Raw genomic sequence first — 45,056 nt, 5'->3', positions numbered from 1 at the left:
CGTGGGCTCGGAGATGTGTATAAGAGACAGGCGCGGGGCAGCGTCACAGGCGCAACCGGACGCTAGACCTTCTTCACGAACTCCGACTTCAGGCTCATCTGGCCAAAGCCGTCGATCTTGCAATCGATGTCGTGGTCGCTGTCGACCAGGCGGATGCCCTTGACCTTCGTGCCCATCTTGACCACGCCGCCCGAGCCCTTGAGCTTCAAGTCCTTGATGACGGTGATGGTGTCGCCGTCCTGCAGCACGTTACCGGCCGAATCACGGTAGACGCGGGCGTCCTCGGTGGCTGCGGTGTCATCGCCGGCCGCGATGGGCCATTCATGCGCGCACTCCGGGCAGATGTAGTTGCCGCCGTCTTCGTAGGTGTATTCGGATTGGCATTTCGGACAGGCGGGCAGGACACTCACGGGGAAAACCTCGGATAAAACGCGCGCGGGGCGCAATCGGCGATTGTACTTCCCCCGATACGCAAAATTCGCCTAACGCGCGCGCATCATCGTTGAATATCGTGCAGCAGGTCCACAAAATGCTGGCCCGCCGCGCTTAACGGGCGGTCGCGCGGGACGATGCTGCCGAACTCGGTCAGCGACTGGCGTATCTGGTAGGGCAGGATGGCCAGCAAGCCGTGCGCCGCATACCGGCTGGCCACCGACTCGGGAATCACCCCCAGCATGTGCGACTTCATCGCCAGGTTGGTGGTGGTCAAAATGGACGCGGACTCGATCAGCCCCGGCGGCGTGGCCACGTTGTGCGACCGGAATTCCTGTTCGATCACATCGCGCATCGGGCTGCCGTGCGGCTGCAAGATCCAGGGATACGCCAACATGGCGTCGAACGCCAAGCGCTTTTGCCCGGCCAGCGGATGGTCCACCGCTGCGATCACCGACAGCGCCTCGTCGCCGATGGGCCGGAACACGTAGTTGCGGTCCGACAGGGTCAGCATGCGGCCGATCACCACATCCAGCTTGCCTTCGTTCAGCTGCGCGATCAGCAGGTCGCTGGTGCCCGTGGCAATTTCCACGGCCAGAAGCGGATAGGTCTGCTTCAGGCGCAGCAGGGCGTCAGTCAGGTGGCCGGGCGAAGCCGCCATGATGCTGCCGATGAAGAGTTTGCCCGCGCTGCCCAGCCGCAATTCGTCCAGCTCGCGCGCCAGCGACGACATGGTGCCGCGCATGCCGCGAAAGTAACCCATCACGCATACGCCGGCGGGCGTCAGCGCCAGCCCGCGACCCACCCGTTCAAACAGGGGCTGCCCCAACGCCAATTCCAGTTCGTGCAGCATTTTGCTGGCGGCCGACTGCGTCATGTTCAGCTGCGCCGCCGCCGCGCGCAGCGTGCCGCGTTCGTCGATAGCCAGCAGCAGCACGATCTGCCGCATGCGCAGCCGCGACAGCAGGGCGGGCACATTCAAGTTGCGTTCCATGATTGATCGCCTGTGGTGAACGGTTGGTGCAAAAGTTTCATTTTACGGAAACAGGCCTTGTTTCTAAGATGACTGCACAACAACTAGCCCATTCGGCCAAGAAACATCAAGGAGACAACCATGAACATCCGCATATTGGCGGCAACGGCCGCATTGGCCGCGGGCACGCTGTGCCTGTCGGCATCCGCGTTCGCCCAGACGCCGCGCGCCGACTGGCCGACCAAGCCGCTGCGCCTGCTGGTGGGGTCCGCACCCGGTGGTGGCACCGACGCCATGGCGCGCGCCGTGGCCGACCGGCTGGGGCCGATGCTGGGCCAGACCGTGGTCGTGGAAAACAAGCCAGGCGCATCCAACACGCTGGCCGCCGATCTGGCCTCCAAGTCCGCCGACAACCACACGATGGTGATGGGCGTGTCCACCGCCCACGCCATCGCCCCGCATCTGCTGAAGCTGGCCTACGACAACGACCGCGACCTGACGCCCGTGGTGTTCGTGGGCGCGGTGCCGAACATCCTGGTGGTCAACAATCAGGTGCCGGCGGACTCGGTGCAGGCGTTGATCGCGCTGCTGAAGCGTCGTCCGGGTGAATTGAACTTTGCCAGCAGTGGTTCGGGCAGCACGCAACACATCGCGGCCGAACTCTTCAAGGACGCCACCGGCGTGCAGATGACGCACATTCCGTATCGCGGCAGCGGTCCGGCCATGGTGGACCTGATGGGCGGACAGGTGCAGATCGCTTTCGAAACCGCGTCGTCGGTCATCCCGCACATCAAGAGCGGCAAGGTGCGCGCGCTGGCGGTGCTGAGCGCGCGGCGCAACCCGCAGCTGCCCGACGTGCCGACGATGGCCGAGGCCGGCGTGCCCGGCGTCGAAATGAGCGCCTGGTACGGCATCTACATGCCCACCGCCACGCCGGCAGCCATCCAGACACGCATTCACGACGACGTGAACCGCATTCTGGCCATGCCCGAGACGCAGGCGCGGCTGTTGGCCATTGGCGCGGACATCACCCCGATGAGCCAGGCGCAGTTCGCGCAGTTCCATAACGCCGAAAACCAGCGCTACGCCGGCATCATCAAAAAGAACCACATTTCCGTGGAGTGAGGCTTGTATGCACGCGCAGCAAAAGATAGCTATGCAGCAAAAACCGGATATGCCGCAAAAACCCGTGGTGGCCTTGACGCTGGGCGACCCGGCCGGCATCGGCGCCGAACTGATCGCGCGCTTGCTGGCGCAAGCCGAGGCCTGCGAACGCGCCAATATCGTGCTGGTGGGCGATGCCTGGCTGTGGCGCGAAGGCCAGCGCGTGGCCGGCGTGGACGTGCCCACCGAAGCGGTGACCAGCATGGCGGCAGTGCGGGCCCGCGCCGACACAAGCCGGCCCGCGTGGCTGGCCATGGACACCGTGCGCCCCGACCAGGTGACCGTGGGGCAGGCCGGTGCGGCGGGCGGCGCGTCGGTATTGCGCGTGCTGAACGCCTGCATGGACGCGGCGCGCGACGGGCATATCGACGCCATCTGCTTTGCGCCCTTGAACAAGTTCGCCATGAAGCAGGGCGGCTTGAAGCACGACGATGAACTGCACCACTTTGCGCAGTACCTGGGCGTGACGGGCACCTTCTGTGAATTCAATACGTTGGGCGACTTGTGGACGTCGCGCGTGTCGTCGCACATTCCCTTGAAGGACGCCGCCGCCGCGTTAAGCGTGGACCGCATCAAGGCCGCAACGCGCCTGATCTACCGGTCGTTGCAGGCCAACGGCATCGCCCAGCCGCGTGTGGCGGTCGCGGCGTTCAACCCCCACGGCGGCGACGGCGGCACGTGCGGGCGCGAAGAAGTCGACATCATCGAACCCGCCGTGCGGCAGCTGAACCAGGAAGGCTTGCCCATCGCTGGACCGTTTCCTGCCGACACGATTTTCCTGAAGGCGCAGGCGGGCCAGTTCCAGGCAATTGTCACGATGTACCACGACCAGGGGCAGATCGCGATCAAGCTGCTGGGCTTTTCGCGCGGGGTCACCGTGCAGGGTGGCCTGCCCATCCCCATCACCACGCCGGCGCACGGCACGGCGTATGACATCGCCGGCCAGGGCCGCGCCAACGTGGACGCTACCTGGCAGGCGTTTCTGATTGCGTGCCGTATGGGTGCGTCCACGGGTGTGTCGCACCGAGCTTCCCTTGTTTGAACAGGATCACACCATGAAAATCAAATCCGTCCGCGCCCGCGTTTTCGAATGGACCGGCAAGACCGTGCCGCCGCAAGGCAACTTCTGCTCCAACGCCATGGACCTGGTGCCCTCGCGCGAGGAAACCATGAGCACCTTCCGCTTTCATGGCTGGACGGTGGTGGAAGTGGAAACGGACGACGGCATCGTCGGGCTGGGCAACGTGGCGCTGGCGCCGCGCGTGGCCAAAGCCATCATCGACCAGTACCTGGCGCCGCTGGTGGTGGGGCAGGACCCCTGGGACTATGAATTCCTGTGGCAGCGCATGTACCGCGCCACGCACGCGTGGGGCCGCAAGGGCGTAACCATGGCGGCGATTTCGGGCGTGGACCTGGCCATCTGGGACATCCTGGGCAAGTCGGTGGGCAAGCCCGTGTTCAAGCTGCTGGGCGGGCGTACCAAGGAGAAGATTCCGGTCTATTACTCCAAGCTGTACCGCACCGATCTGAAAGCCATGCAAGACGAAGCGCAGACCTATCTGGACCAGGGCTTTACCGCGTTCAAGATGCGCTTTGGCTACGGCCCGGCGCACTTGCAAAAGGGCGTGGTTGAAAACCTGAAGTCGGTCCAAGCCATTCGTGAAGTCATCGGCTACGACACCGACCTGATGCTGGAATGCTATATGGGCTGGACGCTGGAATACGCCAAGCGCATCCTGCCCAAGCTTGAAAAATTTGAGCCGCGCTGGCTGGAAGAGCCCGTCATTGCCGACGATATCGACGGCTACGCCGAATTGAACCAGCTGACCTCGATTCCGATCTCGGGCGGCGAACACGAATTTTCGCTGTACGGATTCAAGCAATTGCTGGACCGGAAGGCGGTGTCGGTGGTGCAGTACGACACCAACCGCGTGGGCGGTATCACGGCGGCGCACAAGATCAACGCGCTGTGCGAAGCGTATAGCGTGCCGGTCATTCCGCACGCCGGCCAGATGCACAACTATCACCTGACGATGAGCACGCTGGCCTCGCCCATGAGCGAGTACTTTCCGATGTTCGACGTGGAAGTGGGCAACGAACTGTTCTACTACATCTTCGACGGCGAGCCCGTCGCCAAGGAAGGCTTCATCGACCTGGACGACAACAAGCCGGGCCTGGGGCTGACCTTGAAAACCGAATACCTCAACGATTTCAACATCATCGAGTAGGCCGCCATGACTGCCATATCCCAGGCGCCGCGCTATCGCGGCATCTTCCCGGTAGTGCCCACCACGTTCACGGAATCAGGCGAGCTGGACCTGCCCAGCCAGAAGCGCGCAGTGGATTTCATGATCGATTCCGGCGTGGACGGCCTGTGCATCCTGGCCAATTTCTCGGAGCAGTTCGTGTTGTCGGACGATGAACGCGAAGTGCTGACGCGAACCATCCTGGAACACGTGGCCGGCCGCGTGCCGGTGATTGTGACGACCACGCACTTCGGCACGCGCGTGTGCGCGGCGCGCAGCCGCCGCGCGCAAGAGCAGGGCGCGGCCATGCTGATGATCATGCCGCCGTATCACGGCGCCACGATCCGGGTGCCCGAGGCGCAAATCGAAGGGTTCTTCCAGCAGGTGTCGGACGCGGTGGACATTCCCATCATGATCCAGGATGCCCCGGTGGCCGGCACGCCGCTGTCCGCCGCGCTGCTGGCCAGGATGGCGCGCGAAATCGAACAGGTGTCGTACTTCAAGATCGAAACGGCGGGCGCGGCCTCGAAGCTGCGCGACCTGATTGCGCTGGGCGGCGCAGCGGTGGAAGGGCCCTGGGATGGCGAAGAAGCCATCACGTTGCTGCCGGACCTGGACGCGGGCGCCACCGGGTCGATGACGGGCGGCGGCTTTGCCGACGGCATCCGCCCCATCATCGAGGCGCACCGGGACGGCCGGCGCGACGAGGCCTACCGGCTGTACGAACGCTGGCTGCCGCTGATCAACTACGAAAACCGCCAGGGCGGCATCCTGACGGCCAAGGCGCTGATGAAGGCGGGCGGCGTGATCGATTGCGACGCGCCCCGGCATCCGTTTCCGCCGATGCGCGACGACGTGCGCCAGGGCCTGCTGGAAACGGCGCGGCGGCTGGAGCCGCTGGTGTTGCGCTGGGGGCGGTAACGGGCTTGTCTTCGAAGGGCGGCTGCGTCGCCCGTGCGCGCATCGCGCGGCCCCGGCCCGGCCTCGCCGCCGGGGCCAAACACAGCGTTCCACCACGTCGACCAAGCGGCGCCAGGGTAACGAGTAAAATTCCCGGCTATCGATCACGTTGGGGGCTCGTGTGCAGCCGGTTATATCAGTTCAAGGTTTATCCAAGCGATACGCCTCGGGATTCCAGGCGCTCAAGGGCGTCAACCTGGAAATCCAGCGCGGCGAGATCTTCGCCTTGCTCGGGCCGAACGGCGCGGGCAAGACGACGCTGATCAGCATCATCTGTGGCATCGTCAACCCGTCCGACGGACGGGTGCTGGCCGATGGCCATGACATCGTGTCGGACTTTCGCGCCGCGCGTTCCAAAATCGGGCTGGTGCCCCAGGAAATTTCCACCGACGCGTTTGAAAGCGTCTGGAACACCGTTACCTTCAGCCGTGGCCTGTTCGGCAAGCCGGCCAACCCGGCCTATATCGAAAAGGTGTTGCGCGACCTGTCGCTGTGGGACAAGAAGGACAGCCGCATCATGGCCTTGTCCGGCGGCATGAAGCGCCGCGTGATGATCGCCAAGGCCTTGTCGCACGAGCCGGCCATCCTGTTCCTGGACGAGCCCACGGCGGGCGTGGACGTCGAGCTGCGCCGGGGCATGTGGGAAATGGTGCGGCGCCTGCGCGAAAGCGGCGTCACCATCATCCTGACCACGCACTACATCGAAGAAGCCCAGGAAATGGCCGACCGCATCGGCGTGATCCGCAAGGGCGAGATCATCCTGGTGGAAGAAAAGAACGCGCTGATGGCCAAGCTGGGCAAGCGCCAACTGACGCTGACGTTGACGGCGCCGCTGCCCGGCATCCCGACGGCGCTGGACGCCTATCAGCTGGACTTGTCCGCCGATGGCTATCAACTGGTCTACACCTACGACAACCAGGGCGGCGGGCAGATTTCGCAATTGCTGCAGGACCTGAGCCGGCTTCAGATTGAATTCACTGACCTGAATTCGTCGGAAAGCTCGCTTGAGGATATCTTTGTCAGCCTGGTACACGGTCAATCATGAACTTCTACGCCATTCGCGCTATCTACCTGTTTGAAATGGCCCGTGCCTGGCGCACGCTGATGCAAAGCGTGCTGTCGCCCGTGATCTCCACGTCGCTGTATTTCGTGGTGTTCGGGTCCGCCATCGGTTCGCACATGGTCGAGATCGACGGGGTCAGCTACGGCGCCTTCATCGTGCCGGGCATGATCATGCTGTCGCTGTTGACGCAAAGCATCGCCAACGCGTCCTTTGGCATCTATATGCCGCGCTTTTCCGGCACCATCTACGAAATCCATTCGGCGCCCATCTCCTACGTGGAAATCGTCATGGGGTATGTGGGGGCGGCCGCCAGCAAGTCCATCATCCTGGGGCTGATCATGCTGGCCACGGCGCGCCTGTTCGTGTCGTTCGACATCGCGCACCCCATCTGGATGCTGGGCTTTCTGGTGTTGACGGCGGTGACGTTCAGCCTGTTCGGCTTCATCATCGGCGTCTGGGCCGATGGGTTCGAGAAGCTGCAAATCATTCCGCTGATGATCGTCACGCCGTTGACGTTCCTGGGCGGCACCTTCTATTCCATCAAGATGCTGCCGCCGTTCTGGCAGACCGCCACGCTGTTCAACCCCGTGGTCTACCTGGTCAGCGGCTTTCGCTGGGCGTTCTACGGCGTGTCGGACGTCAGCGTCGGCGTCAGCGTGGGCATGACGCTGGTGTTCCTGCTGGCCTGTCTGATCGGCGTGCGCTGGATCTTCAAGACGGGTTATCGCCTGAAGACGTAATCAAACGGTCGGGACGGTCCCAACCGTCCCGACCGATCAGCTCGATCAGCTCGATCAGCCAGCAACGGCCGGCGCACGGCGCGCCAGGCCGTCGAAGGCATCCAGCAACTGCTCGCGCCAGGCATACACCGGGTCGTCGGCCTCCAGCAGTTCCAGCGTGCTGGTGCAGCGCGCCCACATGAACATGCCAAAGACTGCGTAGTCGGCATACCCGTGCTGCTCGCCCGACAGAAAAGCTTGCCGGGCCAAGGTGTGACGCAAGGGCAGCAGCGCAGCGCGCAGCGCACCGATCTGCTCGTCGTAACCCGCCGGCAGGTCTTCCAGACGGCCAAAGCGCTTTTCGCGCGAGGCGCGGAAATAGTCCTTGTCTTTCTCGTGGATCAGCCCGTGGATGGCCGGCAGCAGCAAGCGCGCCAGCACGGGCACCAAGGTGGTGTCGGCCCAGGCGTTCGCAAACAGGCTGACCGCGCGCCCGCCCGCGCCGTTAAATAGCGAGGGCCGCTCGGGGAACGTGTCTTCCAGATAGCAGGCAATGCGCCACGAATCGCTGACCACGTGTTCGCCGTGCACCAGCACGGGCACCAGCTTCTGGCCGGAAAAATCGATGGCTTCCTTTTCCGTGAAACGCCAGGGCACGGTCTTGGCCGACAGGCCTTTGTGCGCCAGCGCCATGTGCGTTTTCCAGCAGTGCGGGCTGAAGCGCAGCGACTCGTCCGCGCCAGCCAGGTCATACAGGGTGATGTCCGGGGTCAAGATGCCGTGCTCCTTGCCGAGTGGGTCGAATGCAAACCGGCTGCCAGGATACTGCTTTGCGCCCGTGCGGGAAACGTCAAGGAAAAGCGCCAATGAAGAGCGCCAATGAAGAGTGCCAAAGAAAAGCGCCAAAGAAAAGCGCCAAAGAAAAGCGCCAATGAAAAGCGCCAATGAAAAGCGCCAATGAAAAGCGCCACGCGCCCAAGGGACGCGTGGCGCAGGCCGGACAATCCCCGGTCCAGCCTTGCCCTACTTTGGTTGCCCTACTTGGGCGCGCCTTTGCTCATGCTCATCACCCGCTGCTTGAGCTGCGGATTCTGTTGCACGGCTTGGCCGATCCCGTTGAATTCTTCCACCGTCAGACCGTCGGCGCGCACCAGTTGCACCATCTTGGCGTCGGCTTCTTGCACGACCTTCTGCTTGGCGTCATCGGTCTTGGCGGCGTCGACCTTCGGGCGGTATTCGTCAACCACGCCCGAGACCTTTTGCGATGCCGATGCGAAGCGCTGCAATTGCTGGTCGGTGGGTTGCGTGATGGCGGGGGCCATCTGCGGTTGCGCCGGCGGCTGGCTGGCGTTTTGCGCCATGGCCGCTGCACCGGACAGCGCCGTCGACAAGATGGCGGCGGATAGGAATGCGTATTTGGAACGCTGCATGAAACCTCCGTGTTCCGGTTAATGTCCGACCATGATGACGACCACAACCGCCATGGGACAAGTTTCGCGATGTGTTTTCCTGTGTCGGCAGGACACGATGGCGGGCAGCCTGTCAGGAGGGGGGCCGGGGGGGCGGTTCGGAAACGTTTTGCGTGGTTTCGTAGTCGCTGCTGGCCGCGATGTTTCCGCAGGTGTGCCGGTTTTCCGCCGAAGGCGGTGCTGGCGTCGCGGCGCGCGGTGCCGTCACATCAGCAGCATGGCCAGCATCACCAACACCAGCAACGCGATGTAGACGCGCGCATGCAGGCGGTCGGGCAGGCGCGGAATCAGCGGCGCCGCCAGGCGGATGCCCAGTAGCGCGCCCAGCGCCAGCACGGCGAAGGCCAGCAGGTCGACATAGCCGACGATCCAGGGCGCAAGCGGCGCGGGCAGATCGCGCGCCGCCGCCATGTAGGCCACGGTGCCGACAATGGCGACGGGTATCGTCAACGGGTTGGCCATGGCCGCCGCCTTGGCCATCGGCAGGCCGCGCCGACGCAGCAAGGGCACCGTCATCACGCTGCCGCCCACGCCCAGGAACGTGGCCACGATGCCGATCACCACGCCGCCGCCCATCACCACGCCTGGGCTCAACGGCACCGCGTCCGCCCCGTCGGCTTGCGCCAGGAACCCCTGGCGCAGCAGGCAGTCCAGAATCGTCACCGCCAGGTAGGCCACGAAGGCCCAGCGCACCAGCGTGCCGCTGGCGTGCGTGGCGGCCAACGCGCCCACCAATGCGCCCACCGCGATGTACCCCGCCAGAGGCCAGATATAGGCCCGCACAAGGTTGCCCGCGCGTTGCTGGCGGCGCGTGGCGGCGATGGCGTTGACGACCATGACGCAGGTTGAGGTGGCCACGGCAATGTGCATGGCCGACGCCCCGACGGCGTCGTCCGCGCCATGCGCGGCGGTCAACACGCCATACAACACCGGCACCACGACAAAGCCGCCGCCAAAGCCGAACAGCACGGTGGTGACGCCGCTGGCGCAGCCAAAGAAAGCCAGTATCAGGTAGAGCATCGGACGGGTCCAGGTTGGGAAGTCGTCACGATACGAAAGGCTGTGGTGGCCGGCTTTCGTGCTTTGGACAATAATGTTTGCGTTTCGGCCAAGCCGGTGCCGGGCAGCACATTTCCCGACCCGCACTTCAGCCCCGCACTTCAGCCCCCTCTCTTCCACCGCACGCTCCCACCCCACGCTCCCGCCATGCGCAATACGCACATCGACCGCTACGATCAGCTGGACCGCGCCGTGGTTGCCATCGGCAATGACTATCCGACCGGCCATATGCTGCCCGCGCATTCGCACCGGCGCGCGCAACTGCTGTACGGCGCGACCGGCGTGATGCAGGTGTCCACACGCGATGGCAACTGGGTGGTGCCGCCCCAGCGCGCGGTGTGGATTCCGGCAGGGGTGACGCATCAGGTGCGCATGCTGGAGGTCAGCACGCGTAGCGCGTATATCGAGCCAGATGCCGCGCGGGCAGGGCGCCAGGCCTGCGAGGTGATCGAGGTGTCTGCGCTGCTGCGGCAGCTGTTGCTGGAAGCGGTGGACATGCCCGCTGCGTATGCGTCAGACGGGCGTGATGGCGCGCTAGCAGCCTTGCTGCTGCATGAAATCGACCGTGCGCCGGTGTTGCCGCTGCACATTCCGCTGCCTCGCGACAAGAAGCTGGCGCCGCTGTGCCGCGCCTTTATCGCCGCGCCGGATGCGCGCACGCCGCCCGACGCATGGGCCGCGCGCCTGCACATGAGCCCGCGCACCTTCAGCCGCTATTTCCGCCGCCAAACGGGCATGACGTTTTCCGAATGGCGCCAACGCGCCTGCGTGGTGCTGGCGCTGGCAAGGCTGGCTGCGGGCGGGGCCGTCACCACCATTGCACTGGACTTCGGCTACCAAAGCCCTGCGGCGTTTTCAACGATGTTCCGGCGCGTGCTGGGCCAATCGCCCACGGACTACTTGCGCGGCCGGTAGCAGCCTGCGGCCTGCCCGTCACGCCGCGTACCAGAGCACCGCGAAGAAGTGGCACACGGTGCCCGCCAGCACGAATAGATGCCAGATGAAGTGACCGTAGCGCCAACGGTTGTCGAACACGAAGAACACGACGCCGCCGGTATACGCCAGACCGCCCGCCACCAACCAGCCCAGCCCGCCCGTGGGCACGCTTTCGATCAGCGGCTTGATGGCAATGACCACCAGCCAGCCCATCGCCAGGTACAGCCCGGTGGACAGCGCCGGCCGGTTCAAGCGTTTGCTGGCTTTCAGGCCCACGCCCAGCAAGGCCATGGACCAGACCAGGCCGAACAGCGTCCACCCCCACGGTCCGCGCAGCGCGCCCAGCGCAAACGGCGTGTACGTACCGGCGATCAGCAGGTAGATGGCCGAATGGTCCAGGACGTTGAAAATCTGCTTGGCGCGGCACAGCGGCAGCGCGTGATAGATGGTGGACGCCAGGTACAACAGGCACATCGACGCCGCGAACACCGCGGCCGCCGCGATGAAGGCCGCGTCGCCCTGGCGCACGGCGGCCACGATCAAAATGGGCGCCGCGGCCAGGGCGCCTAGCGCGCCGATCCCGTGGCTGATGGTGTTGGCGATTTCTTCGCCCAGGGTCTGGGGTCTGTCATTGGGAAACATGGTGCGTCTGGTGAATGCGTGATACGTGATGGGGGTTGCAAGGTCATCACCTTAAGCGCTTTGCGCGCCAGGCTCAACGCCACGGCGGCGTTCAGTCGGTCGCAAACCCGCACCGCTTTGATTTTCAACAATAGGCGCTGCCCCGCTCAGGACAAAAGGGTGGGAGCGCTGGTTACCCTGTGATACATTTCCTGCGGCTGTTTTACCGACACCTTTTGATTGAGTTCTACCGCCCGCAGAGGCGGCCACGTTCTTTTTTCTGGGCTCGCACCCGCGCTCGCGCAGTCGCGCAAGACGCAACGGATATCCTTACCGATCTGACCATCGCCGTCGCGCTGGTGGCCTGTGCGCCATGGCGACAGGTGGCCCCGGCTACGCCGGGAAGGTTCAAGCAGGTTTACTGGCCGAGGCCTACCAATGGCGCGCAGTTTTTCCAATCTGTTTTTCAAAGCCGCAAAGAAGATCAGCAAGCTACAGCGCACGGCGCTGCGCATGGCATCGCCCAAGCCCGCCAGAAAGCGCGCCACCACCCCACGCAAGACCGCTACCAAGACCGCTACCAAGACCGCGTCTTCCGCTGCCGCGACCCGTCAGCCCGCGACCCCATCGCTGGGCAACGGGCGCTGGGAAGGCACGCGTCAATTTTCCGACGGCAAGGGGCGGCAGCTGACGTTTGCGCGTTACACCCCGGCCGGGGCCGCGCCGGCAGGCATGCCGGTTGTGGTGATGCTGCACGGTTGCCGGCAGACCGCGCTGGCTTTCGCGCGCGGTACGCGCATGAACCAATGGGCGGACGCCGGCGGCTTCATGGTGCTGTACCCGCAGCAATCCATGACGCGTCAGGTGCAGCGTTGCTGGCGCTGGTTCCAACCCGATGACGCCCATGGCGGCGCCGAGGCAGACCTGATTGCGGCGTTGATCGAATCAGAAGTGGCGCGGCATGGGCTGGATGCCGAACGCGTGTATGTGGCCGGCCTGTCCGCGGGCGCCGGCATGGCGGCGCTGGTGGCGCTGCGGCACCCGTCGTTGATCGCTGCCGTGGCCATGCATTCCGGTCCGGTGGTGGGCGACGCCCATAGTGCTGCCGCCGGCATCAGCACCATGCGGCGCGGCTCGCTCAAGCCGTTGCCGTCGCTGGTGCGTGACGTGGCGGACCCCGCTGCGTTCGAACTGGGCATGCCCGCGCTGATCCTGCACGGCCAGCTGGACCCGGCGGTGGCCCCGCGCAACGCCAAGCAATTGTTCGAGCAGTTTCGCACCTTGAACCACCCGCGCCCCGAGGACATGCCCATCGAGCGTGTGCTGGGTTTAGGGTCCGAGAAGGCCTATCGCCGCGTGGACCTTACGCGGGGACGCAAGACGGTGCTGCGCCTGTGCGAGATCACGCGGCTGGAACACGCCTGGAGCGGCGGCGATCCGTCGGTGAAGTACCACGCCCGCAACGGCCCGGATGCGTCGGCGTTGGTGTGGCGGTTTTTTCAGGGACTGCGGCGCGTGGGTGCGGGCGAACCGGGGGCCGGGGCCTGAGCTGGCAGTGAGCGCGGACGCGGACTGGGACCCAGGCCAGCTCCCGACCCAGATCCGGACCCGACCCGGGACTTGGACCCGACCCAGAACGTGGACCCGACCCAGGACGTGGACCCGACCCAGGAAGTGGACCCGGCTACCGATTGTTCGCCGATTGGGAACGGATATGTCGACCCGGCGCGTCATGGCGATGGCTCGTCGCGGCGGTAACATCGCCGCATCCCCGGTTGGCGCTGCATTGACGCAGCCGCCGGCCAGGACCCAACTGGAACTTCTGCCATGACTCTTTCTGTTTACCAGGCCTCCGTGCCTGTCTTCATCCGCGGCATGACCGTGCTGGCCACGCTGCTTGAAAAAGCGGCCGCGCATGCCCAGGCCGCCGGCATCGACCCCGCTGAACTCGTCAACGCCCGCCTGGCGCCCGACATGTACCCGCTGTCCGGCCAGATCCAACGCGCCAGCGACGCCGCCAAATTCGCGGTGCAGCGCCTGTCGCAAGGTCAGGCGCCCAAGTTCGCCGACGAAGAAAAGACCCTGGAAGAGTTGCAGCAGCGCATCGCCAACACCATCGCCTACCTGCAAAGCGTGACGGCCGAACAGGTGGAAGGCGCCGAAGACCGGCAGATCGTCGTCAACTTTGGCGACTTCAAACCGGAATTTCGCGGCGATACCTACCTGCTGACCTTCGCGCTGCCCAACTTCTACTTCCACGTGACGACCGCTTACGACATCCTGCGCCACGCCGGCGTGAAGATCGGCAAGCTGGACTTCCTGGGTCCGTATTCGCAGTAAGCGGATGTTGACGTTGCCAGGAAGGGCGGGGCCGTCAGGCGGGTCAGTCGGCGTTGCCGCAGCCTGACATCTCGCCCATCTTGGCCATGTTCTGCTGGATTTCCTCGGGCGTGTAGTCGAACTGGTGCGTGGCGATCGACCAGCGGTGGCCGAACGGATCGATCACCTGGCCGTAGCGGTCGCCCCAGAACATGTCGGCCACCGGCATCGCCACGGTGGCGCCGGCATCCACCGCCTGTTTGAACGAGGCGTCCACGTCCTTGACGTACAGATGCAACGTTACCGGTGAGCCCTTCAGCGCCTTCGGGCCCAGGCTGCCCCACTGAGGAAAATCGTCCATCAGCATCAGCACCGAATCGCCGATACGGATGGCGGCGTGCATGACCTTGCCTTCCGGCCCGGGCATGCGCGCCAGTTCTTCCGCGCCGAAGGCTTTTTTGTAGAAGGCGATGGCGTCGGACGCGCCCTCGCAAACGATGTGCGCGGTCAGCGTGTGCATGCCGGCGGGAATGGGCGTGGTTGCGGGCGTAGCCATGATGCGTCTCCAAAATCGGTGTTGGGTTGGGGGGACAGGCCGTAGGCCCTGTCCCTGCCCATACGACGAACGGGCGGCGCCGATATCGACACGCCCCACGGTTTTTATTTTGCTACCAGCGTGCTGAATCCGCCCCAGCACATGCGTTTGAAATCGAACACGCCTTCGCAGCACGTGTTGGCCAGACGGGGGTCGGCCATCACCAGCGCGTTGATCCGGTCGCGTTCGGCCTTGCTGGCGTACACGATCCAGGCAAACACCACGGTTTCGTCGTCCTTGGCGCTGGCCGCTTCCCTGAACGACCGAAAGGTTTCGCTGGCCAGGTCATCGGCCACGCCTTCTCGGTAATCCAGCGCGCCGTGCTCCAGCCAGACCGCCTTGGCCTGGTCCGCCATCTGCTGGTAGGCCGGCACGTTCGCCTTGGGCACCGGCAGCAAAAAACCATCTATGTATTCCTGCATCGCACACTCCTCGGGTTGCTGTTGTTGTGTGGGATTCGGCATGCCCGCTGGTCACGCCGCGTCCACCCGGCACGAGCGGCCGGTAGACGCCACTTTATCGGGATCGCCGGCGCTTTCAGATAGGGGATTGCGACATTCTTGCGGGTGGATTGCGACAGCGCTCGGGCGTATGCTTACCGACATGAAAAACGTCGCTTTCCTGCTGCCGACGGGCACCAATATTGCGTCCCTGGAAACGGCGCGCCACGGCTTCCAGGTGGCCAACGCCTACCTGGTCGCGCAAGGCCGCGAACCGCAATTCCACGTGTGCACGCTGGCGTTGACGCGCGAGGTCAGCCTGGACGACGGGCGTATCAAGGTGCTGGCGGACCAGGTGCTGGCCGATGCGCCGCGTATCGATATCTGCATCGCGCCGCCCCTGCTGGGCGCGGTGCCCGATGTGGTGCTGTCCAACCGCGAGCTGATCGATTGGCTGGCAAGCCACCATCGCGCCGGTGGCGAAGTGGCCAGCCTGTGCATGGGAGCCGCCTTGCTGGCGGCGGGCGGCGTGCTGGACGGGCAGCAGGCGGTGGTGCATTGGGTGGCGCAAAATCTGTACGCCAGCCTGTTTCCCAACGTCCACTGGATCAGCGATCGCGTGGTGATGGCCGAAAACGGTGTCTATACCAGCGGCGGCGCGTTTTCCGCCGCGCATCTGGTGCTGCACCTGATCGAAAAATACACCGACCGCGATACCGCCATCTGGTGCGCCAAATACTTCCAGCTGGACTGGAGCCGCCAGAGCCAGCTGCCGTTCGCCGTGTTCATGGGCCAGAAGGCGCATGCCGACGAGGTCGTGCGCGCGGTGCAGAGCTACATCGAACGTTGCTACACCGAAAAGATCACCGTTGAATCCCTGGCCGAGCGCCACGCGATGGGACGGCGCACGCTGGAACGGCGCTTTCGCCAGGCGACGGGCAACAGCATCGTGCAGTACCTGCAACGCGTGCGGGTGGAAGCTGCCAAGAAGCGGCTGGAAACGTCGCGCAAAAGCGTGGCCGAAGTCATGTATGAAGTGGGCTACAACGACACGAAAGCGTTTCGCGACATCTTCAGCAAGCACTGCGGGATGTCGCCCGTCGGGTATCGGGACCGCTATCAATAGGACGTCGAAGAATTCGCTATGGCACTGGCAAAAGTGCTGGCCGAACTCCCCCCGAAAATAAGATTTCTACTACAGCTATTGGCGCGCCACCGGCCTATCCTTGACACGTCGCGGCCTGATCCCAGGCCAGGAGGGCGAGTCAAGATGAGCATCAGCGTGACGCCAGGCGATCCCCGCTACAAGACCTTGAAAAAGGGCTTCAACCTACGCTGGCCCGCGCGGCCCAGCCATGCGGCCACGCGCATCGAACTATGCGAAACCCCGGCCCAGGCGGCGACAGCGCTGGGCCGTATCGTTGCCGAGGGCAAGCGCCCCACGATACGCAGCGGCGGCCATTGCTACGAAGACTTTGTCTCCAACAATCCCGGCGGCGTCATCCTGGACCTCAGCCTGCTGGACCGCGTGCCGTCCTCGGATGGCCTGCTGCGTGTGGCGGCCGGTTCGCAAAACTGGAATGGCGATCAAGACCTCTACAAGCGTCACGGCGTGTCGCTACCCGGCGGGTCGTGCTACTCGGTTGGCGCGGGCGGCCATATCAGCGGCGGCGGGTATGGGCTGCTGTCGCGCCTGCAAGGGCTGGCCTGCGACTGGTTAAGCGCGGTCGATATCCTGACCGTGGACGCCCACGGCAATGTCGTGCCACGCACCGCCAGCGCCACCCAAGATGCCGACCTGTTCCGCGCATGCCGGGGCGGTGGTGGCGGCAATTTCGGCGTGATCACCAGCTATGGTTTTGCCGCCTTGCCCCGCGCCCCGCGCGAAGTGGCCATCGCCACCGTCGCATTCGACTGGGCGGGCATGACGCCCGGGCGCTTTGCGCAGTTGCTGGATATCTACGGCAGCTACTGGAACACGCGCGGCCGCGACGCCGATACCTGGGGCATGTTCTCGCTGCTGAAACTGACGCATCGCTCCGCCGGGCAGATTGTCATGATCGTGCAGTTCTGCAACCCCGACGGCACCTGCCAGGACCTGACCGTGCTGCAAGATTTCCTGGATCGCTTTCGCCCTTGCGCACCGGTGGCCGCGCGCGCCACCACGCCCGGCTTGCCACGTCCGCGCGCGGGCGGCGACCTGCTTTGCAGCGAACCGCATACGGTCATTCGCCATGACTGGCTGGTGGCCACGCAAACGCTTAACGGCTCGGGGCCGAATCAGCGCGGCAAATACAAATCCGCCTACATGAAGCGCAATTTCACGGCGCACGAAGCCGCGCGTATCCATGCCCACCTGACGCGCGACGTCCCCGGCGCCGACCTGCGCCAATCGCTGTTGCAGGTGGATTCGTACGGGGGCGCCGTCAACCAGCCGGATCGCCTGCGCGACACCGCCGTGCACCAGCGGGCGTCGATCATGAAGCTGCAATACCAAACGTACTGGACGCACGCCGACCACGACGCCCTGCACGTACGCTGGATGGCGGATTTCTATCGCGACGTATATGCCGACCCGGCAGCCCGGCCCGACCACGCCGGCACCCCGTTTCCCGGCGACCGCTACGAAGGGTGCTACATCAACTACCCCGACAGCGACATGCTGGCGTACCCCTTCTGGCCACGGTTGTACTACGGCGACGGCGGGCTTTATCCTTTCCTGCAAGAGGTCAAGCGCCGCTACGATCCCAACAACGTTTTTCACCACGCGATGTCGGTGCGCCCGTCATGACGCGCCGCCCGCCTTGCCGGACTTCGCCATGAATTCCCTATCCAGCGCACCCCGCCGATCCTTCATCCAGTTCGCCGGAAGCTTGTCCGCAGCCGGCGCGGCAGGCCCCTGGCTGTCGGCCATGGGCGCCGCCACCGCGCGCGCCGACCCCCGCTACGCCTATGTGGGCACCTATACCCGCGATGCGCCCGGGGGCACGGCCGGCGGGCCGCCATCGCGCGGCATACACGCCTATGCCCTGCGTCCGCAGGGCGGCTGGCATCTGATCCAGGTGATGGAAAGCGACAACCCGTCGTACTTGGCCGTGCACCCCACGCAGCGCTTTCTCTACGCCATCAACGAGATCGATCAATGGGAAGGCCTGGCCCGAGGCACCGCCGAATCCTATGCGATCGACCCGGCTGACGGCAGCCTGCGCTTCCTGAACCGGCAGCCCCTGTCGCTATCCAGCACCGCGCCCGCGTTCCTTGCCGTATCGCCAGACGGCCGCTACCTGGTCACGGCGCAATACGGGGGCGGCACGTACAACGTGTTGCCCATCCAGGCCGACGGCGCGTTGGGTGAAGTGTCGGGCATCGTCAAGGAAACCGGCTCGGGGCCGCGCCCCGAACAGCAATCCGCGCATCCGCACATGGTGCTGTTCGACTCCACCGGCCAGCGCGTCCTGGCCACCGATCTGGGCAGCGATCGCATCAATCTGTTCACGTTCAAGGATGGCAATCTGTCGCTGTCCGAGCGCACGACGCTGCCCGCGGGCGGCGGGCCACGCCATCTTGCGCTGCACCCCGATGGCGCGCTGTTATACGTCTTGAACGAACTTGACGCCTCAATCGCGTGCTTCGGCTACGACGCCCACGCCGGCCGGGTGCTGGCGCAGCGCCACCTGGTCCCCGCCACACCGCCCGGATTCACCGGCGCGGGCAACGCGGCGGCGTTGCTTGTCCACCCGTCCGGCCGCTTCTTGTACGCCTCTACCCGCCGCGTCGACAACGACCACGCGCAAGCCGACAGCATCGCCGTCTTCGCCGTTGCCAAGGATGGCGCATTACGCCGCGTACAAACCTGGGCCGAAGGGCTGCGCTTCCCCCGCGCACTTACCCTGGCGCCAGACGGCGGCAGCCTGTACGCGCTGAACCAAAAGGGCGACTCCATCCTGCGCCTGCGCATCGATGCGGCAACAGGGCAGCTAAGCGACATGGAAGTGGCAGCGCAGACGCCAACACCGGTATGCCTGGTGTTTGCATAGGCGGGGCAACCGCGGGCGATCTTGATAGCCGGCGCAACAGGCCACTTTGAAGCCCCTTTGAAGCCACTCGGGCACCCACTCGGAAACCACTCGGAAACCCCTCGGAAACCCCTCGGGAACCCCTCGGGAACCCCCTCGGGAACCCCTCGGCCAGCCCGCCGTCGAACCTTGCATGACCGTTAATCCTGTATTGCGCTTCCTCTGGCGCCTCGTCATCCTGGGCTTATTTGTCTGGCTTGCTGCGTGGGCGTGGCCCCGCCTGCCCGACGCCGCACGCGCACCGTGGCATATGGCGCGGCTGGCCTGGCAACAAGCCCCGTCATCCTTGCCCGTACCGGTACAGGGCGTGTCCGCCAGACGCTTGACCGACACTTGGGGCGCGGCCCGGTCCGGCGGCCGCCAACACGAAGGCATCGACATCTTTGCCGCGCGCGGCACGCCTGTGCTGTCCACCACGGAAGGCGTGGTCATGCAGGTTGGCACGAACAACCTGGGCGGCCAGGTCGTGTGGGTGCTCGGGCCCGGACGCCAGCGCCATTACTACGCGCACCTGGATGGCTACGCCGATATTGAACGGGGGCAGCTGGTGGCCCCCGGAGACGTGCTGGGCTACGTCGGCAACACCGGCAACGCGCGAGGCACGCCGCCGCATTTGCATTACGGCATCTACGACGGCGGCGCGATCAACCCCTATACGCTGTTGGTGACGCCGGCAACGCCGCCCTGACGCTTTGCGCAAGCACCTGCGCCGTCGCGGCTGACAACGTCCACCCCAGGTGTCCGTGCCCCGTGTTGTAGAACACGCCCGGGCGTTTGCCCGGCCCCACGCGCGGCATCATGTTGGGGGTCATGGGGCGCAGGCCGCACCACGGCACGACGCGCGTGGTGTTGATGTTGGGGAAGTGTTTACGCGTCCAGTCGATCAGCGGCTGCACGCGTTCGGCACGAATGTCCATGTTGAAGCCGTTGAATTCCGCCGTACCCGCCACGCGAAAGCGGTCGCCCAGGCGGCTGGTGACGATCTTCGCGGCTTCGTCCAGCAGGCTGACGCGGGGCGCGGCGCCCTGGCTGTCGGCGTCGTCCAGGTGCACGCTGATCGAATAGCCCTTGACCGGATAGATGTTGATGGAATCTCCCAGCAGGCGGGCGAACTTTCTGCTGGCCGCGCCCGCGCATACGACGATGGCGTCCGCTTCGTGCCGTTCGCGCTGGGTGCCGCCGTCGCGGCGGATGTCCAGCACGTAAGGGCGGTCGTGGCGTTGGATGTTGTCGATGTCGGCATCGTGCACGAACGTGACGCCACGGCGTTCGCATGCCTGGGCCAGACCGCGCGTGAACTTGTGGATGTCGCCGGTGGCGTCCGATGGTGTGTAGAAACCGCCGTGGCATCCGGTTTGCATGGCGGGTTCGATGGCGCGCGCTTCGTCGGCGGTGACTGCGTAGCGGTCCAGGCCGCCGGCTTGCAGCAGCGCGTTGGAGCGATGCGCGGCCTTGAAGCTGTTGGCGTCGTGGTAGATGTGCAGGATGCCCCGGCGCTCCAGGTCGAAGTCGATGCCTTCCGCCTCGGCCATGTCGAACAGATGCCGGCGCGCTTCGATGGCCATGCGCGTGGTGGCGATGGTGTTGTCGCGGTAGTTGGGAATTTGCGCCATGAACTGCGCCAGCCACGAATACTTGTGCCAGCTGAAGCGGGGGTTCAGCAACAGCGGCGCGTTTTTGCGCAGCATCCAGCGTAGCCCTTTGATGATCGTGGCCGTGCTGTTCCAGACTTCGGCGTTGCTGGCGGATAGCTGGCCGCCGTTGGCATAGGACGTTTCCATGGCGGGATAGCGTTGGCGGTCGTAGACGGTGACCGCGTATCCCAGGTTCGACAGGGCATAGGCGGACGTGACGCCGGTGATACCGGCGCCAATGATGGCGATGCGGGGCATGGTGGCTCCAGACAGGGTGGCCGCGACCAATGTGGACGCGGCACCCCATCTGTCTTTGGTACCTGAGAGTTTCACCCGCGCGGGCGGCGGGTTCCCCTTCGGTGGGCGCGCACGGCGCCTCTCTCCAGATTGTCTATACGCGCGCAGTCCTGTTGCCTGAGAGTTTCCGGGGCGGTTGCTCCGTCGGCGCCGGCCGCCAGGGCCGGTCTCTTCTGCGCGGTTTTGAATCGACGGGGTAGAGAATAGCTAAGTTCATGTCGCATTTGCTTCAGGGTTAGTACTATGTCGCGTGCGCCGTTGGGCCGGCGTGAACCGAATAGGACGATAGGAATGAGTTTTCGCGCCGCGCGACGCACTGTTTTGCAAACGCTGGCCGTGATGGCCAGCGGCGCCCTGGTTTCGTTGGCGTCGGCCGAGCCGGTGGCCCCCGGCGCCGGCATCGACGACGCCGTGCATGCGGTAATGCGCGAGTACGACGTGGCGGGCCTGGCCATCGCCGTCACGCGCGAAGGGCGGCATGAATTTCGCAGCTATGGCGTGGCCTCGCTGCAAACGCACGCGCCCGTCAGCCGCGACACGCTGTTTGAGCTGGGCTCGATCAGCAAGACCTTTACCGCGACGCTGGCGACCTACGCCCAGGCGCTGGGCAAGCTGTCGCTGACCGACAGCCCGGCGCGCTTCGTGCCTGCCTTGCAAGGCACGGAATTTGGCAAGCTGACCCTGATCCACCTGGGCACGCACACGGGCGGCGGCTTCCCGCTGCAAGTGCCGGACACGGTGCGCGACGATGCCCAACTGATGGCCTACCTGTCGGCGTGGACGCCGCGCTACGCACCGGGCACCTACCGCACGTATGCCAACCCCAGCATTGGCATGCTGGGCGTGGTGGCGGCCAAGAGCCTGGGCCAGCCCTATGCGCAGGCCATGGAGAAGACGCTGTTGCCCAAACTGGGCCTGACCAACACCTATATCCACGTGCCCGCCGCCAAGATGGGCGACTACGCGCAGGGCTACAACAAACAGAACGCGCCGGTGCGTGTGAACCCGGGCGTGCTGGCCGACGAAGCCTACGGCGTCAAGACCAGCGCCAGCGACCTGATCCGCTTCGTGGACGCGAACATGGGCGTGGCGTCAGCGCCCGCGGAATTCGGCGCCAAGGCCGCCCGCGATGCGAAGGTCGCCAAGGCCGTCGTCAACGACGCCGTGCTATCCAAGGCCTTGGCCGATACGCATGTGGGCTACTACGACGTGGGTGGAATGACGCAGGACCTGGCCTGGGAACAACTGGCGTATCCGGTGACGCTCAAGGCGCTGTTGGCGGCCAATGCCGGCACGTTGAACAGCCAGAGCCACCCGGCCAAGGCCCTGACCCCGCCGCAGCCCCCGCGTGCCGATGTGTGGATCAACAAGACGGGTTCCACCAACGGCTTTGGCGCCTACGTGGCGTTTGTGCCGGCCAGGAAAATCGGCGTGGTGATCCTGGCGAATCGGAACATTCCGAACGACGCCCGCGTGCGGCTGGCGTATCGCATTCTTGAAGGGGAAACGGCGGCGGAAGCAAGAACGGATACGGGAACGGGAACGGATTCGGGATCGGCCCCGGAAACGCAATCCGAAGCCCGCGCGCAAGCGAACTGAAACAGGCAGAAGACAGTGGCAGGCGGAAGGCCGTCGCCGGCCCCTGTCAGCCGTCAAGCTTCCGTGCCCGCCGCCGTGTGGGCTCCATCAAAACGCGGCAATAGCCCCATGACCTCCAGCCTTTTGCACAGCTGTCCCAGGCGCTGCATCTTGTAGGCGTCCACATCCAGGTCGGCGTAGTCGTAGAAGCCCTTGCCATCGCGCAAGCCGTTGCGGCCTTGCTCCATGTTTTTGGCGATGACGTCGGGCGATGCAAAGCGTGGGCCGATCTGGGCTTCAAGGTAGCGCGATGCGTAGTACAGGATGTCGCCGCCGCCCCAGTCGATGAACTCCAACAGGCCCAGCACCGAAAACCGCAAGCCGAATCCCAGGCGCACGGCGGTGTCGATATCTTCGGCGCTGGCCACGCCTTCCTCGACCATGCGCGCGGCCTCGTTCATGGCCAGGGCCTGGATGCGTGGCACGATGTAGCCCGCCGTGGGCGCGCATTGCACGGGCGTCTTGCCGGTTTGGCGCAGCACGGCCAGCAACGCTTGCAGGGCGGCGTCGGCGGTGCGCGGCCCGGCGCTGACTTCGACTAGCGGAATCAGATAGGCGGGGTTGAGCCAGTGCGCGTTCAAAAAACGCTCGGGGCCTGGCATCAATTCGGCCAGCTCGGTCACCAGGAACGTGGACGTGGTTGACGCAATCACGGTGTCCGGCGCGCACACGCGGCCCAGCCAGGCGAAGGTGTCGCGCTTGGCGTCCAGGCGTTCCGGCACGGCTTCGAAGATGATGCGCGCGCGTTGCAGGTCGGCCACGGCGTCGTCGCGGCCGCACAGGCGCACGCGCTGCATGGCGGTGTCGGCCTGCTGGTCATCCAGCAGGCCAAGCCGGCTTAGCGTGCCCAATTCGCGCCGCAGGTTCGCCAGCACGCGCGCGTGGTGATCGGCTTGTTCCGCCTGAGTCCTGGGCTTGATGTCGACCAGTGTCACGGCGCGTCCCGCGTGGATGTACGACAGCGTGATGCCTTCCCCCATGCGCCCGGCGCCGATCACGCAGATTCTGTCTTCCATGGTCAGCATCCTTGTTTCAGCAATTCAGCCATGCCGGCGCGCGACAGGCGGTCCAGGCCGAGACTTTCCAGCGTGCGGCCCTCGGCGTAAAGATCGCGGCCGGTGATGGCGCCGGCAATGCTTAGCAAGCCTTGCGCCACCGGCGTCGGCACGCCCGCCCAGCGCCCCGTGGACACCAGCAAGGACAGGCCCAGCCGCGTGTCCTCAAGCATGTAGCGGTGCGTGTGCAGGTCGATGGCTTCACGCCAGTCGCCACTGTCGGTCAGCTTGCCGTGCGCGCCACGGCCGTACATCCATTCATCGCCTTCCGTGGCGTAGTGGTCGGCCAGCGGAAAGTGCGGCGCGGCATAGCCCAGCGCCTCGCGGATGGCGATGCGTTCGGCGTCCAGCGCGTCGGTAACGCGGCGGATTGATGGCTGGGTGCCTTCGTTGTGGATGTCCCACTTATCGAAATGCTCCAGGGGGCCCGCGTTCATCATGATGAGCGGCGGATGGATGATGGGGCCGGCGTTCATCAAGGCGCCCGCCAATCCGTCTTCGATGGGCTCGATGCTGGGGTAGACCTGGCCCAGCAACGCCAGCGCGTCGTCGGTCAGCCGGCTGGGGAACACGCCGGTGGGCAAGCGCGTGGCGTAGCCGCTGATGACGACCGTGTTGCCGTGTTTGCGCGCCAGGTAGGGCAGGGTGCCCGTCTCGGCAAAGGCCACGCGGGCGGGATTGCCGGCGTCCCGCTGCGCGCGCGCAAACAGGTAGCTGCCAAAGGTGCCGGGCGGCAGGAACACCACCTGCCCGTCCTGCAACAGCGGGGCCAGCATGGGCGCCAGCGCATCGTGCGTGGTCGAGGGCAGGGGGATGACGACCACCCGCGCGTCAGTCAGCGCGGCCTTCAGCGAGCCTTGCAGCGCCAGGTGGCCGGGACCCTGGCCCAACGGAACCTGGCGCGTGCCGCGATAGTCGGTGACAGTCAGCGCGCCAGCCTGTCGCAAACCGTCGAACGCGGCGTCGTCGCGGCGCCACCAGCACACCTCGTGTCCGTTTTCGGCAAGTTCGGCCGCGGCCGCGTAGCAGCCGTGGCCGCCGCCAATTACGCTGATTCGCATGATCAAGCTCCTTCTTTGAAGGCTTGATCCTAGCGGCGGCGTGGCGCCTGGGCTGCGCCAAACGCGCAAGCGCCGTTCCGATCCGGCAAGGGATTTGGGCAGCGCAGGCAGCGTGTCGCGGCCGCGCGGGCAGGGGACACCAGTGGCTGCTGGGGAGTGTGACGGCGCGTTAAGGGCGAGGCCGACGCAGCGTGTCCGACGGCAGGCAGCCGTAGCGCTTGCGGTAATGCGTGGCGAAATGGCCGAAGCTGCTGACGCCGTGGCGCAGCAGGATATCGGTCACGCTGTCGCCGCCGCGCGCCTGTTCCAGCGCGGCGTGCACCAGGGCCAGGCGGTGGTTGCGCACGTAGTCGCTGGGGCTTTGCTTGAGAAACTGCGTGAAGCCGTTTTGCAGCGTTCGCACCGACACGCCGCAGTGCGCCGCCAGGTCCGCCAATGAAATCGCTTCGTCGACATGGCTTTCGATGTAGTCGCGCGCGGCGCGCACATGCTGAGGCAGGGGCTGGCGGTGGTCGGCGCGCAACGCGTCGGAATAGTTGTGCGGCAGTTGGGTCAGCAGCAGCGCCAGCAGGTAGTCGGAAAAGCCGGCCGCAAGCGTCTGCGTGACGCCGTCAATGGCGGGGTGCTGATAAAGGCGGCATAGGTAGTCCAGTGTTTCGCGCACGGCGGCAAGGCCGGGGGAATCGGGCGGCGCTTCCAGGTCGAACACCAGCGCGTGCTTGATGGGGCGGTCCAGCAGGCGTTGCAATTGATGTTCCAGCGCTTGCCGCTCGACACGCAGGATCAGGTTGCGGCAGTCGCGGCCGATGCTGATCACGCTGGGTTCGGACGGCGACGAAATGGTGAGGCTGCCCGCTTGCATGGACGCACTGCGCTTGCCCAGCGTGACCAGGCCCGAGCCTTGCAGCGTGATGCGGATCAGGTAGTAGCTGGAGATGTCGCCCGCGTCGATTTCGACTTCGGCGCCGTAGTGCAGGTCAAATAGCGCCGCGTTGCCGAAGAACACGCCATACAGCCGCGATTGCAAGGGTTTGCCCTGAGCCACGCACATGCGGTGCGACCAGAGGTGCTGGCTGACCTGGTCCTTGACCTCGGCGGCGTTGCCCGAGTCCAGCAAGCAATGGCGGTTCAGCGGATAGGTGTCGTTGAACATGCTTTCCTGCGCGGTGGGAATAGTCGTTGCGCGCGGCGTATAGAGTCCCGCTGCGCAAAGACCTACAAACGATGGACAAGACTAAGGAAAACAAGGGAAAAACATGACTGACGCGACGCTGCCGCCACTGACGAAACGAAGCTACGCCTACGAGTGGTACGTCGTCGTGATATGCATGCTAGCGTACATATTTTCCTTCGTCGACAGACAGATCCTGGCGCTGATGATCGAACCCATCAAGCACGATCTGCAACTGTCCGACACGCAGTTCAGCCTGCTGCACGGCTTGGCGTTCTCGCTGTTCTACGCCGTCATGGGCATCCCCATCGCCTTGTTGGCCGACCGCTATTCGCGCCCGAAAATCATTGCCATCGGCGTGGCCTTCTGGAGCCTGGCCACTGCCGCCTGTGGCCTGTCGCGCAGCTTTGCGCACATGTTCCTGGCGCGCATCGGGGTGGGCGTGGGCGAGGCCGCCTTGTCACCCGCCACGTATTCCATGCTTAGCGATATGTTTCCGCGCGACAAGCTGGGCCGCGCCGTCGGCATCTATTCGATCGGCTCGTTCATTGGTGGCGGCATGGCGTTTTTGATCGGCGGCTATGTCATCAACCTGCTTAAAAGCGTGGACAGCGTGGTGGTGCCGTGGGTCGGCGCAATGCGGCCGTGGCAGGTCACGTTTTTCATCGTGGGCCTGCCGGGCCTGCTGGTGGCGCTGCTTATCCTGCTGACGGTGCGCGATCCGCAGCGCCTGGGCTTGCGCCGTAGCGCAGACGGCCACGCGCACAAGCCCACGGTGGGCGACACGTTCCGTTTCCTGGGCCGCCATCGCCGCACGTTCTTTTGCCACTACCTGGGCTTTTCGTTCTATGCCATGGTGCTGTTTGCCTTGTTGGGCTGGACGCCCGCCTTCTACATGCGCAAGTTCGGCATGTCGCCGGTGGATGTGGGGTACATGCTGGGTGTGGTGGTGCTGGTGGCCAATACGGCGGGCGTTTTTTGCGGCGGCTGGCTGATGGACGCGCTGGCCAAGCGCGGCTATCGCGATGCGCCGCTGCGGGCGGGCGTGATCGGGGCGGTCGGCATGGCGCTGCCCGCCGTGGCGTTCACGCAGGTGGACAGCTTGGCGGTGTCGGTGGGGCTGTTGCTGCCCGCGATGTTCTTTGCGTCCTTTCCCATGCCGACGTCCACGGCGGCCATGCAGATATTGCCGCCCAACCAGATCCGCGCGCAGGTGTCGGCGCTGTTCCTGTTGATCTCCAATTTGATCGGCCTGGGGCTGGGGACGACGGCGGTGGCTTTGTTGACCGATCGTCTGTTCAAGAATCCGGCGGCGGTCGGGCAGTCCTTATCGCTGCTGATTGGCGTGGCCACGGTGCTGTGCGTGTTGCTGCTGGCGGCGGGTTGCGCCAGCTATCGGCGCAGCCTGGGGCAAGAGGAAGGGCGCGCGGAAAACGGGGTCGGAACTGTGCTGTCGCCCCGGCCCCGTTAAAACTGTTTCAAGGGATCACGCCGGGCAAGCGGGATTCGCCAGCCGCCCCCTTCCTGGCCGATAATGCCCGCTTTACGCCTAAAGCCGGACCCCCCTCATGCCTTGCGTTACCCGTCGTCTGCCCGTTGCCCTGTTTGTCTGCCTGACGGCGATCCTTGCGGGATGCAGTTCACCCAAGCCGGCCTACGAACGGGAAGACTTCGCACAGAACGACGTGTTCTCGCGCACCTTCCCCACGGCCAGCACCACCGCTTGCGATGCGGGCCGCCGCGCCTTGCTGAGCCAGGGCTACAACATCGACCGCTTCGACGCGGCCCGCGTGTCCGGGCACAAGAACTTCCAGGGCGAAGACGGGCTGCACACGCAGATCAATTTCAATATCGACTGCGCCTCGGACGGCAGCGCCAACCAGCGCGCCACGGTGTTTGCCAACGCGGTGCAAGACCGCTATTCGATCAAGCGCACTTCCAGCTCGGCCAGCGTGGGCGTCAGCGTGCTGGGCCAGGTGTCGATGCCGTTCGGCTCCAGCGACGACTCGCTGGTCAAAACGGCTAGCCAGACGGTGTCGCGTCCGAAATTCTACGAAGGCTTTTTCCAGCTGTTGCAGCGCTTCCTGCCCGACGCGGAAGCCGCCGCCGCCCCGCACGTACCGCCAAGCCCGCGCGCCCGCGCGTCCCAAGCCAAGCCGCCGGCACCGCCCGCCGATCCCGTCGTGTCCCCGGACGCGCCCGCCGACACTCTGAATCCCGCTGCGGCGAACGGGCCGTCGGGGCCAGGCGCCGGCAGCGACAAGGGCAGTGATAAGGCCGGTGACAAGGCCACCGACAAGGCCACTGACACGACCACGCAAAAGCCCGCCGCGGACGCGCCGCACGCCGCGCCGTCATCGACGCCGGGCAATACCCAAACCGGCACCCCGCCCGCCACGCCCGCCACGTCTCCGGCGTTGCCGGGGCCGGGCGCGTCGATTTCGACTCCGTCGGCGGTCAGCCCGTCCGCTGCTACGACCGGCGCTGCGACCGGCGCTGCGACCGGCGCCGGGGGGCCGGCCACGGCTGCGATCACCGGTACCACGGCGGGCGTCTCATCTACCGTCAGCGGCGCCACTGCCAGCCCCGCAGCATCCGCGTCCGCCACCGGCAACTGACCCCTGCCGCGCACGCCGGACCCGGCGTGCACTCGGTCGTGCCCTCGGGCATGTCATCTGGCCTGCCCTGCGGCATGTCATCCGGCGTGCCATCCGACATGTCATCTGGCCTGTCCTCCGGCACGTCATCCGGGCTGCTCGCCGGCATGTCATCCGGCCAGTCATCCGGCCAGTCATCCGGCACGTCATCCGGCACGTCATCCGGCATGTCATCCGGCATGTCATCCCGCGCGACCGACCGGTCGCCGCAGCCGACTACTACCCGCCGCCGCATCCGGCGATAATGCCCGCCATGACTTATCAACTGCTGAAAATGGCCCACGTGGCCGCCGTGGTGGCCTGGCTTGGGGGCTCGCTGTTTGTCTCGCTGTTCCTGCTGTCGTCGGCGCCGCAAGAGGGCGATGAAGCGCCCAAGGAACGCAAGATGCTTGGCGCGCTGCGTCGTTGGACCTTGTGGGTGACGACGCCCGCGATGGTCGTGTCCTGGCTGATCGGCCTGCATCTGGCGATGACGTTCGGCTGGTTCGCCATGAACTGGATCTGGGTCAAGGCGGGGTTTGCCTTGACGCTGTCGGCGCTGCTTGGCATCCAAAGCGCGTCGCTGCGTCGCATGGCCAACGGCACGCTGAAACGCCCGCCGATGGTGGACTTCTACGCGCCGTTCACCGTCATTGCCTGCGGCGTCATCGTGACATTGGTGCTGGTCAAGCCGTTCTGACGCGCGCGGCCAATATCGCCCCAAGCTTGTAATAAGGATTCAACCAAGTCGTCGTTTGCGGGCGGCGGTCGGCTGCCTAGAATCGTCTGTCCTGTCCGCGCGTGCTTTGCTTTGCACGGACGTATCCGCGCAAGACCGCGAAGGCGATTCAATCATGACCACCCGCACTGTCCAGACCGACGCGCGCCGGGAAGGCGGCAACGCGTCGCCACGCCGGCCCGGCCATCGCGGCTGGTTCCAGGCGCTGCTTAGCGCCGCGCTGGACGCCGCTTCGATGTTTCATGGGCCTGATTTTCCGGCGGACCCCAGCGCTTTCAACAACGAGCGCCCGCGCCCACGTTCCCGCCACTGAAGGGCGGCTGCGGGGCGGCGGCGCCGGGCAGCGCTACGGCAACACCGCAGCAACACCACGGCAACACCACGGCAACACCGAGGCACAACACCACGGGAAATCAACGGCAACGCTACGGTAGCGCCGAGAACAAATTAGCCAGCTGCTGCTTGCCCAGCTTTTCCTGTTCGGTCGCCATGGAGTTGATGGCCGCCATGTGCGCGTAAAAGCGTTTCAGATCATCGTCGCGTTCGAACATCAGTTCGTCGTGATCCGCGTACCAATACTGACGGTTGTCGTCCAGCAGCGTGATCATCTGCCCAAACTCTTGCAGGATGCGCGTTTCTAACAACCAGACCTTGCCCAGGCTGTCGCTGCGCCGCGCCAGCGTAGACGTCAGCGTCGCCATCATTTTCTGCTTTTCGGGTTCGCGGATGGCCAGGGACCGGATCAGTTCAGGCATGTCTTTCAGCACCTGCATGCTCTGATCGCGGTACTTCGGCACCAGCCGCTCGGCAAGCTCAAGAATCATGCGGCTTTCCACCAGCCCGGTGTCCAGCGCCAGCCGATGCGCGTCCAGCAGCCGGGGCATGCCGATGTCTTTCAGTTCATTCAGATAGGCCTTGTGCTGCGCAACGCGTTCGCCGGCCACCGTCTTGATCGCGCGTTCCAATTCCCCGTAAAAGCCTTTCGCCTTGGGAGTGGGGTCGATGGACGGCAGGTTGTCCGGCACGCCGTCGCCGCCCGTCACCATCTGGTTCAGGGTGTCGGCCACCTTGCGGATTTCAGCGGTGGCGACTTTTTCCTCCGCGCGCTCGCCCATCCGGTTCCAGCCCACGGCCAAGCCCAGCGCCAGCAGAATCAGCGCGGCCCCCGCCAGTAAGCGCCGGCCGTCACGACGCACGCGCAAGCGCCTGGAAAGCGTAAGGGTGTCTTCCTGCGGAGTCATGGCGCACCAAGATTGGGGTCATAGGGCATGAATGTAGTGAGCGGGCCGGCACGCGTCAACGCGCGCCGGCAGTCGTAACGGAGTACCGCAGCTACCGCAAGTACCGTGCCGAAGCCGCCCGCCGGGCGCTATGACGCGGCGGCATTGCGCCGCCACGCCGCCCATTCGCCTTCGCCTTCAAAGTAGCGGTCGCCGCGCGCGGCGGTAGCCAGCCCCTCATGCAGCACGCCCATGTCCAGCCCCGGCAGGTTGCGGAGCAGGGCGGGCGGCAAGTGCTTGGCGTCAAGCAGGCGCTCGTCCAGGAACACCCGCATCATGTCGCCGTCGTCGCAGCGTACCCATAGATACCAAAGGCTTTCCATGTAGTCGCCGGACCAGGGGTCGGGGTATATCGCCGGGCGAAAAGAAAAGCCGAATTCGTGAACGTCAGCCCAGGCCCAGTGCTCTTGCAGGCCGATTGCGCGCGCCAGTTCGCAGTGCCGGGTGAAGCCGGTGTCGTCAAAGCTGACCGACTGCCGGAACGGGTCTTCCACGGGGGGCGGGCCGGACAGAAAGCGCTTGATGCTTGACCACATGGGAATCGGGATGGGATACGGAACGGGAATCGGAGAAAGGCGAGCGGGCCGTGTGGGCGGCGGGATTTGCGAGAGTGTAGCGGGGCGCGGCCATGTAATAAATGTTACAACGTTTGATTCTCGTCAATTCCATGCCGTCTACAAGCGGGTAGGGTGGCGCCTTGCCCGAATGGGCGCCCCGTGACGGGGCGACCGGCGTGGGGCAGACGACCAGCGCAGCAAGGACAGGATCGATGACAGACAAGACACCGCAAGCAGCCCCTAAGCAAGACGTTGCCGCGACACCGCGCAAGCGCGGCACCCCGTCGCCCGCCGCCCAGCGAAGTGCCGGAACCGCCAAGGCGGCGGCAGGCCCGGCGATGAAGAGGGCTTCTAAAGGGACTTCCCAGGCGACTTCCATGGCGACTTCCAAAGCGACTTCCAAAGCGACTTCACAGGCGGCTTCACAGGCGACTTCCAAGGCGACCCCCAAGACGACCTCCGGCCCCGCCACCAAGCAGCCCTCCGAGCAAACCCTGCTGGCGCGCAAGAAAGTCGTGGCGCGTGAAGACGCCGCGCGCCAGGAAGCGGTGTCGGTGTTGGCTGACATCGCGCGGCGCTACAACGTGGTGCCCCAAGCGCAAGCGCACGAGGCGCTGCGGTCCGTCATTGAAGAGCTGTCGCCCGACGATGCACGCGCCGTGCATCGCGCCTTGCTGGAGGCAAACGCGCACGGTCCGGCCGTGCGCCGCAACCCCGACGAAGAGCTGGCGACGGACTGGCGCGACGGCATCTATCCGTATCGCAACCGCATGCTGCGCCGCAATTATGAAAAGCAGAAATACCAGTTGCAGGTCGAACTGCTGAAGCTTCAAGCCTGGGTCAAAGCCACGGGCCAGCGCGTGGTGATTCTGTTTGAAGGGCGCGATGCAGCGGGCAAGGGCGGCACCATCAAACGCATGATGGAACACTTGAACCCGCGCGGCGCGCGCGTGGTGGCCCTGGAAAAACCGTCCGACACGGAAAAAGGCCAATGGTATTTCCAGCGCTACGTGCAGCATCTGCCCACCGCCGGCGAGATCGTGATGTTCGATCGGTCCTGGTACAACCGCGCGGGCGTCGAGCGCGTGATGGGCTTTTGCACGCAGCAGGAATACCTGGATTTCCTGCGTCAGGTGCCTGACTTCGAACGCCACCTGGTGTCCAGCGGCATTCACTTGGTGAAATTCTGGTTCTCGGTCAGCCAGGAAGAGCAACGCCGCCGTTTCCTGCAACGCAAGGTGCACCCGCTGAAGCAATGGAAATTAAGCCCCGTGGATCTGGCGTCGCTGGACAAATGGGACGACTACACGCGCGCCAAAGAGGCAATGTTCGCGCATACCGATACCGCGGACGCGCCGTGGATCGTGGTCAAGTCGGACTGCAAGAAGCGCGCGCGGCTGAACGCCATGCGCTACGTGCTGAGCCGCCTGCCGTACGAAGGCAAAAGCGCCGAACCCGGCCTGGCGCTGGACCCCTTGATCGTGGGCCGCGCGCTGTAAGCGTTCAGCCGCCCAGCGCGGCCAGGTTCAACGTGTGGCTATGGCCGATCCACACCGCGCAATCACGGTGGTCGCGCAGCGAATCGCCTGTGTTCGGATGCATGAAAACGTCCAGCGCGCCGTGGTTCAACGTCAGCCACGTGGCGATCTCGGCCAACTGCTCGGGGCCGAAGGCAATCTGATAGCTCCATTGTGGATGCGGGCCGACGGGGCGCTCATGGAAGCGCCCCATTTCCATCTTGCGGTCGAATTGCGCCACCACGCGCTCTCGCAACGCAAACGCGGCATCGCGGCTGGCCGCGTCGAAGTACACATGGGCGTGCCAGCTGGTCACGCCGCTTACTGCCAGATCGTTCATGGTTGTCTCATTGATTCAGCCGCCGGCGCGCTTGGCGCGATGGCCGCTGGTAGTCAGCACTTCGATGATGCGTGCGCAGTGGTCGCCCTGCACTTCGATCACCCCGTCCTTGACCGTGCCGCCCGACCCGCAGGCCGTGCGCAATTGCTTGCCCAGCACGGCAAGCGCCATCGGGTCCAGGGCCAGGCCCCGCACCACGGTCACGCTTTTGCCGCCCCGGCCCTTGGTCTCGCGTGATACGCGGGCAACGCCGTCGCCCGCCGGTGCGCCGCGCGCTGCCGCCTGGCATTGGCATTGCGCCAGCGGCTGGCGGCACTGCGGGCACATGCGACCGCTTTCGGTGGAATAGACCAGCCCGCCGGTGGTTGCGCGCTTCATCACTTGCCCCGCATCAGGTCGATCAGGCGGCGGTCACGCTTGGTGGGCCGACCGGTTTCGATACCCAGCGCGGGCTCGGGTGCCAGCCGCCGCATTTCCGCCGCGCGTTCGCGGGCGGCGATGCTGTCCGGCGTTTCCTCATACAGCAGGCGCGCCACGGGCGCGGGGCCGCGCACCCCGCTGACCGCAACCACCTTTACCTGTAGCGCCGGATCTTCCTTGCGGATCGTGATGCGATCGCCGGGCGCGACCTCGCGCGACGGTTTGGCGGCCTGGTCGTTCACGAAGACGCGACCCTTGCCGATCTCTTGCACGGCCAGGCTGCGCGTCTTGTAAAAGCGCGCGGCCCATAGCCATTTGTCGAGTCGAATCTTGTCCATGTTGCTGCTCTTTGCGTGGGTTCTAGCCAAGCCGCAATCATAGCGCCGGGACGCCGGCGCAAAAAAAAGCGCCCCTTGGGAGATGGGGCGCTGGGGGGCTGGGGTGCGTTGCTGTGTTGCTGCGTGGCGGTGTAGCGGTGAAACGGTGCAGCCGTGTGGCGGTGTGGCAATGCAGCGGTGCAGCGATGTAGCGATGTATCGATGTAGCGATGCAGCAATGTAGCGAGCAGCCATGTAGCGATGCGGCGATGCGGCGGGCCAGATGGCCCGCCCCGCCATCAATCCAGCTTCAGATTTGCTTCGCTGACCACGCGCTGCCACTTGGCGATTTCGGCGCGGCGGAACGTGTCCAGTTCGGCCGGCGTCGAACCAATGGGCTCCGCGCCAATGCCGGCAAGCTGCTCGGCAATCGCCGGGTCGCGCAGCACCTTGGCCAACGCTTGCGACACCTTGTCGACGATGGCCGGCGGCGTGCCGGCGGGGGCGAACACCGCGTTCCATTCATACGTCTCGTAGCCCGGCACGCCGGATTCCGCGATGGTGGGCAAGTCGGGTGCCGTCTTGGACCGCTCCAGCCCGCCGACCGCCACCGCGCGCAGCTTGCCGTTTTTCACGTGCTGCCAGGCCGAGCCCATGCTGGCGAACATCACGGGCACCTGGCCCGACATCACGTCAATCATGGCCGGGCCGCCGCCCTTGTAGGCCACGTGCTGCAAATGCGTCTTGGCCAGCAGATTGAACAGTTCGCCGGCCAAGTGCTGGGCCGACCCCGGGCCGGCCGATGCAAAGTACACCTGCTCTTTCTGTCCGGGCTGGCCCAGCCTGATCAGGTCGGCCACGGACTTCACTTCGTACGACGGCGTGACGACCAGCACGTTGGGCACGCGCAGCAGCAGCGACACGGGCGCAAAAGCGGTCAGCGTATCGAACTGCATCTTGGAATGCAGCGCGGGATTCTGCGCGTGGTTGGACGCGTCCAGCATCAGCGTGTAGCCGTCGGGCTGCGCCTTGGCGACGACCGCGCCGCCGATCATGCCGCCCGCGCCACCACGGTTTTCGATGACCACGGGTTGGCCAAGTTCGGCGGCCAGCTTGGGGCCGATCAGCCGCGCCACCACGTCCACCGTGCCGCCGGGCGGGTAGGTCACCACCAGCGTGACGGCGCGCTCGGGGTAGGCGGCCGACGCGGTGGCGGTTGCACCCGCCAGCAGGCCGGCGGCGGCCAGCATGGCGCTGCTACGCGCCAGACGTTTGATGAAGGGGGTCATGATTTGTCTCCTGGGAGTTGGACCTGGTTTTGGTTTTGGGTCTGGCCTTGGGTCTGGCCTTGGCTCTGGCCTTGGATTTTGAATAGCTGCATCGGCGTGTCCGCCAGCACGATGCGTCGCTGCGCGGGATCGTCGATCCACCCGTCCAGCCACTGCGTCGCAGCCGGGTAGGACGCCAGGTGGCGGTGTTCGGTGTGTGGCCAGTCGCTACCCCACATCAGACGCTTGGCCGTATAGGCGCGCAGCAAAAGCTGGGCAGCCTGACGGCCGGCAACGCCGTAATCGGGGATGCCGGGGCGAAAGGTAGGGGCGGTGGGCGCGGTGGCATCGCTGCGGTCAGTGCTATCCGCCACCCGCCAATTCCGGTACGGCGCCGACAGCTTCACCCATACCTGCCCGCTTTCGGCCTGTTGCAGCAGGTAGGCAAAGCCCGGGTCCGACACGCCCAGCGCCGGGTCAGGCCGACCGAAGTGATCGACAACCACGCGGCAACCCGCGCCCAGCAGCGCGGGCAACACCTCGCGCAGCCTGCCGGCTTGCATGTGCACTTCAACATGCCAGGCCAGCGCGTTGACCCGGACCAGCAAAGCCTGCCAGTCGGCGGCTTGCAGGTCGGGCGAGGGCAGGCCGATGAGGTTCAGCCGCATCCCCACGACACCGGCGTCGGCCAGTGCCTGCAACTGCGCGTCGGTGACCTCGGGTGACACGACGGCGACACCACGCAGGCGCTGCGGGGCCGCGCGCAATGCGTGCACCAGGTGGCTGTTGTCGGTGCCCAGGAAGCTGGGCTGCACCAGTACGCCGTGGCGCAATCCATGGGCATCCAGCAGCGCCAGGTATTGCTCCAGCGTGGCGTCGTAATCGGGCGTGTGGCGCCGGGCGTCCGCCAGCGCCAGCCCTTGCCGGAAAACATGGGCATGGGTATCGACGGCAACGCCGAGGGGGGACGGGGGCAACGCGGTCTCCTGTTTTGTGCGCCGGCGTGGCCGCGCGCTGTTCTATGAGGCGGATTCTAGGCAGCGCGGGTATAGTTTTCTATTGGCTAAAACCGCTTTTTATATATCGGATCAATATGGAAACCCGACACCTGCGCTATTTTCTGGCGGTGGTGGACCATGGCAGCGTCAGCCGCGCATCGGAATGGCTGGGCATCGCGCAGCCGGCGCTGAGCCAGGCGCTTGGCCGCATGGAAAAAGACCTGGGCGTGCGCCTTTTCGACCGCTCGCGACAGGGCGCCGCGCCCACGCCCGCCGCGCTGGCCATCCTGGAGGACGTGCGTATCAGCGTGGCCCGCATCGACGCAGCGGCGCATCGCGCGCGCGAGATCGGGCGCGGCAGCGCGGGGCAGTTGACGGTGGGGCTGGTGTCCTCCGCGCTATTCGACACCCTGCCGCGCGCGCTGCGCGAAATGCGTCGGCAGGCGCCCGGCGTGCGGGTGATCCTGCGCGAGATGAGCAACGCCGAACAGGCCGATGCGCTACAAACCGGCGAAATCGATATCGGCCTGATGCATACGCCGGTCGCAGTGGGCGGGCGCATGCGTGAACGCCAGCTGTTGCGCGACCGGCTGGTGGCGGCGGTGCCAGACGAGTTCGACGTGGCGGACGATGGCACAGTGACGATGGCGCAAATTGCACAAGCCGGTCTGGTGATGTATCCGCAAGCGCAATTGCCGGCGTTCTATGCCGGCATCATGGACGCGATGCGCAAGGGCGGGCATGCGGTGCAGGTCGCGCAAGAGGCCAACCGCACGCTGACCGTGTTGTCGTGCGTGGCGGGCGGGTGCGGGGTGGCACTCTTGCCCAGCTGGATTCGCACCATGAACTTTGGCGGCGTCCGCTTTTGCGAAGTGCGCGACGGACAGGCGCTGCCCAGCTTCGACCTGAGCGCCATCTGGCCCGCCCGATCCGTGCCCACGCTGGCCGACGTCTTCGCCAATCTGGACCTGGGCAGAGGCTGATTTGCGCCAATCTTTCAACCCGCCTTCAATTGCCTGGCCAGAACGCTTAAGCGACGCTTAAAGCGGCGGTTTTCGCGGAACCCGCCGCACGCGCCCCGTCTAACCACAAACGGTTTCGAATGGGGTGCGCCAATGAATTTGAACTGGCAGCAGCAGTTGATGGAAAGCGCCATTTGGCTGGCGCAAGCGTTTGGCATCACGGCCGTCGTGTTGGTGGCCGTGTCCGTCGTGTTGGCGCGCACAACGGATTGGGGGCGCAAGTTTTGGCGCCTGGCATGGCCGTACCTGACCCCTCGACGCAGTTGGCGGCCGCTGCTGATGCTGGCGTTGTTGTTGCTGCTGGCGATGGCTGCCGTGCGCATGACGGTGCTGTTTTCGTTTTGGTACAACGGCTTCTACAGCGCGCTGCAAGCGCTGGACCAAAGCGCGTTCTGGCGCTTCCTGGGCATCTTTTCGGTATTGGCTTGTGTGCACGTGGTGCGCTCGCTGGCGGACAGCTACGCCGGCCAGGCCTTCGACATTCATTGGCGCGTCTGGCTGAACGACCGGCTGACGCGCGACTGGCTGGGCGCGGGCGCGTACTACCGAGGCCACTTTGTTGAAGAGCCGGTCGACAACCCCGACCAGCGCATCGAGCAAGACATCGCCATGTTCGTGACGGGCTCGCGCACGCTGGCCATCGGCGCGTTAAGCGCGATGGTGTCGCTGGTGGCGTTCACGGGAATTTTGTGGGGCCTGTCCGGGCCGCTGACGGTGGCGGGCGTGGAGATTCCGCGCGCGATGGTCTTTGTCGTGTTCTTGTACGTAATCGTCGCGACCTGGTTTGCCTTCAAGATCGGCCGCCCGCTGATCCGCCTGAATTTTCTGTCTGAACGATTGACGGCCAATTTCCGCTATGCGTTGGTGCGGCTGCGCGAAAACGCCGAGAACGTCGCGTTCTATCAAGGCGAAGCCGTAGAAAGCAGGAACCTGTTGCAGCGGTTTTCCGCCTACATCGTCAACCTGTGGGCACGCGTGTACCGAGGCTTGAAGTTCGACGGGTTCAACTTGTCGGTCAGCCAGGTGGCCGTGGTGTTTCCGTTTATCTTGCAGGCGCCACGTTTCTTCAGCGGCGCCATCAAGCTGGGTGATGTGATTCAAACGTCACAGGCCTTTGGGCAGGTGCAGGACGCGCTGTCGTTCTTTCGCACGTCGTACGACACCTTTGCGCAGTACCGCGCCACGCTGGACCGGCTGAACGGCTTCCTGGATGCCAACGAAGCGGCGCGGGCGCTGCCGACGGTGCATACCGAACCCTTGCCCAACGGCCTGGACATTGATGGCGTCACGGTCAGGCGGCCGGACGGCAGCACCTTGCTGCGTGAGCTGACCTTGCGCCTGCGGCCGGGCCAGACCTTGCTGATCAAGGGGCCGTCGGGCAGCGGCAAGACGACATTGCTGCGCGCGCTGGCGGGCTTGTGGCCGTATGCACAGGGCCAGGTGCGGCGGCCGGAAGGCGCGTCGGCGTTGTTCCTGTCGCAGCGGCCGTATCTGCCGCTGGGCGATCTGCGCAGTGCCGTGGCGTATCCCGGACACGCGCAGCCGCAAGACGATGCGCGCCTGGCCCAGGCGCTGCATCAGGTCAACCTGGGCCACTTGAGCCAACGGCTGGACGAGGTTGCGGATTGGTCACGCATCTTGTCGATTGGCGAGCAGCAGCGCGTGGCCTTTGCCCGCGTGCTGTTCAATCGACCGGCCATCGTGTTCCTGGACGAAGCCACATCGGCTACCGACGAAGGCCTGGAACATTCGCTATACAGCCTGCTGCGCAGCGCCTTGCCCGATTGCATGCTGGTCAGCGTGGGCCATCGCAGCACGCTGGACCCGTTCCACACGCACCGGCTGCAACTGGACGGCGCGGGCGGCTGGACGATGGGACCGATCGGGCCGATGGACCCGTATGGCCCGCCGCAGGGCGCGCCGCTGCGCGAGGCGGCGTGACGCTTACGTGCCCACGCGCAAAGGCCCCGTCAGCTTGCGCAACGCGGCGACGACGCTTTGCGCGGTGATGCGGCCGGTCTTGGGATTGGCGGAAGGGATGTTCTGGATTTCCATCGAAAAATTTGCCGAGTCGGACACGACTTCCACGCGGTGCACGTTGCGTTCCAGCGACGGGTCGGCCCAGATTTCCAGCGTGGTGCGATCCGGCCCGATGCCCGCCAGCGACACGCTGACCGCCACATTCAGGTTGGCCGGAAAGCCCGTGGCGGCATCGCGCGGCGAGCCGCGGAAGATCAAGCGCGGTTCGGTGACGTCGTCCAGGCTGATGTTGTTGTCGGTAAGGTAAGGCGCGCCCAGCAGGCCGCGCGGCGGCTTGCGGGTGATCATCGTGACGGAATGGATGACGCCTTCGGCGGCTGCCGTAATGGCGTCCAGCCCCAGGATGGCGCCGGACGGCACCAGGATCTGCCCGTGATGCTGGCGCGCCACGTCGATCAGGTCTTCGTTGGCCAGCAGCGCGCCGGAACTGAGCACCACCAGCTTCTTGCCGGCACGCAGCACGGGTTCGGCAATGCTGCGAAACACGGCGGCGGGCGCACATTCAATGACCACGTCGCAATGCTCGTGCAGGGCGTCCAGCGTGGTGAACCTGGGGGCCGCCTGGGTCCAGGCGAAGTCGGGCGCGGCCTTGGGGTCGCGCACCGCGACGGCGGACAGGGTCAGGCCGGGCAGCCCGGCATCCAGGGATTGCGCCACGGCCTGGCCGATGGCGCCGAAGCCGGCGATGCCGACGCGGTAGCTGTTCATGGTGAATCCGGAAGGTAGGGCTGCGGCGCACCGCAAGCCGGGCCAAGAAAAAAGAACGCCATCGATGCCGATGGCGCAAGGTTGCCAGCCACTTTATCCAGCGCCCGGGCGGGCGTCAATGCGTAGCGACCGCAGGCTACCGGCTCAGCTGCCGGATTGTTGTTGCGCGCGCGCCATGTAATCCACCGTCAGGTTCGACAACGCGCGCACCCCGTTGATCAGGCCGGATTCATCCACGTAAAAGCGCGGCGAATGGTTGGGCGCGGCCTTGTCCACGTCGGTGCCCTTGGGCGTGACACCCAGGTAGAAGAACATGCCCGGCACCTTCTCTTGATAGAACGAAAAGTCCTCGGACGCGGTGGACTTGGGCTGCAAGCCATAGTTGCCTTCGCCTGCCACGCGCCGCAAGGTCGGGCCCATCTTCTCGGTCAACGCCGGGTTGTTGACGGTAGCGTTGTAGAGTTCCACCACGCGCACATCGGCCTTGGCGCCCGCGCTTTGCGCAATCATGTCGGCGGTACGCGCGATGCGTTGGTGGATGTCCTTCTTCATGCCCTCGTCGTAGGTGCGGATGGTGCCCGTCATGGCCACGCTGTCCGGCACGATGTTCATGCGATTGCCGCCATGGATGGCGCCCACCGTGATGACGGCCGGCTCCAGCATGCTGTTGATCTGGCGGCTGGGAATGGTCTGCAAACCCAGAATGATCTGCGAGCTGACGACGATAGGGTCGATGCCCGACCACGGGCGCGCGCCATGCGTCTGCTTGCCGGTGACGTCGATCCAGAACTGGTCGGCGGCGGCCATGGCCGGGCCGCTGCGCCACGACAACCAGCCGGCCGGATATGCGCTGGACACGTGCAGGCCGAAGATGGCGTCCACCTTGGGATTGTCCAGCACGCCTTCCTGCACCATCATCTTGGCGCCCCAGATCTTCTTGCCGTCCGGTTCGAAGTCGGCAGGGCTTTCCTCGGCGGGCTGGAAGATGAATTTCACGCTGCCGGGCAGCTGGTCTTTCATGCCGGCCAGCACTTCGGCCGTGGCCATCAGGATGGCCGTGTGGGTGTCGTGCCCGCAGGCGTGCATCACGTCCACTTCCTTGCCCAGGTACGTGCCCTTGGCTTTCGACGCAAAGGGCACGTCGACTTGTTCCTTGACGGGCAACGCGTCCATGTCGGCGCGCAACGCCACCACGGGGCCGGGCTTGCCCCCCTTGAGCACGGCGACCACGCCCGTGCCCGCCACGCCGGTCTTCACATCCATGCCCAGCGCGCGCAGGTGGTCCGCCACCAGCTTGGACGTGCGCGTTTCCTGGTTGCCGAGTTCGGGGTGCTGATGAATGTCGCGGCGCCACGCGATGAGCTTGTCTTCGATGGCGCGGGCGCGGGTGTCGATCTGTTCGGACAGCGCGGCGTTGGGGGCGGGGGCCAGCGGGCCTTGCGTGCCGGGGGCGCTTTGCGCGGCTGCCGGGCCGCTCATCAGCAGATGGGCGGCCAGGGCCAGCGGCGCCAACCGGAATCGCATGTTGCGAGACTGCATGGGTGTTCTCCTCGTGGTTGTTAACCTGTTATTGGACAAGGATCTTACCCAAGCGCCACACGGCCGGCGTGTTTGTTACGGATGCTTAAATTCCGACCGTTTTGATTCCGAAAGGTGGAATTTCCCGCAGTGAAAGGTTGGACGATCCAAATTTTCGACCGCCGCATTTTCTATTGCAGCTTGATGCCCAGCTCCTTGATCAGCGGCTCCATGTCGGCTCGGTCCGCCTTGATCGTGGCCGCCAGTTCTTCCGGCGTGCTGCCGATTGGAATCATGCCCAACGTTTCCATCTGCGCGCGCATCGCCGGTTCTTTCAGAATGTCCGCCACCGATTTCTGAATCAGCGCCACGCGGTCTTGCGGCACGCCGGCGGGGGCCATCAAGCCGATCCAGGGTTGCGGGGCGTAATCCTTCAAGCCGGACTCCTTCAACGTGGGCGTGTCGGGCAGGCCCCCAAAGCGTTCCGGACTGGTGATTGCCAACGCGCGCAAACGGCCGCTATCGATCAAGCCCTTGGAACTTGATGGCGCGTCCAGGCCCACGTCCAATTGACCGCCTATCAGATCGTTCTGCGTTTTACCCGACGAGGACGACGGCACGTACAACGCGCGGATGCCGGCGCGCCGCGCGGTTTGTTCCCAGACCAGATGAAACGCGGTGCCGATGGAAAACGAGCCCACGCTCAGGCTGCGCGTCTTGCTTTCGCGCACGAAGTCGTCCCAGGTCTTAAGCGGGCTGTCCTTGGGCACGATAAAGATGAATGGCGTGCGCGCCACCAGCGAAATCGGCTGCAAGTCTTTTTGCGTATCAAAGGGCAGGCTGTCGACAGCGAAGGGCACGATGGTCACGGACGAGGCCACCACCATGCCCAGCGTATAGCCGTCGGGCGCGGACTTCACCAGCGCGCCGGTGCTGATGATGCCGGACGCGCCAGGGCGGTTCTCGACGACGACGGGCTGGTTCCACGCCGCGCCCAGCTTGCTGGCCAGCACGCGCAGCATCACGTCCACCGGGCCGCCGGGCGGATTGGACACGATGATCTTGACCGGCTTGTCGGGATAGGCGGCCTGCGCGGCCAGCGGCGTCAGCATCGCGAGCATTAGCATCAGTGCCAACGTGCGCATCGGCGCAATGTTCTTAATCATGGCATTCCCCTTGTGTTGTAGGTGTGTACAGAATGTTCGGCGTCAAAGGTCAGGCATGTGGCGTCTGGCATGTGGCATCCGGCGTGTGGCATCCGGCGCCCGACATCAGCCTTCAGGCAAAGACGTGCAGGTGCGGCGCCATCGGCCAATCGGGTGCGTCGCCGCGTATGAACGCGATCCATGTCTGCTGCGTCTGCGCGGTCAGGCGCTGCGCGTGGGCCGCGTCCAATCCGGCCAGCATCGGCGCGTCGCCGAACGCGGATACCGTGTCGAACACGAAGGGCAGTTCAATGCAGTGGCACGCCTTGAAGCGCGTGGTCGGAGCAACGTCGAAGCGCGCCAGCCAGGCTTGACGGCCCTGCGTGACCGCCGCCCGCGCCCACGCGCGTGACGGTGCGCCGAACACTTGATCACCGATGGGGTCGTCAAGGGCGGGGCCGACCTGGTCAACGTGGCCCGGCTTGACGTGGTCGATCTGGCTGGGGTCGACGTGGCCGGGGCTGACGTTGCCTACGTGGTTGGGGTCGACGTTGCCGGGGCTGACGTTGCCTACGTGGTTGGGGTCGACGTTGCCGGGGCTGACGTTGCCTACGTGGTTGGGGTCGACGTTGCCGGGGCTGACGTTGCCGACGTGGTTGGGGTCGACGTTGCCGGGGCTGACGTTGCCGACGTGGCTGGGGTCGACGTGGCCGGGGCTGACATTGCCGACGTGGCTGGAGTCGACGTGGGCGCGGGCGTGGTTATCCGTCGTCGCCTGCGCTTCGGCCCTTGTTGCATTCGCCACGTACCCGGGAAAGGCCGCCATTTCATTGCGCGTGTACGCCACCAGCACGTCGGCGCGGGACGCGGCCCGCTGTAGCACGGGCGCGATGTCCTCGGGCAGCACGTGCCCGTCCAACACCGGGCAGAACTGGCTGCGGCTGCTTCCTTCGGCCCGCAGCACTTCCGCGACCGCAGGCGATTGCTGCGCGGCCAGCAAAGCGGAAACGGGAAGCGCGCGCGCCGCGTCCAGCGACGTGACGCCGGCCGCCTCTAGAAAGGCCTGGCCCAACGCCTGCGCCTGTGCCGCCGACCGAAACCCCCGGCCCAGCGCGGCGCTTTGCAAGATAGCGCGCGAGAAGCGCGGCTTGCGCGCCAGCATTGCGCAGATCGACGACGCGCCGGCCGACTGTCCCATCACCGTGACGCGTTCGGGGTCGCCGCCCAGTCCCGTGATGTTGTCAAACACCCAATCGATGGCGGCCTCTTGGTCCAACAGCCCCACGTTCGCGGTCTGACCCGGCACGTACAGCCAGCCCAGCGCGGCCAGCCGGTAGTTGACGGCCACCACCACCACCTCGCCACGCGCGGCCAGGGCGGACCCGTCATACCAGTCCAGCGCGCCGCCGCCGCTTTGCCAGGCGCCGCCATGCAGCCACACCACGACCGGCCGACGCGCGCTATCCGCGGCCGGCGTCCATACCGTCAGATGCAGACAGTCTTCGGATTGCGGCGCGTTGAAGTCACCCATGGCATCGCGCAGGCGCGACGGCAGTTGCGGCGCCACGGGGCCGGGCTGCGTGGCATCCAGATCCCCTTGCCAGGTCGCGGCTTCAGGGGGCGCAAAACGCAGCTTGCCCACCGGCGGCCGCGCATAGGGAATGGCGCTGAAGCGGCACACGCCGCCGCGTTCCTGCACACCGGTCAGCGTGCCTGCCGGCAGCGTCGCGTGGACGGTTTGATTCATCGTTGCCCCTGTCATTTCGTGGTTGCTGTTCATATGGCGCCAAGCTGCTGGCGTCGGATAGCAGGCCTATGGTAGGGACGAAAGCGGCGCGGCGGACATGCCGGTTTCGATCGAGGCCATGCGAAACCCGCATGGCCAGCCGGGAGGCAAGGGCGGCGTAAAAGGGCAGCGTAAAAGGGCGGCGTAAAAGGGCAGCGTAAAAGGGCGGCGTCAAAGAGCGGCGTAAAAGAGCGGCGTAAAAGAGCGGCGTAAAAGGACATGCCGGACTAAGACCGCCCACCGTCGCGCGGGCCAGAATTGACCCGATCGGGCCAATTCTGGCCCAGTGAACCTCCTTAGGAATCAGGCACTTGCAAAACTTCGAGCCAGATCTGGCCTGATTTATTGCAGAACAAGCCGGTTTTAGCGAGGAAAACCTGTGTTTTCACGGCTTTCGGCGCGTTTGGCGATAAGCAGGTCCATTTCTTCGCCGTTTGCACTGCGCCCGAAATCCTAAGTCGCTGAAAGCATTGGGTTTAACCGGACGCCGTGAAAGTTGGCATGGATGTTGCATAGCTGTGGGGACATATTCCAGGATCCCCATGGCCCACTCATCCGACCTGCGTTTTACCTTCGTGCCCGCCGCCCGTGGCGTGGCGTTCGACGTTATTGAATTCACGCTGGACGAGGCGCTGTCCGAGACCTATCGGTTGGACCTTGAACTATCCAGCTTCGACCCCGCCATCGACTTTGGCGCGCTGCTGGATCAGACAGCGTTGTTCACGCTATGGCGGGGCGATGTGCCCGTGCGCCACGTGCACGGCATCGTCACCGCCTTCGAGCAAGGCGACACCGGCTTTCGGCGCACGCGTTACCGCGCCGTGGTCGAACCGTCGC

General features: G+C 65.3%; 45 protein-coding genes, 1 pseudogene and 2 riboswitches. Of the genes and pseudogenes, 23 read left to right on the top strand and 23 right to left on the bottom strand.

The genetic code is table 11. From position 1 onward, the window contains the following. Positions 1–62: 62 nt before the first annotated feature. Together AC6LJY_RS23680 and AC6LJY_RS23675 are read right to left on the bottom strand one after the other, a co-directional pair. Entirely contained in the window at positions 63–410 is a 348-nt protein-coding gene (locus AC6LJY_RS23680; protein ID WP_046805454.1) for a zinc ribbon domain-containing protein YjdM, read from the bottom strand. A gap of 86 nt (positions 411–496) precedes the next feature. Next, positions 497–1,426: a LysR family transcriptional regulator gene (locus AC6LJY_RS23675; protein ID WP_046805395.1), complete on the bottom strand. Its 930-nt coding sequence runs from the start codon at positions 1,424–1,426 to the stop codon at positions 497–499. 120 nt (positions 1,427–1,546) lie between these two features. On the opposite strand from AC6LJY_RS23675, the gene AC6LJY_RS23670 reads away from it, so the two are divergent. The 6 genes from AC6LJY_RS23670 to AC6LJY_RS23645 all read left to right on the top strand — a co-directional run bounded on the left by AC6LJY_RS23670 (position 1,547) and on the right by AC6LJY_RS23645 (position 7,578). Further along, complete coding sequence (locus tag AC6LJY_RS23670) at positions 1,547–2,530, top strand: Bug family tripartite tricarboxylate transporter substrate binding protein (protein WP_498136892.1); 984 nt, start codon at positions 1,547–1,549, stop codon at positions 2,528–2,530. 49 nt (positions 2,531–2,579) lie between these two features. Beyond that, on the top strand, positions 2,580–3,611 hold the full coding sequence (locus tag AC6LJY_RS23665) for a 4-hydroxythreonine-4-phosphate dehydrogenase PdxA (protein ID WP_498136891.1): 1,032 nt from the start codon (positions 2,580–2,582) through the stop codon (positions 3,609–3,611). 13 nt (positions 3,612–3,624) lie between these two features. Continuing rightward, the gene (locus AC6LJY_RS23660; RefSeq protein WP_046805392.1) at positions 3,625–4,797 is read left to right on the top strand and encodes an L-rhamnonate dehydratase; all 1,173 of its coding nucleotides are present in this window, start codon (positions 3,625–3,627) and stop codon (positions 4,795–4,797) included. 6 nt (positions 4,798–4,803) lie between these two features. Beyond that, positions 4,804–5,736, top strand: coding sequence for a dihydrodipicolinate synthase family protein (locus tag AC6LJY_RS23655; protein ID WP_120156327.1), 933 nt, complete (start codon positions 4,804–4,806; stop codon positions 5,734–5,736). Between the two features lie 160 nt (positions 5,737–5,896). Beyond that, positions 5,897–6,820: an ABC transporter ATP-binding protein gene (locus AC6LJY_RS23650; RefSeq protein ID WP_046805390.1), complete on the top strand. Its 924-nt coding sequence runs from the start codon at positions 5,897–5,899 to the stop codon at positions 6,818–6,820. Beyond that, positions 6,817–7,578 (top strand): ABC transporter permease, encoded by a 762-nt coding sequence (locus AC6LJY_RS23645; RefSeq protein ID WP_046805389.1) that lies wholly within the window; start codon positions 6,817–6,819, stop codon positions 7,576–7,578. The genes AC6LJY_RS23650 and AC6LJY_RS23645 overlap by 4 nt, the downstream gene beginning before the upstream one ends. Positions 7,579–7,632: 54 nt before the next feature. Here the strand turns inward: AC6LJY_RS23645 and AC6LJY_RS23640 are convergent, their stop codons facing one another. From AC6LJY_RS23640 to AC6LJY_RS23630, 3 genes are all read right to left on the bottom strand, one after another. Beyond that, a complete protein-coding gene (locus AC6LJY_RS23640) occupies positions 7,633–8,331 on the bottom strand; it encodes a glutathione S-transferase family protein (RefSeq protein ID WP_120157542.1) in 699 nt (232 codons plus the stop codon). A gap of 263 nt (positions 8,332–8,594) precedes the next feature. Then, positions 8,595–8,987, bottom strand: a complete 393-nt coding sequence (locus AC6LJY_RS23635; RefSeq protein WP_046805387.1) for a DUF4168 domain-containing protein — start codon at positions 8,985–8,987, stop codon at positions 8,595–8,597. A 243-nt stretch (positions 8,988–9,230) separates the two neighbouring features. Then, positions 9,231–10,046, bottom strand: a complete 816-nt coding sequence (locus AC6LJY_RS23630) for a sulfite exporter TauE/SafE family protein (RefSeq protein WP_498136890.1) — start codon at positions 10,044–10,046, stop codon at positions 9,231–9,233. Positions 10,047–10,232: 186 nt separating this feature from the next. Between AC6LJY_RS23630 and AC6LJY_RS23625 the strand changes: the two genes are divergently transcribed. Then, on the top strand, positions 10,233–11,000 hold the full coding sequence (locus AC6LJY_RS23625; RefSeq protein WP_498136889.1) for an AraC family transcriptional regulator: 768 nt from the start codon (positions 10,233–10,235) through the stop codon (positions 10,998–11,000). An 18-nt stretch (positions 11,001–11,018) separates the two neighbouring features. Here the strand turns inward: AC6LJY_RS23625 and trhA are convergent, their stop codons facing one another. Further along, positions 11,019–11,663 carry a PAQR family membrane homeostasis protein TrhA gene (gene trhA, locus AC6LJY_RS23620; RefSeq protein WP_314359733.1) on the bottom strand — a complete coding sequence of 215 codons (645 nt, stop codon included), beginning with the start codon at positions 11,661–11,663 and terminating at the stop codon, positions 11,019–11,021. Between the two features lie 417 nt (positions 11,664–12,080). On the opposite strand from trhA, the gene AC6LJY_RS23615 reads away from it, so the two are divergent. The 3 genes from AC6LJY_RS23615 to AC6LJY_RS23605 all read left to right on the top strand — a co-directional run bounded on the left by AC6LJY_RS23615 (position 12,081) and on the right by AC6LJY_RS23605 (position 13,982). Continuing rightward, a complete protein-coding gene (locus AC6LJY_RS23615; protein WP_498136888.1) occupies positions 12,081–13,190 on the top strand; it encodes an extracellular catalytic domain type 1 short-chain-length polyhydroxyalkanoate depolymerase in 1,110 nt (369 codons plus the stop codon). A gap of 72 nt (positions 13,191–13,262) precedes the next feature. Next, positions 13,263–13,400: a hypothetical protein gene (locus AC6LJY_RS23610; protein WP_498136887.1), complete on the top strand. Its 138-nt coding sequence runs from the start codon at positions 13,263–13,265 to the stop codon at positions 13,398–13,400. Between the two features lie 69 nt (positions 13,401–13,469). Next, a complete protein-coding gene (locus AC6LJY_RS23605; RefSeq protein ID WP_314359731.1) occupies positions 13,470–13,982 on the top strand; it encodes a DUF1993 domain-containing protein in 513 nt (170 codons plus the stop codon). Positions 13,983–14,025: 43 nt separating this feature from the next. Here AC6LJY_RS23605 and AC6LJY_RS23600 read toward each other — a convergent pair whose 3' ends face one another. Both AC6LJY_RS23600 and AC6LJY_RS23595 read right to left on the bottom strand, forming a co-directional pair. Next, on the bottom strand, positions 14,026–14,517 hold the full coding sequence (locus tag AC6LJY_RS23600; RefSeq protein ID WP_046805381.1) for a VOC family protein: 492 nt from the start codon (positions 14,515–14,517) through the stop codon (positions 14,026–14,028). 104 nt (positions 14,518–14,621) lie between these two features. After that, complete coding sequence (locus AC6LJY_RS23595; protein WP_046805380.1) at positions 14,622–14,978, bottom strand: DUF1428 domain-containing protein; 357 nt, start codon at positions 14,976–14,978, stop codon at positions 14,622–14,624. A gap of 169 nt (positions 14,979–15,147) precedes the next feature. Between AC6LJY_RS23595 and AC6LJY_RS23590 the strand changes: the two genes are divergently transcribed. The 4 genes from AC6LJY_RS23590 to AC6LJY_RS23575 all read left to right on the top strand — a co-directional run bounded on the left by AC6LJY_RS23590 (position 15,148) and on the right by AC6LJY_RS23575 (position 19,760). Beyond that, a complete protein-coding gene (locus tag AC6LJY_RS23590) occupies positions 15,148–16,122 on the top strand; it encodes a GlxA family transcriptional regulator (protein ID WP_219990525.1) in 975 nt (324 codons plus the stop codon). 144 nt (positions 16,123–16,266) lie between these two features. After that, positions 16,267–17,787, top strand: a complete 1,521-nt coding sequence (locus tag AC6LJY_RS23585; RefSeq protein WP_498136886.1) for an FAD-binding protein — start codon at positions 16,267–16,269, stop codon at positions 17,785–17,787. A 28-nt stretch (positions 17,788–17,815) separates the two neighbouring features. Beyond that, positions 17,816–19,033: a lactonase family protein gene (locus AC6LJY_RS23580; protein ID WP_498136885.1), complete on the top strand. Its 1,218-nt coding sequence runs from the start codon at positions 17,816–17,818 to the stop codon at positions 19,031–19,033. 172 nt (positions 19,034–19,205) lie between these two features. Next, positions 19,206–19,760, top strand: coding sequence for a peptidoglycan DD-metalloendopeptidase family protein (locus AC6LJY_RS23575; RefSeq protein WP_314359728.1), 555 nt, complete (start codon positions 19,206–19,208; stop codon positions 19,758–19,760). On the opposite strand, the gene AC6LJY_RS23570 is transcribed toward AC6LJY_RS23575, so the two are convergent. After that, a complete protein-coding gene (locus AC6LJY_RS23570; RefSeq protein ID WP_498136884.1) occupies positions 19,717–20,964 on the bottom strand; it encodes a D-amino acid dehydrogenase in 1,248 nt (415 codons plus the stop codon). The genes AC6LJY_RS23575 and AC6LJY_RS23570 overlap by 44 nt on opposite strands. 39 nt (positions 20,965–21,003) lie before the next feature. After that, positions 21,004–21,098, bottom strand: a riboswitch (glycine riboswitch). Further along, positions 21,099–21,189, bottom strand: a riboswitch (glycine riboswitch). A 153-nt stretch (positions 21,190–21,342) separates the two neighbouring features. Here AC6LJY_RS23570 and ampC point away from each other — a divergent pair. Then, positions 21,343–22,503, top strand: a pseudogene (gene ampC, locus AC6LJY_RS23565) (class C beta-lactamase); the annotation flags it as partial. Between the two features lie 152 nt (positions 22,504–22,655). On the opposite strand, the gene AC6LJY_RS23560 reads toward ampC, so the two are convergent. The 3 genes from AC6LJY_RS23560 to AC6LJY_RS23550 form a co-directional block, all read right to left on the bottom strand. Then, complete coding sequence (locus AC6LJY_RS23560; RefSeq protein WP_498136883.1) at positions 22,656–23,666, bottom strand: 3-hydroxybutyryl-CoA dehydrogenase; 1,011 nt, start codon at positions 23,664–23,666, stop codon at positions 22,656–22,658. Continuing rightward, the gene (locus AC6LJY_RS23555) at positions 23,660–24,757 is read right to left on the bottom strand and encodes an NAD/NADP octopine/nopaline dehydrogenase family protein (RefSeq protein WP_498136882.1); all 1,098 of its coding nucleotides are present in this window, start codon (positions 24,755–24,757) and stop codon (positions 23,660–23,662) included. The genes AC6LJY_RS23560 and AC6LJY_RS23555 overlap by 7 nt, the downstream gene beginning before the upstream one ends. 169 nt (positions 24,758–24,926) lie before the next feature. Continuing rightward, positions 24,927–25,910, bottom strand: coding sequence for an AraC-like ligand-binding domain-containing protein (locus AC6LJY_RS23550; protein WP_046805372.1), 984 nt, complete (start codon positions 25,908–25,910; stop codon positions 24,927–24,929). A 103-nt stretch (positions 25,911–26,013) separates the two neighbouring features. Between AC6LJY_RS23550 and AC6LJY_RS23545 the strand changes: the two genes are divergently transcribed. The 4 genes from AC6LJY_RS23545 to AC6LJY_RS23530 all read left to right on the top strand — a co-directional run bounded on the left by AC6LJY_RS23545 (position 26,014) and on the right by AC6LJY_RS23530 (position 29,616). Further along, on the top strand, positions 26,014–27,399 hold the full coding sequence (locus AC6LJY_RS23545; RefSeq protein ID WP_485857018.1) for a spinster family MFS transporter: 1,386 nt from the start codon (positions 26,014–26,016) through the stop codon (positions 27,397–27,399). Between the two features lie 97 nt (positions 27,400–27,496). Continuing rightward, positions 27,497–28,546: a DUF2242 domain-containing protein gene (locus AC6LJY_RS23540; RefSeq protein ID WP_498136881.1), complete on the top strand. Its 1,050-nt coding sequence runs from the start codon at positions 27,497–27,499 to the stop codon at positions 28,544–28,546. A 292-nt stretch (positions 28,547–28,838) separates the two neighbouring features. Beyond that, positions 28,839–29,264 carry a CopD family protein gene (locus AC6LJY_RS23535; RefSeq protein WP_498136880.1) on the top strand — a complete coding sequence of 142 codons (426 nt, stop codon included), beginning with the start codon at positions 28,839–28,841 and terminating at the stop codon, positions 29,262–29,264. 154 nt (positions 29,265–29,418) lie between these two features. Next, positions 29,419–29,616 carry a hypothetical protein gene (locus AC6LJY_RS23530; RefSeq protein WP_314359721.1) on the top strand — a complete coding sequence of 66 codons (198 nt, stop codon included), beginning with the start codon at positions 29,419–29,421 and terminating at the stop codon, positions 29,614–29,616. A gap of 112 nt (positions 29,617–29,728) precedes the next feature. Here AC6LJY_RS23530 and AC6LJY_RS23525 read toward each other — a convergent pair whose 3' ends face one another. Together AC6LJY_RS23525 and AC6LJY_RS23520 are read right to left on the bottom strand one after the other, a co-directional pair. Next, positions 29,729–30,499 carry a hypothetical protein gene (locus AC6LJY_RS23525; RefSeq protein ID WP_498136879.1) on the bottom strand — a complete coding sequence of 257 codons (771 nt, stop codon included), beginning with the start codon at positions 30,497–30,499 and terminating at the stop codon, positions 29,729–29,731. A gap of 173 nt (positions 30,500–30,672) precedes the next feature. Next, a complete protein-coding gene (locus AC6LJY_RS23520; RefSeq protein ID WP_498136878.1) occupies positions 30,673–31,119 on the bottom strand; it encodes a hypothetical protein in 447 nt (148 codons plus the stop codon). Between the two features lie 233 nt (positions 31,120–31,352). Between AC6LJY_RS23520 and ppk2 the strand changes: the two genes are divergently transcribed. Beyond that, entirely contained in the window at positions 31,353–32,639 is a 1,287-nt protein-coding gene (gene ppk2, locus AC6LJY_RS23515) for a polyphosphate kinase 2 (protein ID WP_498136877.1), read from the top strand. A 4-nt stretch (positions 32,640–32,643) separates the two neighbouring features. On the opposite strand, the gene AC6LJY_RS23510 is transcribed toward ppk2, so the two are convergent. The 5 genes from AC6LJY_RS23510 to AC6LJY_RS23490 form a co-directional block, all read right to left on the bottom strand. Next, positions 32,644–32,997, bottom strand: coding sequence for a DOPA 4,5-dioxygenase family protein (locus AC6LJY_RS23510; RefSeq protein WP_498136876.1), 354 nt, complete (start codon positions 32,995–32,997; stop codon positions 32,644–32,646). Positions 32,998–33,012: 15 nt separating this feature from the next. Further along, the gene (locus AC6LJY_RS23505; protein WP_046805363.1) at positions 33,013–33,375 is read right to left on the bottom strand and encodes a translation initiation factor Sui1; all 363 of its coding nucleotides are present in this window, start codon (positions 33,373–33,375) and stop codon (positions 33,013–33,015) included. Further along, positions 33,375–33,755 (bottom strand): RNA-binding S4 domain-containing protein, encoded by a 381-nt coding sequence (locus AC6LJY_RS23500; RefSeq protein WP_046805362.1) that lies wholly within the window; start codon positions 33,753–33,755, stop codon positions 33,375–33,377. Before AC6LJY_RS23500 ends, AC6LJY_RS23505 begins: the two co-directional genes overlap by 1 nt. Before the next feature lie 278 nt (positions 33,756–34,033). Beyond that, a complete protein-coding gene (locus AC6LJY_RS23495; RefSeq protein WP_498136875.1) occupies positions 34,034–35,023 on the bottom strand; it encodes a tripartite tricarboxylate transporter substrate binding protein in 990 nt (329 codons plus the stop codon). Next, entirely contained in the window at positions 35,020–35,979 is a 960-nt protein-coding gene (locus AC6LJY_RS23490; RefSeq protein WP_498136874.1) for an amidohydrolase family protein, read from the bottom strand. Before AC6LJY_RS23490 ends, AC6LJY_RS23495 begins: the two co-directional genes overlap by 4 nt. A gap of 116 nt (positions 35,980–36,095) precedes the next feature. On the opposite strand from AC6LJY_RS23490, the gene AC6LJY_RS23485 reads away from it, so the two are divergent. Both AC6LJY_RS23485 and AC6LJY_RS23480 read left to right on the top strand, forming a co-directional pair. Next, positions 36,096–36,983, top strand: a complete 888-nt coding sequence (locus AC6LJY_RS23485; protein WP_046805359.1) for a LysR family transcriptional regulator — start codon at positions 36,096–36,098, stop codon at positions 36,981–36,983. A gap of 132 nt (positions 36,984–37,115) precedes the next feature. Then, complete coding sequence (locus AC6LJY_RS23480; RefSeq protein ID WP_046805358.1) at positions 37,116–38,963, top strand: ABC transporter ATP-binding protein/permease; 1,848 nt, start codon at positions 37,116–37,118, stop codon at positions 38,961–38,963. A 3-nt stretch (positions 38,964–38,966) separates the two neighbouring features. Here the strand turns inward: AC6LJY_RS23480 and AC6LJY_RS23475 are convergent, their stop codons facing one another. The 4 genes from AC6LJY_RS23475 to AC6LJY_RS23460 all read right to left on the bottom strand — a co-directional run bounded on the left by AC6LJY_RS23475 (position 38,967) and on the right by AC6LJY_RS23460 (position 44,180). Beyond that, complete coding sequence (locus tag AC6LJY_RS23475; protein WP_314359713.1) at positions 38,967–39,770, bottom strand: aspartate dehydrogenase; 804 nt, start codon at positions 39,768–39,770, stop codon at positions 38,967–38,969. Between the two features lie 144 nt (positions 39,771–39,914). Continuing rightward, entirely contained in the window at positions 39,915–41,309 is a 1,395-nt protein-coding gene (locus AC6LJY_RS23470; protein WP_314359712.1) for an amidohydrolase, read from the bottom strand. Between the two features lie 170 nt (positions 41,310–41,479). Beyond that, entirely contained in the window at positions 41,480–42,454 is a 975-nt protein-coding gene (locus AC6LJY_RS23465) for a Bug family tripartite tricarboxylate transporter substrate binding protein (protein ID WP_498136873.1), read from the bottom strand. 112 nt (positions 42,455–42,566) lie between these two features. Continuing rightward, positions 42,567–44,180 carry a carboxylesterase family protein gene (locus tag AC6LJY_RS23460; protein ID WP_498136872.1) on the bottom strand — a complete coding sequence of 538 codons (1,614 nt, stop codon included), beginning with the start codon at positions 44,178–44,180 and terminating at the stop codon, positions 42,567–42,569. 581 nt (positions 44,181–44,761) lie between these two features. On the opposite strand from AC6LJY_RS23460, the gene AC6LJY_RS23455 reads away from it, so the two are divergent. Further along, a partial coding sequence (locus AC6LJY_RS23455) for a contractile injection system protein, VgrG/Pvc8 family (RefSeq protein WP_498135895.1) occupies positions 44,762–45,056 on the top strand: 295 nt, incomplete at its 3' end.

This window comes from Achromobacter sp. RT286_PF (assembly GCF_059760425.1).
This window is presented reverse-complemented; position numbering and strand designations above follow the sequence as displayed.

Coding starts and splice junctions, on each gene's coding strand:
- AC6LJY_RS23675 (WP_046805395.1), bottom strand. CDS start 1,426: ATGGAACGCAACTTGAATGTGCCCGCCCTGCTGTCGCGGCTGCGCATG.
- AC6LJY_RS23670 (WP_498136892.1), top strand. CDS start 1,547: ATGAACATCCGCATATTGGCGGCAACGGCCGCATTGGCCGCGGGCACG.
- AC6LJY_RS23665 (WP_498136891.1), top strand. CDS start 2,580: ATGCCGCAAAAACCCGTGGTGGCCTTGACGCTGGGCGACCCGGCCGGC.
- AC6LJY_RS23660 (WP_046805392.1), top strand. CDS start 3,625: ATGAAAATCAAATCCGTCCGCGCCCGCGTTTTCGAATGGACCGGCAAG.
- AC6LJY_RS23655 (WP_120156327.1), top strand. CDS start 4,804: ATGACTGCCATATCCCAGGCGCCGCGCTATCGCGGCATCTTCCCGGTA.
- AC6LJY_RS23645 (WP_046805389.1), top strand. CDS start 6,817: ATGAACTTCTACGCCATTCGCGCTATCTACCTGTTTGAAATGGCCCGT.
- AC6LJY_RS23635 (WP_046805387.1), bottom strand. CDS start 8,987: ATGCAGCGTTCCAAATACGCATTCCTATCCGCCGCCATCTTGTCGACG.
- AC6LJY_RS23630 (WP_498136890.1), bottom strand. CDS start 10,046: ATGCTCTACCTGATACTGGCTTTCTTTGGCTGCGCCAGCGGCGTCACC.
- AC6LJY_RS23625 (WP_498136889.1), top strand. CDS start 10,233: ATGCGCAATACGCACATCGACCGCTACGATCAGCTGGACCGCGCCGTG.
- trhA (WP_314359733.1), bottom strand. CDS start 11,663: ATGTTTCCCAATGACAGACCCCAGACCCTGGGCGAAGAAATCGCCAAC.
- AC6LJY_RS23615 (WP_498136888.1), top strand. CDS start 12,081: ATGGCGCGCAGTTTTTCCAATCTGTTTTTCAAAGCCGCAAAGAAGATC.
- AC6LJY_RS23605 (WP_314359731.1), top strand. CDS start 13,470: ATGACTCTTTCTGTTTACCAGGCCTCCGTGCCTGTCTTCATCCGCGGC.
- AC6LJY_RS23600 (WP_046805381.1), bottom strand. CDS start 14,517: ATGGCTACGCCCGCAACCACGCCCATTCCCGCCGGCATGCACACGCTG.
- AC6LJY_RS23595 (WP_046805380.1), bottom strand. CDS start 14,978: ATGCAGGAATACATAGATGGTTTTTTGCTGCCGGTGCCCAAGGCGAAC.
- AC6LJY_RS23590 (WP_219990525.1), top strand. CDS start 15,148: ATGCTTACCGACATGAAAAACGTCGCTTTCCTGCTGCCGACGGGCACC.
- AC6LJY_RS23585 (WP_498136886.1), top strand. CDS start 16,267: ATGAGCATCAGCGTGACGCCAGGCGATCCCCGCTACAAGACCTTGAAA.
- AC6LJY_RS23580 (WP_498136885.1), top strand. CDS start 17,816: ATGAATTCCCTATCCAGCGCACCCCGCCGATCCTTCATCCAGTTCGCC.
- AC6LJY_RS23575 (WP_314359728.1), top strand. CDS start 19,206: ATGACCGTTAATCCTGTATTGCGCTTCCTCTGGCGCCTCGTCATCCTG.
- AC6LJY_RS23570 (WP_498136884.1), bottom strand. CDS start 20,964: ATGCCCCGCATCGCCATCATTGGCGCCGGTATCACCGGCGTCACGTCC.
- AC6LJY_RS23560 (WP_498136883.1), bottom strand. CDS start 23,666: ATGCTGACCATGGAAGACAGAATCTGCGTGATCGGCGCCGGGCGCATG.
- AC6LJY_RS23555 (WP_498136882.1), bottom strand. CDS start 24,757: ATGCGAATCAGCGTAATTGGCGGCGGCCACGGCTGCTACGCGGCCGCG.
- AC6LJY_RS23550 (WP_046805372.1), bottom strand. CDS start 25,910: ATGTTCAACGACACCTATCCGCTGAACCGCCATTGCTTGCTGGACTCG.
- AC6LJY_RS23545 (WP_485857018.1), top strand. CDS start 26,014: ATGACTGACGCGACGCTGCCGCCACTGACGAAACGAAGCTACGCCTAC.
- AC6LJY_RS23540 (WP_498136881.1), top strand. CDS start 27,497: ATGCCTTGCGTTACCCGTCGTCTGCCCGTTGCCCTGTTTGTCTGCCTG.
- AC6LJY_RS23535 (WP_498136880.1), top strand. CDS start 28,839: ATGACTTATCAACTGCTGAAAATGGCCCACGTGGCCGCCGTGGTGGCC.
- AC6LJY_RS23530 (WP_314359721.1), top strand. CDS start 29,419: ATGACCACCCGCACTGTCCAGACCGACGCGCGCCGGGAAGGCGGCAAC.
- AC6LJY_RS23520 (WP_498136878.1), bottom strand. CDS start 31,119: ATGTGGTCAAGCATCAAGCGCTTTCTGTCCGGCCCGCCCCCCGTGGAA.
- ppk2 (WP_498136877.1), top strand. CDS start 31,353: ATGACAGACAAGACACCGCAAGCAGCCCCTAAGCAAGACGTTGCCGCG.
- AC6LJY_RS23510 (WP_498136876.1), bottom strand. CDS start 32,997: ATGAACGATCTGGCAGTAAGCGGCGTGACCAGCTGGCACGCCCATGTG.
- AC6LJY_RS23505 (WP_046805363.1), bottom strand. CDS start 33,375: ATGAAGCGCGCAACCACCGGCGGGCTGGTCTATTCCACCGAAAGCGGT.
- AC6LJY_RS23500 (WP_046805362.1), bottom strand. CDS start 33,755: ATGGACAAGATTCGACTCGACAAATGGCTATGGGCCGCGCGCTTTTAC.
- AC6LJY_RS23495 (WP_498136875.1), bottom strand. CDS start 35,023: ATGACCCCCTTCATCAAACGTCTGGCGCGTAGCAGCGCCATGCTGGCC.
- AC6LJY_RS23485 (WP_046805359.1), top strand. CDS start 36,096: ATGGAAACCCGACACCTGCGCTATTTTCTGGCGGTGGTGGACCATGGC.
- AC6LJY_RS23480 (WP_046805358.1), top strand. CDS start 37,116: ATGAATTTGAACTGGCAGCAGCAGTTGATGGAAAGCGCCATTTGGCTG.
- AC6LJY_RS23475 (WP_314359713.1), bottom strand. CDS start 39,770: ATGAACAGCTACCGCGTCGGCATCGCCGGCTTCGGCGCCATCGGCCAG.
- AC6LJY_RS23470 (WP_314359712.1), bottom strand. CDS start 41,309: ATGCAGTCTCGCAACATGCGATTCCGGTTGGCGCCGCTGGCCCTGGCC.
- AC6LJY_RS23465 (WP_498136873.1), bottom strand. CDS start 42,454: ATGATTAAGAACATTGCGCCGATGCGCACGTTGGCACTGATGCTAATG.
- AC6LJY_RS23460 (WP_498136872.1), bottom strand. CDS start 44,180: ATGAATCAAACCGTCCACGCGACGCTGCCGGCAGGCACGCTGACCGGT.